Annotated in this window: 52 protein-coding genes and 3 tRNA genes; 24 read left to right on the forward strand and 31 right to left on the reverse strand. The window is 68.1% G+C overall.

What is annotated here, in order from left to right; all coding sequences use genetic code 11:
- On the forward strand, positions 1-1,830 hold a 1,830-nt coding region (gene dnaA / locus ACYQ5L_RS00005), incomplete at its 5' end, for a chromosomal replication initiator protein DnaA (RefSeq protein WP_459954770.1).
- A 919-nt stretch (positions 1,831-2,749) separates the two neighbouring features.
- Here the strand turns inward: dnaA and ACYQ5L_RS00010 are convergent.
- The 12 genes from ACYQ5L_RS00010 to ACYQ5L_RS00065 all read right to left on the reverse strand — a co-directional run bounded on the left by ACYQ5L_RS00010 (position 2,750) and on the right by ACYQ5L_RS00065 (position 10,884).
- Positions 2,750-3,136, reverse strand: a complete 387-nt coding sequence (locus ACYQ5L_RS00010; protein WP_459954771.1) for a hypothetical protein — start codon at positions 3,134-3,136, stop codon at positions 2,750-2,752.
- Positions 3,133-3,867, reverse strand: a complete 735-nt coding sequence (locus ACYQ5L_RS00015; RefSeq protein WP_459954772.1) for a hypothetical protein — start codon at positions 3,865-3,867, stop codon at positions 3,133-3,135. Before ACYQ5L_RS00015 ends, ACYQ5L_RS00010 begins: the two co-directional genes overlap by 4 nt.
- A gap of 13 nt (positions 3,868-3,880) precedes the next feature.
- Positions 3,881-4,738, reverse strand: a complete 858-nt coding sequence (locus ACYQ5L_RS00020; protein ID WP_459954773.1) for a phage major capsid protein — start codon at positions 4,736-4,738, stop codon at positions 3,881-3,883.
- 106 nt (positions 4,739-4,844) lie between these two features.
- Complete coding sequence (locus tag ACYQ5L_RS00025; protein WP_459954774.1) at positions 4,845-5,000, reverse strand: hypothetical protein; 156 nt, start codon at positions 4,998-5,000, stop codon at positions 4,845-4,847.
- A complete protein-coding gene (locus tag ACYQ5L_RS00030; RefSeq protein ID WP_459954775.1) occupies positions 4,997-5,488 on the reverse strand; it encodes a hypothetical protein in 492 nt (163 codons plus the stop codon). The genes ACYQ5L_RS00025 and ACYQ5L_RS00030 overlap by 4 nt, the downstream gene beginning before the upstream one ends.
- Entirely contained in the window at positions 5,485-6,765 is a 1,281-nt protein-coding gene (locus ACYQ5L_RS00035) for a phage portal protein (protein ID WP_459963277.1), read from the reverse strand. Before ACYQ5L_RS00035 ends, ACYQ5L_RS00030 begins: the two co-directional genes overlap by 4 nt.
- 29 nt (positions 6,766-6,794) lie before the next feature.
- On the reverse strand, positions 6,795-8,057 hold the full coding sequence (locus ACYQ5L_RS00040; protein ID WP_459954776.1) for a terminase large subunit domain-containing protein: 1,263 nt from the start codon (positions 8,055-8,057) through the stop codon (positions 6,795-6,797).
- 301 nt (positions 8,058-8,358) lie between these two features.
- Positions 8,359-8,745: an HNH endonuclease gene (locus ACYQ5L_RS00045; protein ID WP_459954777.1), complete on the reverse strand. Its 387-nt coding sequence runs from the start codon at positions 8,743-8,745 to the stop codon at positions 8,359-8,361.
- 2 nt (positions 8,746-8,747) lie between these two features.
- Entirely contained in the window at positions 8,748-8,894 is a 147-nt protein-coding gene (locus ACYQ5L_RS00050) for a hypothetical protein (RefSeq protein ID WP_459954778.1), read from the reverse strand.
- Positions 8,891-9,052: a hypothetical protein gene (locus ACYQ5L_RS00055; RefSeq protein WP_459954779.1), complete on the reverse strand. Its 162-nt coding sequence runs from the start codon at positions 9,050-9,052 to the stop codon at positions 8,891-8,893. The genes ACYQ5L_RS00050 and ACYQ5L_RS00055 overlap by 4 nt, the downstream gene beginning before the upstream one ends.
- Before the next feature lie 132 nt (positions 9,053-9,184).
- Complete coding sequence (locus ACYQ5L_RS00060; RefSeq protein WP_459954780.1) at positions 9,185-10,588, reverse strand: hypothetical protein; 1,404 nt, start codon at positions 10,586-10,588, stop codon at positions 9,185-9,187.
- 77 nt (positions 10,589-10,665) lie between these two features.
- Entirely contained in the window at positions 10,666-10,884 is a 219-nt protein-coding gene (locus tag ACYQ5L_RS00065) for a hypothetical protein (RefSeq protein WP_459954781.1), read from the reverse strand.
- 84 nt (positions 10,885-10,968) lie between these two features.
- On the opposite strand from ACYQ5L_RS00065, the gene ACYQ5L_RS00070 reads away from it, so the two are divergent.
- The 14 genes from ACYQ5L_RS00070 to ACYQ5L_RS00135 all read left to right on the forward strand — a co-directional run bounded on the left by ACYQ5L_RS00070 (position 10,969) and on the right by ACYQ5L_RS00135 (position 26,570).
- On the forward strand, positions 10,969-11,559 hold the full coding sequence (locus ACYQ5L_RS00070; protein ID WP_459954782.1) for a hypothetical protein: 591 nt from the start codon (positions 10,969-10,971) through the stop codon (positions 11,557-11,559).
- Positions 11,560-11,583: 24 nt separating this feature from the next.
- On the forward strand, positions 11,584-12,936 hold the full coding sequence (locus ACYQ5L_RS00075; protein WP_459954783.1) for a hypothetical protein: 1,353 nt from the start codon (positions 11,584-11,586) through the stop codon (positions 12,934-12,936).
- A 309-nt stretch (positions 12,937-13,245) separates the two neighbouring features.
- On the forward strand, positions 13,246-14,415 hold the full coding sequence (gene dnaN / locus ACYQ5L_RS00080) for a DNA polymerase III subunit beta (protein ID WP_459954784.1): 1,170 nt from the start codon (positions 13,246-13,248) through the stop codon (positions 14,413-14,415).
- A 99-nt stretch (positions 14,416-14,514) separates the two neighbouring features.
- Positions 14,515-15,687 (forward strand): DNA replication/repair protein RecF, encoded by a 1,173-nt coding sequence (recF, locus tag ACYQ5L_RS00085; protein WP_459954785.1) that lies wholly within the window; start codon positions 14,515-14,517, stop codon positions 15,685-15,687.
- A 110-nt stretch (positions 15,688-15,797) separates the two neighbouring features.
- Positions 15,798-16,373, forward strand: a complete 576-nt coding sequence (locus tag ACYQ5L_RS00090; RefSeq protein WP_459954786.1) for a DUF721 family protein — start codon at positions 15,798-15,800, stop codon at positions 16,371-16,373.
- A gap of 526 nt (positions 16,374-16,899) precedes the next feature.
- Positions 16,900-18,930 carry a DNA topoisomerase (ATP-hydrolyzing) subunit B gene (gene gyrB / locus ACYQ5L_RS00095; protein ID WP_459963278.1) on the forward strand — a complete coding sequence of 677 codons (2,031 nt, stop codon included), beginning with the start codon at positions 16,900-16,902 and terminating at the stop codon, positions 18,928-18,930.
- A gap of 81 nt (positions 18,931-19,011) precedes the next feature.
- Positions 19,012-21,525, forward strand: a complete 2,514-nt coding sequence (gyrA, locus tag ACYQ5L_RS00100) for a DNA gyrase subunit A (protein ID WP_459954787.1) — start codon at positions 19,012-19,014, stop codon at positions 21,523-21,525.
- Between the two features lie 44 nt (positions 21,526-21,569).
- On the forward strand, positions 21,570-22,553 hold the full coding sequence (locus tag ACYQ5L_RS00105; protein ID WP_379193856.1) for a DUF3566 domain-containing protein: 984 nt from the start codon (positions 21,570-21,572) through the stop codon (positions 22,551-22,553).
- Between the two features lie 202 nt (positions 22,554-22,755).
- A tRNA-Ile gene (locus ACYQ5L_RS00110) sits at positions 22,756-22,829 on the forward strand.
- A gap of 29 nt (positions 22,830-22,858) precedes the next feature.
- Positions 22,859-22,966: a DLW-39 family protein gene (locus tag ACYQ5L_RS00115; RefSeq protein WP_218020906.1), complete on the forward strand. Its 108-nt coding sequence runs from the start codon at positions 22,859-22,861 to the stop codon at positions 22,964-22,966.
- A 28-nt stretch (positions 22,967-22,994) separates the two neighbouring features.
- A tRNA-Ala gene (locus tag ACYQ5L_RS00120) sits at positions 22,995-23,067 on the forward strand.
- Between the two features lie 116 nt (positions 23,068-23,183).
- Positions 23,184-24,209, forward strand: coding sequence for an adenylate/guanylate cyclase domain-containing protein (locus tag ACYQ5L_RS00125; RefSeq protein WP_459954788.1), 1,026 nt, complete (start codon positions 23,184-23,186; stop codon positions 24,207-24,209).
- Positions 24,210-24,708: 499 nt separating this feature from the next.
- The gene (locus ACYQ5L_RS00130) at positions 24,709-25,725 is read left to right on the forward strand and encodes an ATP-binding cassette domain-containing protein (protein ID WP_459954789.1); all 1,017 of its coding nucleotides are present in this window, start codon (positions 24,709-24,711) and stop codon (positions 25,723-25,725) included.
- Entirely contained in the window at positions 25,722-26,570 is an 849-nt protein-coding gene (locus tag ACYQ5L_RS00135; RefSeq protein WP_459954790.1) for an ABC transporter permease, read from the forward strand. Before ACYQ5L_RS00130 ends, ACYQ5L_RS00135 begins: the two co-directional genes overlap by 4 nt.
- Here ACYQ5L_RS00135 and ACYQ5L_RS00140 read toward each other — a convergent pair.
- The 3 genes from ACYQ5L_RS00140 to ACYQ5L_RS00150 form a co-directional block, all read right to left on the reverse strand.
- Positions 26,556-26,738: a hypothetical protein gene (locus ACYQ5L_RS00140; RefSeq protein ID WP_379193860.1), complete on the reverse strand. Its 183-nt coding sequence runs from the start codon at positions 26,736-26,738 to the stop codon at positions 26,556-26,558. The genes ACYQ5L_RS00135 and ACYQ5L_RS00140 overlap by 15 nt on opposite strands.
- A gap of 339 nt (positions 26,739-27,077) precedes the next feature.
- Entirely contained in the window at positions 27,078-28,916 is a 1,839-nt protein-coding gene (glmS, locus tag ACYQ5L_RS00145; protein WP_459954791.1) for a glutamine--fructose-6-phosphate transaminase (isomerizing), read from the reverse strand.
- 18 nt (positions 28,917-28,934) lie between these two features.
- Positions 28,935-29,204 carry a hypothetical protein gene (locus ACYQ5L_RS00150; RefSeq protein ID WP_459954792.1) on the reverse strand — a complete coding sequence of 90 codons (270 nt, stop codon included), beginning with the start codon at positions 29,202-29,204 and terminating at the stop codon, positions 28,935-28,937.
- 228 nt (positions 29,205-29,432) lie between these two features.
- Between ACYQ5L_RS00150 and ACYQ5L_RS00155 the strand changes: the two genes are divergently transcribed.
- Both ACYQ5L_RS00155 and ACYQ5L_RS00160 read left to right on the forward strand, forming a co-directional pair.
- On the forward strand, positions 29,433-29,960 hold the full coding sequence (locus ACYQ5L_RS00155) for a peptidylprolyl isomerase (protein ID WP_459954793.1): 528 nt from the start codon (positions 29,433-29,435) through the stop codon (positions 29,958-29,960).
- Positions 29,961-29,988: 28 nt separating this feature from the next.
- A complete protein-coding gene (locus ACYQ5L_RS00160; protein WP_459954794.1) occupies positions 29,989-30,861 on the forward strand; it encodes a rhomboid family intramembrane serine protease in 873 nt (290 codons plus the stop codon).
- Here ACYQ5L_RS00160 and ACYQ5L_RS00165 read toward each other — a convergent pair whose 3' ends face one another.
- Complete coding sequence (locus ACYQ5L_RS00165; RefSeq protein WP_459954795.1) at positions 30,862-31,305, reverse strand: PH domain-containing protein; 444 nt, start codon at positions 31,303-31,305, stop codon at positions 30,862-30,864. It abuts the gene before it with no gap.
- A gap of 73 nt (positions 31,306-31,378) precedes the next feature.
- A complete protein-coding gene (gene crgA / locus ACYQ5L_RS00170; RefSeq protein ID WP_379193865.1) occupies positions 31,379-31,642 on the reverse strand; it encodes a cell division protein CrgA in 264 nt (87 codons plus the stop codon).
- Positions 31,643-31,769: 127 nt separating this feature from the next.
- Between crgA and ACYQ5L_RS00175 the strand changes: the two genes are divergently transcribed.
- From ACYQ5L_RS00175 to ACYQ5L_RS00185, 3 genes are read left to right on the forward strand one after another with little or no spacing between them, the layout of a single operon-like run.
- Positions 31,770-32,408, forward strand: coding sequence for an aminodeoxychorismate/anthranilate synthase component II (locus tag ACYQ5L_RS00175; RefSeq protein WP_459954796.1), 639 nt, complete (start codon positions 31,770-31,772; stop codon positions 32,406-32,408).
- Positions 32,405-33,103, forward strand: a complete 699-nt coding sequence (locus ACYQ5L_RS00180; RefSeq protein ID WP_459954797.1) for a RibD family protein — start codon at positions 32,405-32,407, stop codon at positions 33,101-33,103. Before ACYQ5L_RS00175 ends, ACYQ5L_RS00180 begins: the two co-directional genes overlap by 4 nt.
- Complete coding sequence (locus ACYQ5L_RS00185) at positions 33,090-33,554, forward strand: dCMP deaminase (protein ID WP_459954798.1); 465 nt, start codon at positions 33,090-33,092, stop codon at positions 33,552-33,554. Before ACYQ5L_RS00180 ends, ACYQ5L_RS00185 begins: the two co-directional genes overlap by 14 nt.
- Positions 33,555-33,622: 68 nt before the next feature.
- On the opposite strand, the gene pknB is transcribed toward ACYQ5L_RS00185, so the two are convergent.
- The 7 genes from pknB to ACYQ5L_RS00220 form a co-directional block, all read right to left on the reverse strand.
- Positions 33,623-35,530, reverse strand: a complete 1,908-nt coding sequence (pknB, locus tag ACYQ5L_RS00190) for a Stk1 family PASTA domain-containing Ser/Thr kinase (protein WP_459954799.1) — start codon at positions 35,528-35,530, stop codon at positions 33,623-33,625.
- Positions 35,527-37,101: a serine/threonine-protein kinase gene (locus tag ACYQ5L_RS00195; RefSeq protein ID WP_459954800.1), complete on the reverse strand. Its 1,575-nt coding sequence runs from the start codon at positions 37,099-37,101 to the stop codon at positions 35,527-35,529. The genes pknB and ACYQ5L_RS00195 overlap by 4 nt, the downstream gene beginning before the upstream one ends.
- Positions 37,102-37,135: 34 nt before the next feature.
- On the reverse strand, positions 37,136-38,611 hold the full coding sequence (locus ACYQ5L_RS00200) for a peptidoglycan D,D-transpeptidase FtsI family protein (RefSeq protein ID WP_459954801.1): 1,476 nt from the start codon (positions 38,609-38,611) through the stop codon (positions 37,136-37,138).
- Positions 38,608-40,083 (reverse strand): FtsW/RodA/SpoVE family cell cycle protein, encoded by a 1,476-nt coding sequence (locus ACYQ5L_RS00205; protein ID WP_459954802.1) that lies wholly within the window; start codon positions 40,081-40,083, stop codon positions 38,608-38,610. The genes ACYQ5L_RS00200 and ACYQ5L_RS00205 overlap by 4 nt, the downstream gene beginning before the upstream one ends.
- Entirely contained in the window at positions 40,083-41,591 is a 1,509-nt protein-coding gene (locus ACYQ5L_RS00210) for a PP2C family protein-serine/threonine phosphatase (RefSeq protein ID WP_459954803.1), read from the reverse strand. The genes ACYQ5L_RS00205 and ACYQ5L_RS00210 overlap by 1 nt, the downstream gene beginning before the upstream one ends.
- Positions 41,588-42,055 carry an FHA domain-containing protein FhaB/FipA gene (locus ACYQ5L_RS00215; protein WP_379193875.1) on the reverse strand — a complete coding sequence of 156 codons (468 nt, stop codon included), beginning with the start codon at positions 42,053-42,055 and terminating at the stop codon, positions 41,588-41,590. The genes ACYQ5L_RS00210 and ACYQ5L_RS00215 overlap by 4 nt, the downstream gene beginning before the upstream one ends.
- A gap of 196 nt (positions 42,056-42,251) precedes the next feature.
- On the reverse strand, positions 42,252-43,643 hold the full coding sequence (locus ACYQ5L_RS00220; RefSeq protein WP_459954804.1) for a DUF3662 and FHA domain-containing protein: 1,392 nt from the start codon (positions 43,641-43,643) through the stop codon (positions 42,252-42,254).
- A gap of 299 nt (positions 43,644-43,942) precedes the next feature.
- Between ACYQ5L_RS00220 and ACYQ5L_RS00225 the strand changes: the two genes are divergently transcribed.
- Together ACYQ5L_RS00225 and ACYQ5L_RS00230 are read left to right on the forward strand one after the other, a co-directional pair.
- Positions 43,943-44,025 (forward strand) — tRNA-Leu (locus ACYQ5L_RS00225).
- 113 nt (positions 44,026-44,138) lie between these two features.
- On the forward strand, positions 44,139-45,515 hold the full coding sequence (locus tag ACYQ5L_RS00230; RefSeq protein ID WP_459963279.1) for a hypothetical protein: 1,377 nt from the start codon (positions 44,139-44,141) through the stop codon (positions 45,513-45,515).
- 597 nt (positions 45,516-46,112) lie between these two features.
- On the opposite strand, the gene ACYQ5L_RS00235 is transcribed toward ACYQ5L_RS00230, so the two are convergent.
- Positions 46,113-47,168 carry a stage II sporulation protein M gene (locus ACYQ5L_RS00235; RefSeq protein ID WP_459954805.1) on the reverse strand — a complete coding sequence of 352 codons (1,056 nt, stop codon included), beginning with the start codon at positions 47,166-47,168 and terminating at the stop codon, positions 46,113-46,115.
- A gap of 58 nt (positions 47,169-47,226) precedes the next feature.
- Between ACYQ5L_RS00235 and ACYQ5L_RS00240 the strand changes: the two genes are divergently transcribed.
- Positions 47,227-48,006, forward strand: coding sequence for an RDD family protein (locus tag ACYQ5L_RS00240; protein ID WP_459954806.1), 780 nt, complete (start codon positions 47,227-47,229; stop codon positions 48,004-48,006).
- Between the two features lie 72 nt (positions 48,007-48,078).
- Here the strand turns inward: ACYQ5L_RS00240 and ACYQ5L_RS00245 are convergent, their stop codons facing one another.
- The 5 genes from ACYQ5L_RS00245 to ACYQ5L_RS00265 all read right to left on the reverse strand — a co-directional run bounded on the left by ACYQ5L_RS00245 (position 48,079) and on the right by ACYQ5L_RS00265 (position 53,058).
- Positions 48,079-49,374: a DUF58 domain-containing protein gene (locus tag ACYQ5L_RS00245; protein WP_459954807.1), complete on the reverse strand. Its 1,296-nt coding sequence runs from the start codon at positions 49,372-49,374 to the stop codon at positions 48,079-48,081.
- A 2-nt stretch (positions 49,375-49,376) separates the two neighbouring features.
- On the reverse strand, positions 49,377-50,393 hold the full coding sequence (locus tag ACYQ5L_RS00250) for an AAA family ATPase (protein WP_459954808.1): 1,017 nt from the start codon (positions 50,391-50,393) through the stop codon (positions 49,377-49,379).
- Positions 50,390-51,463 carry a DUF4129 domain-containing protein gene (locus ACYQ5L_RS00255; RefSeq protein WP_459954809.1) on the reverse strand — a complete coding sequence of 358 codons (1,074 nt, stop codon included), beginning with the start codon at positions 51,461-51,463 and terminating at the stop codon, positions 50,390-50,392. The genes ACYQ5L_RS00250 and ACYQ5L_RS00255 overlap by 4 nt, the downstream gene beginning before the upstream one ends.
- On the reverse strand, positions 51,460-52,323 hold the full coding sequence (locus ACYQ5L_RS00260; protein ID WP_459954810.1) for a hypothetical protein: 864 nt from the start codon (positions 52,321-52,323) through the stop codon (positions 51,460-51,462). The genes ACYQ5L_RS00255 and ACYQ5L_RS00260 overlap by 4 nt, the downstream gene beginning before the upstream one ends.
- Before the next feature lie 168 nt (positions 52,324-52,491).
- Positions 52,492-53,058, reverse strand: a complete 567-nt coding sequence (locus tag ACYQ5L_RS00265; RefSeq protein ID WP_459954811.1) for a TetR/AcrR family transcriptional regulator — start codon at positions 53,056-53,058, stop codon at positions 52,492-52,494.
- Between the two features lie 75 nt (positions 53,059-53,133).
- Between ACYQ5L_RS00265 and ACYQ5L_RS00270 the strand changes: the two genes are divergently transcribed.
- Positions 53,134-54,690, forward strand: a complete 1,557-nt coding sequence (locus tag ACYQ5L_RS00270; RefSeq protein ID WP_459954812.1) for an MFS transporter — start codon at positions 53,134-53,136, stop codon at positions 54,688-54,690.
- Positions 54,691-54,758: 68 nt separating this feature from the next.
- On the opposite strand, the gene ACYQ5L_RS00275 is transcribed toward ACYQ5L_RS00270, so the two are convergent.
- Positions 54,759-56,711, reverse strand: coding sequence for a DUF4407 domain-containing protein (locus ACYQ5L_RS00275; protein WP_459954813.1), 1,953 nt, complete (start codon positions 56,709-56,711; stop codon positions 54,759-54,761).
- Positions 56,712-57,002 lie beyond the last annotated feature (291 nt).

A 57,002-nucleotide genomic window follows, 5' to 3' on the forward strand; every position in this document is an offset into this window, starting at 1 on the left:
GTGGACGACGAGCAGAACGTGTTGACCAGCGTATGGCCCGAGGTGGTGGCCGAACTCGCCGGCGGTTCCGCCGACGGTGAGATCCAGCCGGTCAGCAAGGCACACATGGCCTGGCTGCGGATGATCGAGCCGATCACCCTCGCCCAGGGATTCGCCCTGCTCTCGGTGTCCGGGACGATGGCCCAGGGCGTGGTCGAACGCGATCTGCGCGAACCCATCCTGCGCGCGCTGACCCGCCGCGGATTGCAGGTGGAGGGGCTGGGCGTGCGGATCTCGGCCCAGCAGAACACGCCCGCCGACCGGGCCCCCAAGCCGCGGCACGCCCGCATGACCTCGCGGCCGGAGCGCCCGCGCGAGCCCGAGCCGGGTCCGGTGGGCTATCCGCCGGCAGCCGCGCCGCCGCCCGCGCCGGAACGCCAGCTGCCGCACTACCAGGCCCCGCCGGAGTACCGGCAGCCGCGCTATCTGCCTCCACAGGAGTACCCGGGGGAGTATCCGGACCAGGATGGTTATCCCCCTGTGGAATTCGGGCAGCCGCCGATGGCCGAAGAGTTGCCGGCGCCCGCGCCCGAGCCGCAGATAGCGCCCCGGCGCCGCGAGGAACGCCGCGCCGCGCCCCGGTCGCCCGGGCAGGAATCGCTGTTCTCCCCGGAGCCCGAGGACGAGCCCGCGCCCATGCCGGCCGCGCGCCGCCCGGTGGACGAGGACCATCACGACGACGAGCCGGTGGTCAATGTCCGCAATACCTGGCCGACCTACTTCAACAAGTCGCCCGAGCGGGAGACCGCACCGGCGTCGGGCACCAACAGCCTGAACGCGAAGTACACCTTCGAGACCTTCGTCATCGGCGCCTCCAATCGGTTCGCGCACGCCGCGGCGGTGGCCATCGCGGAGGCGCCCGCACGCGCCTACAACCCGCTGTTCGTCTGGGGCGCTTCGGGTTTGGGCAAGACGCATCTGCTGCACGCGGCCGGGCACTACGCCCAGCGGCTGTTCCCGGGCATGCGGGTGAAGTACGTCTCCACCGAGGAGTTCACCAACGACTTCATCAACTCGCTGCGCGACGACCGCAAGGTGGCGTTCAAGCGCCGCTACCGGGAGACCGACATCCTGCTGGTGGACGACATCCAGTTCATCGAGGGCAAGGAAGGCATCCAGGAGGAGTTCTTCCACACCTTCAATACGCTGCACAACGCCAATAAGCAGATCGTCGTCTCCTCCGACCGGCCGCCCAAGCAGCTGGCCACCCTGGAGGAGCGGCTGCGCACCCGCTTCGAATGGGGCCTCATCACCGATGTGCAGCCGCCGGAGCTGGAGACCCGCATCGCCATCCTGCGCAAGAAGGCGCGCATGGACCGCCTGGACGTGCCGCACGATGTGCTGGAACTCATCGCCAGCCGGGTGGAGCGCAATATCCGCGAACTCGAGGGCGCGCTCATCCGCGTGACGGCGTTCGCCTCGCTCAACGGGCAGCCGCTGGATCTGTCGCTGGCCGAGGTGGTGCTGCGCGATCTCATGCCCGATACCGCGACGCTGGAGATCACGGCGGCCACGATCATGGCCGTGACCGCGGAGTACTTCAACACCACCCTGGAAGAGCTGACCGGGCCGGGCAAGGCGCGGCCGCTGGCGCAGGCCCGGCAGATCGCCATGTACCTGTGCCGTGAACTCACCGACCTATCACTACCCAAGATCGGTCAGGCCTTCGGCCGCGACCACACGACGGTCATGTACGCCGAGAAGAAGGTGCGCAAGGAGATGACCGAGCGGCGCCGGGTGTACGACCAGGTTCAAGAACTCACAGCCAGGATCAAGCAACGCTCCCGCTGATCCACAGCTAACAGACCCCCACGTCGCTTGACGTGGGGGTCTTCTGTTTTCGGGGTTGTGGATTCCTCGAGGAGTCCTCGAGGAAAGCCTGGGGATTCCTCGAGGAATCCCACTGTTGTCCACCGGTTTGCTCCCAGGGGTCTACTCACAGTGGTGCACAGGGGTTGATGCACAGTTCCCACAGGAGGATTCATCCTCGAGGGCTGACCTGCGCGAAGTCCGGTTCATCCCTGTGGATTCCTCGAGGAGTCCTTGTTCAGTCCTCGAGGAATCCTCGAGTTGTCCCCGGTTTCGCTCAGATGTGGGCAGAACCGCAGGAAATCGGGGAGCAACTCGAGGATGGCTCGAGGATGACTGTGCAGAACGCCGTCCGCTCCACAGCCATCCGACGTTCATCCTCGAGACACTCTCGAGACATCCCCACGCCGCCACACCCTCCGACCAGGGGGAACGGGCGGAGTCCACAGAACTAACAGGCCCTACTACTACTTCAGTTCTTCTTCTAGAAAAGGTTCTTCTAAAACAGGGTGTGTGGAAACTCGGGTTGGGAGAGCAACGGTTCGCTCGCAACCCCTCCCCACCCGAACGGAAGCAAGGAGCAGCGGTGGAATCGAAGGTGACAACTGGTCTCGTAAGGTCCGGGTAACTCATCGGGTATGACCAGCTGTGATCGGGGTCTCAATGCAGAGGCCCCGGTCATTGGCCGGTTTTCCGGCGTGACCTGCCAGGATGCCACTCGGCACCCTTCCAAAACTCCTTCGCTGAGTTTCGCTCATTTGTGCGGTTTTTGCCCTCAATGTGGTCAGTAAACCGGTCAGTAAAACCAGAGGCCCCGACCCCCTTCCACGGGGCCGGGGCTCTGTTCGTTCGGGTGGGCCGCCACCGGGTGTCCAAGTTCAGCCGTACCCGCCCCGAAGCTCTAGACGGCGCGCCGCAGGTTGATCAATGCGCCCGGTTTCCAACCGCCCGGACCGGCGGCCACCTCCGGCGGACCGACACACCAGTACTTCACCACCGGGTCCTTGTCGCCGAGCGGCCCGCCGGGGACCTTCGGCAACCAGATCGCGGTGAAGTCGTTGTTGTTCGCACCCACCCATTCGAAGTTCTCCAGGAACGCGGGCGGCACGTACAGCTCCAGGTCGATCACGGTCTCGGCGAACGAGGACGCGGCGGCCTTGCTGGCATCCGGAGCGGCCCACCCGATCACGGGTCGGATGTCGTCGGTGTGGTCACGCTTCTGGATCACCCGCACCTTGTACGGCGTCGGGTAGGCCATGCGGATGCCGGTCGGGAATCGAATGCTCATCCGATCGCCCGCTTCCGATACCGGTTCAACACGAAGATCTCCGCCAACTCCCAGCCTCGAAAACCGTTGACGCGGCCGGTGAACGGCCCCATCTGCTGGTACTGCTCGAGCTGGCTGGGGTTGGAAGCGAACCGCGCCGAGGCGGTGGTGATGACGGCGGCGAGTTCCTCGTTCGGGTACCCGATCGGGTTGAACCCGTTGCCGCGCACATACGCCCGCACCATCGGCGTGATCACGTCGAGGGCCTGCTGTGCGAGCCGGTGAATCGGGTACGCCTCCGGATCGGCCTTGGTGTGCTCCTCATCGAGCCACAGCGGCCACCCGAGCAGCGCCGCCACCTTCTGCGCTTCCTCGGTGAACGTCGGGACCTCCGGATCGGGGTCCGGATCGGGGCCGGGTTCGTCCGGGCACTCGTCCTTGACCTCGTAGTTCACCTGCTCGAGCAGCCCCCCGCAGATGCGATCCTGCGATTCGAGGTCCTGAGACGGCCACGAATCCAGCTGCTGGAACGTGATCCGCTTCTTGTAGTCCTCGGGGTGCAACTGGGCTTCGAGCTTCGTCAAGCCCTTGGCGGTGATGACGACGAGTCCCTTTGCGGTGCGCGTGTTCCCGTCGTCGTCGGTGTAGGTGTAGGACTCCCGCAGCGCGTACCAGCGACGGAATGTCGTCATGCTGGGCAGGGAGCCGTCCCAGAACTCGGGGGTGCCCTTCTTCTTGCTGGCGCATCCCATCGCTGACCGCCCCCTACTTCGCTGCGGCCTTGGTCGTACCCTTCAGCACCACCACGGCCTCCGGGTGCAGCAGACCGAGGTCATAGCGGGTGACGACACGGATGCCGGTCATGTCGAACTCGGCCCACCGCTCGGGCAGGACGGTGACGGCCGGGGCGATGTCGCGGGCGATGGCGACCATGTTCATGTCCACCAAAGCTGCTGTGCCGGTGAGCAACTTGTTCGTGACGGTGACCGGGATGCCGAACAGGCGGTAGGTGGCGTCCTTGGTGATGTCGGACTCGAGCAGGTAGCGGCCTTCCTTGTCCTTCAGCTTGCGGATCGCGATGAAGTCCTGACCGGACACGAACCAGCGGTTCGGCTTCACTTCCTTGCCTTGAGCCATGGCGATCGCGTCGAGCAGGCTATCGGCGTCGGTGACGTCGAGCTTGCCCTGCTGCACGTCGGGCTGGTTCAGGATGCCGGTGATCGTGTTGTCGGTGCCGTCGCCCTGCAACAGCGCCGAGTCCAGCGCCGAGGAAACATCAGTCACCAGGCGAGTCTTCAGGGTGGCGTCCAGGCCGATAACCGACTGTCGCACAACCTCATTGGTGAACTTGGTGATGATCTTCAGCGACTTGCGATCCGACGGCATCAGCTTGATCTCGTCGAAATCGATGTCATCGGTCTTGATTTCCTGACCCTCGCCGGTGAACTGGACCAGAGCGTGGGTGGCGACCCGCGGAATGCGCAGCGGCGCAGCGGTATCGAAGATGCGCGGCCCGGAAGACAGGACCACGGAGGCAGCCTCGAGGGGCTGGACGAGCAGCTGGGCGACCTGTTCCGGGATGAGGGACTTCGCGGTGGTCGTGTTGGTTACGGCGTCAGCCATTGAAAACTCCTAGGGGAGAAGTGAATTGGATTCACTCCTCGCCGCCAGGACGAGAGAGCCTCGAAGGGGCGACCGCCGGGGCCGCCCCTTACCAGCTACTTTACCGCTAGCGCTCGTGCATCATGCGTTCCAGTTCGGTGGACGACCACCGTTCTTCGCCGCCGATGAGGCGGGGCACCAGTTCGGTTTCGGTGAGCTTGAACGCCGCATCGAGGCCGTAGTGGTCGATCGCCTCTTGGCTGGTCAGCCACAGTTCGCTCATCGCACCGACTCCCGCAGCAGGGCCGCCAGATCGACCGGAGACGGCGCGGAAGGCTTGGCCCCCTGCCCGATATCCCCGACGGCCCGCCGGGACGCCAGGTGCGGTTTTCGGGCCACCAGATCATCGATGGCCGCGGTGAGCGCCTCGGCGTCGTCCAGGTGATCTTCCGAGTACGGCAGGTCGGTGGGGTCGGCGAGGCGGCCGGTAGCCCGGACCAACTCGGTGTGCAGCCGCTCGGCGTAGGCGTCGGTCTTCTGCGCGCGCTGGCGGTAGCGGGCGTTCTCGTCGCGCAGCTTCGCCACCACCGACCGCGGGAAGCTGTCCGGCTCAGAACCTTCACCGTGAAGGTCTTCCTGGTCAGGCTGCGATTCCTCGGACTGCAACAGGTTCACGTCCGCTTTTTCTGCGGAACTGGTGTCCTCCACGTCACCTTCGGCGCCAGGAGTGACGGGGATCTCGCCGGCCGGATCGGTACGGTGTTCGGTCACGCAGCATCTCCAATCTGGTTGGTGTCGGCGACGATCGCCGCGGCGCGCATGTCGAGGATTTCGGCATCGGTGTACCCGAGCCGGGACAGGGCGGTTTCCCGCGGCAAAAGCCCAGCCGCGTACAGCTTCACGATCGCGTCGGCTTCCTGGGAGACCGAACGGGTGGACGGGTCGGCCCACTTCACGCGCGGGTTCACCCGGTCCGGGTCGGTCTGGTCACGGACCGCGACCATGAGGCGGGCGACGTCTTCCCACGCCTGCCCGAACATGCCTTGCTTGTTCTCCGCCCGCGCCGTCAGGCTGGCCTCACTCGCCCGCAAAGCGTCAGCGCTGGTGGGGTTCTCGGAGAAGATGCCGAGGTAATGCGGCGGCAGGGTCGAGATCGCGGTGATGTGGCCGAGTAGCAGCCGCGCGGCACCCTCGTAGCCGTCCAGGGTCGCGCCCGACAGCTGCCCGAACTTGCTGTTCTCGTTCTCCGAGATCATCATCCGGTCGTTCTCACCGATCGGGGACACCTCGTTACCCTCGGCGTCCTCGGTCAACTCGATGCCGGTGGCGTAACGCCGCGGGCGGCCGTTGAACTCGGAGGTCGTCAGCATGTCCACCCCCACCTTGTTCAGGGCGTCCACCAGGCAGGCCAGATCATCGATCTCGGACAGCCCGTAGGTGGTGACCGGGTTCGAATTCGGCGGGTTGTCGCCGAAGTTCAGCAACGCGTCACCGTTGATGAACGGCACCACCGGCACCCGGCCCAGCGGGTTCGGGATACGGGCGATCACGTCGTACCCGACCGTGGTAGCACCGGTCTGGTTGGCCCGCAGGCGCACGATCTCATCAGGCTTGTACAGAAACGCCTCGGTGGTGGTGTTCGTCTGCCAGCGCTTGACCCCCGCGAACACCTGCCGGGAACCCGGATCGGTGAGAACCGCGACCTGAGTAGCCGACTCGGGGGAGGCGACCGGACGCCCGTAGCGGTCGGCCCACACGATCACGTGGCTGTTGCCCAGCCGCAACGCCTCCCGATGCACCACACCGGAGGTCTGATCCAGGTTGTTGCGTAGCCAGTCGTCCCAGATGTCCACGTTCTCGAAACCGGTCACCCGCAGGCGCTCGGCCAGCGAGTTCACGGCCAGGCGGGGGATGTTGACCGCGTACCGGCCGAACCGATTCCCCAGCGCCACCTTCGCCTCCGGGGAGAGGAACGCCAACGGCTGTTCCCCACGGTAGTAGCGATCCAGCGCCGCATACCGGGCCACCGGGGCCTCGAGACGCTGCATCAGCTCAGTGATCAGATCCTGTTCGTCGCTCACTTGAAACTCCTTGTCTTCTTACCCTTTCCGCCGTGCCAGGCGGCACGGTCGAACGCCACAATCGACGCCACCGCGGCGTCGATCTTGCGCGGCGAATTCTTCTTATCCTTGTGCACCAGATCCCCCAGCGGCGTCTTCTTGGCGACGCAGTGGGCGACGTGCGCGGCCAGACGCCAATCCCCGTCGTGGGTAACGGCTTCGGTCACGACCGCCTGATACAGACGGTCGGTCGCCGGGGCCATCCGCGCTGTATGGGCTGTATTCCATTCCAGCACTTTCCGTTCCCCGTGGCGCTTCGCCCACGCTTCGATCTCGCTGCGCCACCCCCACGGGTCGCACGCCAGCTCGAGCACCTTGTACTTGGCGAACGCCATATCGACCGCGGCGTCTACCTCGGCCCGCGGCACCCGCCAATCCGGGTCATCCCCGGGGCTCTCCCACAGCCCGAGCACGAACAGGTGGCCGTCCAGGGTGCAGCCGACCAGCGCCGTCGAGTCGCCCGACGCGGACCCGTCGAACGCGAGCACAACCCGTTCCCGTTGCGTCACTTGACGATTCGAGTTGCTGCACGCCGCCCACGCACCCCACGGCAGCCACGAATCGATACCCGTCACCCACTGCCCGAGGCGCAGCTGACGAAACACCGGTTCACGGATCGTCTTCCGCACCGCCTCGATACCGTCCTCGGCGAGGAACGGGCGCTCATCGGCCAGGGCCGGGTTAGCGATCTTCCACGCCGCCCGGTCCGCGGTGTCGCACCCCTCCGGGGCCGCCCACTCCCGGAAGTAGAACGCCGGATCGGTGGCAGCGCGGCCATGCTCCACCAGCCGCCACATGATGCTGTCCGGGCTCGAAGCCGGGGTGGAAATCGCCAGAGTGAGGGACTGGGGCCGCTTACCGCCCACCGACGTCACCGCCTCCCACACCTGCTCGGTCACCACGTGCAGCTCGTCCACGATCAGCAGCGTCGGGTCATGACCATGCAGGGCGGACGGCTCCGCGGGCAGCGGTAACAGGGTGGCGTCGTTCTCCGGGACGTACAGGTGATCGCGGTACACCTGCACCCGCTCCGCCAGCTCCGGAGACAGCTCCACCATGCGCCGGGCCAGCTTCATCACAATGCCCGCCTGACGCAGATCCGACGCCACCACCAGCACCTCGGCCGACGGCGGGCCGGTGAACAGCTCCGCCAGCGCCAACGCCGCAGCCAGCGCCGATTTACCGTTCGCGCGCGGAATCGACACCAGCGCCGTGCGCACCTTCGGAGCGAACGCACCCCGGATGATCTCCCGCTGGAACTCGCGCAGCGTGAACCGCTCACCCGCACCGTGACCGCGGGGAATCGTCAGAAACTCCTCGATGAACCGGGCACGCCGATGAGCACGAGCCTTCGGATAACCCTTGAACGACAAGGGTTTTGCGTCGATATTGCCCTTCGCACCAGCTTTGATGGTGAATCACCTCCCAAAATAGTTGTTGGACAAGCAATTACAGCAATTACAGCGATCTGTAACTCGTTCTAGGGCTGGTCATACACCGCGTTTTTAGGCCGGTGGGGGATCACCTCCCCTGGGGCGGGAGTCGTTGGATGCCAAGGGGTTTCGAGTCGCCCCGAGCGGTGGGGCTAATGTACTGGGGGACGGCTTCGCCAATCCCCTTGGCGCTGTTGCATTTACGGCACAGCACTTGCAGGTTGCCGAGGTCGAACGCGAGATCTGGCCGCAGGTTGAGCGGTTGGATGTGGTCTACGGTCAGGTTGGTGGTTGCTCCGCATGCGGTGCACCACGGTTGGAGCTTGCGGAGCTTGGCTGATAGTCGCTCCCACCGTCTGCGGTCGGGTCCGCGATGGTTGGTGCCGCTGTCGGTGTGGTGCACCACGGGCTTGTGCTGCTCGCACCACCTCGAGGCGGAGGGTTCTCCGCATTCGAGGCAGCACGTCAGCGTCATGGTTAGCGCAGGGTCCGGTTCATGCGGCGCAGTTCCTCGCGGATCTCGAGCAGCACGGCGACGAGGGTCTCGTGGTGGCCGTAGCTCTGCACGGTGTCGGCGGCGTGGTCGAGGGCCTCGGGCTCGATGGGGCGGTGGCTGGCGGTCATGCTGCGGCTCCGTTCTGGGGGGTGGGCATGATGAGGTAGTTCTTGGTCATGGACCCGTCGTCGTGGTGCTCGGTGATGACGGCGGTCTGCTCGTCGATGTCTTCCCAGTCGGCCCCGTGCGCGTCGGCGATGGCTCGGAAGATGGCGCGCTGATCCATGGTTAGGGTGTCCTTTCTTTTGGGCGTTTTCCCGTGGTGGTGAATGGTCCAGCTGGCCCTGGTCCAGGTGGAGAAAATAGCCCTCTGACCTGGTGATTGTTCGGACTGTACCTAGGGCCAGCTGGACCCTGCCTAATCACCGATCCAGAGGTAGTAGGTCGCGGTCTGGTGGTTGCCTCCGATCTCCTCGCGGATCTTGATCAGGCCCTCATCGGACAGCTCGACGGCGGCCGGTCCGATGCTCTTGCGGATGTCGGCCTTGGCGGCCTCCACCATCGCGGTATGCCGCTGCTCGCCCTGTCCGCGTAGGCGACGCTCGAGGTGTGCTCGGGCTCGGGCGTGACGGCGGTCGGCGATGATCTGCTCGGCCTCGTCGGTGGCGATGGCGCGGGCGGCGGCGCGCTTGCGGGCGGCCTCGTCGGTGGCGGCAACTACCCCGGCGCGGACACGATCACTGTGGTTCTGGACGCGGCGGGCGAGTTTCCAATCGTCGTCGGTGATCTTCTGCCGGGATTCCAGGATGGCCAGGGCGGCGGCGATCTTCAGCCGCAGCAGCAACCGGTGTCCGTCGAGCGGATCGATGCCGGCGTCTTCGCGGAGCACGCCGAGGCGGTGTGCGTCGACTTCGGCGCGGGCAGCCGAGGGCACCTCGAGGTGTCCGGGCTCCCAGTCGGGGATGGCCACGGACATCGGTTCCGGTTGGTCAGGGGCGATGTCGGGTGCCCAGGGGTCGGTGACCGAGGCCCACCAGAACCGTTGCGGCGTACCACCATCCGCGCCGTCGAGCAGTACCGCGGCCCGCAGGGGTTGAACTCCGACTATCAGGCCCATGCGGTAGGTGTGGGCGGGCACGTTGGTAGTGGTCGCCTTCTGCGCGTTGGTGAATCCGAGCTGTTCGCCCATGAACCCTGAGCGCACGACTCCGCCGAGGGTCGCGCCTTGTCGACCGAGAAGTGCTGCGAGGGTGTCGACTTCGGGGGCGATGAAGATGGCCGTTTCCTTGACGGTCGGGTCTTCGTCTTCCTCGGGGGTGAAGGCGCGGGCGATGCCTTCGCCGGTGCCGATGGGCAGGGTGCGCACCTGGTGAGGGGCCGACATGTTGTCGTCGATGAGGATGCCGTGGAACGTGATGGCTTCGGCGGCAACACCTTCGGCTCCGCCTTTCCCTGCGCCGGGCGGTCCGACGAGCGCGGCGAACAGGTTCAGCGATGCTTCGCTGCCGACGAGCGCGGGCAGCTTCACGCACGGCGGCACGGTGGCGAGGGCGCGCACGCAGGCGGCGGCGAGGACGGCGGCGGGCGCGACGCGGCGGGCGCGGGCGTAGTCGCGCAGGTGGCGCAGGGTGGGGCGGGCGTCGAACAGGTCATCTTCGGGCGGCGGCGCGGCGGGGGTGCGGGCGGCGTGGGCGAGGATTTCGGCGATGGTCAGCCCGGCCGGGATCTCGGGGCCTTCCCGGCGCGGTGCCTGCTCGAAGTCGCCAGGGCCTTCGGGCGTCGTGTCGGGCTCGAGATCGTCAGCGTCGGCCGGTAGGCTCACTGCTACTCCTTTCTGTGTTTTGGGCACTAGTTCGGTTGCGGCCCCGGGTTTCGTCGGCCCGGGGCCGTTTCATGTCTTCAGGCGGCGGTGTCGGGGCCAATGAGGCTGCTCTCTTCCCACTTGGCGACGTCGGACCAGCGGTAGCGAATGGTGCGCCCGTACCGGATGAACGGCACCCCGGTTTTCTTGTGCCGGTCTTGCGCTAGCCGGTTCTTGGTGACGCCGAGGTACTCGGCAAGTTCGGTGTCCTTGGCGAGGCCGGTCCGCTCTGCGGCGGGTAGCCATGTCGACGCCATACGTTGTGCCTCCCGTTCCCTTGTTTGCCCTGGTTGCTCCGGGGTTGCTTGCAATAGTGCAGAGCAAAGTGCATAGTTACAACTATGCAGACAGGTACGGATCGGGAAGACGACGAAACGGGCTATTCCGAGTGCGCCGTCCCCGACGCGGGGCTCATCATGCGGAGGTCGAACACCTACACCCGGGCCGCTGAAAGGTTGCTGCCGGACTGGTTCGAGATCGAGAAAGCTGGCTACGACGGCCCGGATACGTTCGCGCGGATCGAGATTCGCGACGGCGCGCCGCAGCTGACGGACCTCCGCCTGAGATCAGGTCGCCGACAGCGGGACGTGAAGCCAAAGGACCTTCGAGCCATCGATATCCAGTACTTCTACGACGTGTACGCGGCGCTCGTGATCCGCGCCGATCTCCAGGTGGAGGGCGACCCGGTGGCCGAACATCGGGGAGCGGTGAAGGTTGTCGAGCGTCAGCGCCGCGCGCCGGGGCATCGGGAGATCACGCCGGAAGTGCTCGCGCAGGTCGCCCAGATCTACCGCGACAACATCGAGCGAGCCCCGACAGCCGCAGTCGGCAGAGCGTTCGGCCTGAAACCTCGAATGGCCTCCACCTACGTACAAAAGGCCCGCGAGCACGGATACCTACCACCCACCAAGCAGGGCAAGAAACAAGCCTGAGACCGCAAGGAAGCAACGACAGAGATGGCGAAAGAGGCTCTACCACAAGGGCATTGGGGGAAGATCACCTATACGGTGCTGGCGACCGACGCCAAGGGCAAGGCAATCAAGGTCGAGTCGCGCGGCAACTACGGCGACGTGGACGGCCAGACCCGGCGACTCGGCGCGTACGGGTCGAGCCCGACCGCAGCCGACAAAGCCCGCCAAGCCAAAGCCAAGGACCCGCGTCGGCGCGCGAAAGTGCTGGGCCGCAACCCGATCAGCGGATGGTCACGTGACATGACGGTCGGCGAGGTGCTCACCACCAAGTGGCTACCGCACCACGCGCGCACCCCGCACGACCGCACCAATCGACCACCGACATTGCAGACCATGCGCCAATACCGCACGGCCGTACAGGGTTCCGACAACCCGGGCAAGAACACCGTGTTCCTGCTGCGGACCCGGTTGGCGCGGCGCAAGATCGGCGACCCGATCGACCCGGTACGCCCGAGCGAGATCGACGACGCGCTAGCCGAGTTCACCTCGGCGACCATGCGCCGGTACGCGAAGACGGCGTTAGATGGTGCGTTCGCGCTGGCGGTGAAAAACGATGCGGCCGACTACAACCCGGTGCGCGATGCTGCCCGGATCGAACGGGCCGGGGACGCGGGCGACGACGGCCCCCGCGTGCTCGAAGATGACGAGTTCACTACCTATCTGCGGCTCGAGGCCGAGTACTTCGAGGCTCATCCTCGGGCGGACCGCGACAACGTGTACCGGGATGCGGTGCTGCTGCACTACAACCTTGCGACCCGGATCGGGCAGACCCTCGGCGTCCGCATCGAAGATCTCGCGTTCGACGAGGACGGCGTGGTGATCACGGTCGCGGGGACTCTGGTCGACGGCCCGATAGTCGACGGCGGCCCGGATGTGCTGCATTGGCAGGCGCATGAGGACGGGTCGACGAAGGACGGCCGTAAGTCGGTGCGCATCACCGATCGCGGCGTGGTGGCGATGTTGAAGCGCCGGAAGATGGCGGCGGCACCCGGTCAGGTGTTGCTGTTCGTCGGGTCGGGTCGGCGCGAAGGTAAACCGGTCGACCCGGAGTCGCTGCGGATCACGCTGCGCGCCATCGTGGCCGGGTCCGAGATTTCGTGGGTGGCGGGTGAGTTCCACGCGTTCCGCAAGGCGGCGGCGAACCGGGTCTATGACGCCCTGATCGGGCAGGGCTGTAGCGATCTCGAGGCCCTGGACGCGGTTCAGCATCTGCTCGGGCATGTGGAGGGCTCGAAGGTGACCAGGGCTCACTACCTGCGCAAGCGGGTTCGCGGGGTGGCCGATTACGGGGCGCTGCTGACCGCTGCGCCGGTGAAACGGTCAGTAAGTGGTCAGTAGCCCGACCAGGGTTTTTACCGCCTCCGGTAAAAAGCCCGGTCAGGCTACGGATCGGGTTCGACCTTCGGGCATACTCACCGGGTACGTCCAAGATCGGGTTGGCTCCCAACCGGCGCCACGGGTGCTCGACTCGGACGGCTCTCAGCCGTCCGCTGAGTACGCGGAGAGGCGGTACAGCGGGTCGGCGTAGGCAAGAGCGGGGTGCGCGGGTACGGTTTGGTGTCGGTCGCCTGTGCCAGACTGCGCAGGGGTGGCTGATTCCACAGCTTTCCGACATGAGCCGACGCGTAGGAGAGGACAGACCGGGCGATGGAGCTTGCAAGCATGAAGTTTCGGGTCGCCCGCGAGGACTTCGCCGAATCCGTAGCCTGGGTGGCCCGCAGCCTGCCGTCGCGGCCTCCGGTGCCCGTGCTCGGCGGTGTGCTCCTCGTGGCCGACGAGGATGGCCTCACGGTCTCCGGCTTCGACTACGAGGTCTCCGCGCAGATGCGCGTGGCCGCCGAGGTCGCCGGGCCGGGCCAGGTGCTGGTGTCGGGCCGCCTGCTGGCCGACATCACCAAGGCGCTGTCCAATAAGCCGGTGGACGTGTCGGTGGACGGCACCCGGGTGCTGATCGCCTGCGGCAGTGCGAAGTTCTCGCTGCCCACCATGCCCGTCGAGGACTATCCCCAGCTTCCCGAACTTCCTCCCCAGACCGGTGAACTCGGCGTGGACGTCTTCGCCGAGGCCGTCGGCCAGGTGGCCGTGGCCGCCGGGCGCGATGACACGCTGCCCATGCTCACCGGCATCCGGGTGGAGATCGAGGGCCCCAAGGTCGTGCTCGCGGCCACCGACCGCTTCCGCCTCGCCGTGCGCGAGCTGGAATGGCAGCCGGGGCGCGCCGATGTGGAGACCGCGGTCCTGGTCCCGGCCCGCACCCTGTCCGAGGCCGCGAAAACCCTCGGCGCCTCCGATCAGCCGGTGCAGCTGGCCTTCGGCACCGGCACCGACGGCCTGCTCGGCATCGTGAACGGCGGCCGCCGCACCACCACCCGCCTGCTCGACGCCGAATTCCCCAAGTTCCGCCAGTTGCTCCCCAAGGAGCACACCTCCATCGCCACACTGTCGGTGAGCTCGCTGACCGAGGCCATCAAGCGTGTGGCCCTGGTGGCCGAGCGCGGCGCCCAGGTGCGGCTGGAATTCTCCGATGAGGGCCTGCTGCTCTCGGCCGGCGGCGACGATGCGGGCCGCGCCGAGGAATGGCTGACCGCCGATTTCCGCGGTGAGCCGCTGACCATCGCCTTCAACCCGGGCTACCTGGTGGACGGCCTGTCCGCGCTGCGCACCGATCGGGTCACCTTCGGCTTCACCACCCCCAGCCGTCCGGCGGTGCTGCTGCCGGCGCCGGAGGAGGATCCGGAGCCGCTGGATTCGGGCGCCTTCGCGGCCCTGGCCAGCCCGTACATCTACCTGCTCATGCCTGTGCGGTTGCCCGGCTGATCGGCCGGACAGCTGTGCACAGTGTTGACAAACCTGTGAAAAACTCGGTGTGGGTAGGGGTTTCGCGGTACCCGGAATCCGGCGTGGTGAACTAGCCGGATGTACGTGCGGACGCTGTCACTGCGCGATTTCCGGTCCTGGGAAGCCGCCGAGCTGGAATTGCCGCCCGGCCGCACCGTTTTCCTGGGCTCCAACGGCAATGGCAAGACCAACCTGATCGAGGCCGTCGGCTACTTGTCCACACTCGGTTCACACCGGGTGGCAGCCGACGCCCCGCTCATCCGCATCGGCGCTCCGCGCGCCCGCATCGGCGCCACCGTGGTCAATGCCGGGCGGGAGCTGCGGGTGGATATGGAGCTCAATCAGGGCACCGCCAACAAGGCGCAGATCAACCGCTCGCCGGTACGGCGGCCCCGGGAAATCCTGGGGATTCTGCAGACCGTGCTGTTCGCGCCCGAGGATCTGTCGCTGGTGCGCGGTGATCCGTCCGAGCGCCGCCGCTTCCTGGACGAGCTGGCGACGGCCCGATTGCCGCGGCTGGCCGGGGTGCGGGCGGACTACGACAAGGTGCTGCGGCAGCGCTCGGCCCTGTTGAAAACCGCTGGGCGCAATGCCCGTTCGGGCAATCGCGGCGCGGAGCTGAGCACTCTCGACGTGTGGGACGGCCATCTCGCCGCACACGGATCCGTGCTGCTGGCGCAGCGGCTGCGGCTGGTGCACGAACTTTATCCACATCTTGCACAGGCTTATTCAGGTATCGCTCCCGAATCCCGGCCCGCCGCAATCGGTTACCGCAGTTCGAGCCTGCCGCCGGAGTTCCTGGACCCGGCCCGGCCGCCACGTGACGACGATGCGGAGGTGCTGGAGGCAATCCTGTTGCGCGAGTTGTCCACAGCCCGTCCCAAGGAACTCGAACGCGGGGTCTGCCTGGTCGGCCCGCACCGCGACGATCTGGAGCTCATGCTGGGCAGCGCGCCCGCCAAGGGTTTCGCCAGCCACGGCGAATCCTGGTCCTTCGCACTGGCTTTGCGGCTCGGCGCGTTCGAACTGCTGCGCACGGCCGGCACCGATCCGGTGCTCATCCTCGACGATGTGTTCGCCGAACTGGATCGCCGCCGCCGCACCGCCCTGGCCGCCGTGGCCGCCACCGCCGAACAGGTGCTCATCACCGCCGCCGTGCCCGAGGACGTCCCCGAAGAACTCGAGGCCAACCCGCTGCGGGTGGAGACCACGGGCGAAGCCGACCGCCGCATCTCGCGAATCGCCGCATGACACGCGGTGCGCATGGCGTGACTGCGACAACCCCGCATGGGCCCGGCGAGCCTGTCGGCCCGATGCGGCAGAATCTCCCAGACTGACTGGCACGGACGAAAGGGAAGTGAGTGGCCGAACAGCCGGGATTTCACGAACCCGCGCCCGGCGCCACCGGCCCGGAGGGCGAACTCCGCGGCGTGGATCTGGCTCGCCGGGCACTCGAGGAAGCGCGTGCCGCCGCCCGCGCCGCCGGTAAATCGGTCGGCCAGGGCCGCGCCTCACCCCGCAAGGGCGGTGTCCGCGCGCTGCGCCGCCGTCGCACCGGCTGGTCCGGAGCCCATCCCGACGATCGCGATCCGCAGACCCTGTCATCGTTGGCCATGCAATTGGCGAAGGGCCGCGGCTGGTCCGGCAAGGTCGCCGAGGGCACGGTCTTCGGCCGCTGGTCCAGCGTGGTGGGGGAGGACATCGCCGCGCACGCCCAGCCGGTCTCCCTGGAGAACGGCGTGCTGAGCATTCAGGCCGAGTCCACGGCCTGGGCCACCCAGCTGCGCATGTTCCAATCCCAGATCCTGGCCAAGATCGCGGCCGCGGTCGGGAACGGCGTCGTCACCTCGGTGCGCATCAACGGCCCGACCGCTCCCAGCTGGCGCCACGGCGAACGGCACATCAAGGGCCGCGGCCCTCGCGATACCTACGGATAGCCCGCGTCGTACGGCCCGGCGGTTTCCCGGAAAGGGGTTCGGGGGCGAAGCCCCCGAGAGCCTCCTGAGAGTTGGGGCGTTTCACGTGGAACGAGGCTGTTTTTGTCGGTGCCGCCGACTAGGGTGGGAAGTGATCGGTCGCTTTCTCTCGCCGCGTCTACCGCGCCGCGCGACCTAGATCGCGGTGGAAACCTGTCGCAAACTTTCCGGCCCGGTTTCCGCCACGCCATGCCCGCCCGCGCGATCGCCCGCTGAGGCTCTCGGAACCCCCGCCGCCCATGACCGGACATATTGTTGGTCGATTTCACGCGCGCACGGCCCACTCAGGGGTGTCATAGGTGCATTCTGTGTCGGGTGTACCAGTAGGATGGGGGAGTAACTAGCGGCGATACCTCCCGGCGCGTTCGGCGACACTTCGCGCGTGAACCCGTAACTCTCGAGCAGACAGGCTTCGGGCCCCACGTGTGCACGCTCGCCAGTGCCCGGAGGATCAGCAAGTAAGGAGAGCTACCGACCAGTGGCTGCCATGGACTCCAACGCATCCGGCTCGACCTCGGGCAAGCAGAACTACGGTGCCGACTCCATCACCGTCCTCGAAGGCCTCGAAGCGGTTCGCAAACGCCCCGGTATGTACATCGGTTCCACCGGTGAGCGCGGCCTGCACCACCTGATCTGGGAAGTCGTCGACAACTCCGTCGACGAGGCGATGGCCGGATACGCCACGCGCGTCGATGTGAAACTGCTGGCCGACGGCGGTGTCGAGGTCATCGACGACGGCCGCGGCATCCCCACCGGCATGCACGCGCAGGGTGTGCCCACCATCGAGGTGGTCATGACCCAGCTGCACGCCGGCGGCAAGTTCGACGGCGAATCCTATGCGGTGTCGGGCGGTCTGCACGGCGTCGGCATCTCGGTGGTGAACGCGCTGTCCACCCGGCTCGAGGCCGAGGTGGACCACGACGGTTACCACTGGACCCAGGAGTACAAGGATTCCAAGCCGGGCAAGCTGTTCCAGGGACAGCCGACCAAGCGCACCGGTACCACCATCCGGTTCTGGCCGGATCCGGAGATCTTCGAGACCACCACCTTCAGCTTCGAGACGGTGGCGCGGCGCCTGCAGGAGATGGCCTTCCTGAACAAGGGACTCACCATCACCCTGACCGATGAGCGGGTGGCGGAGAACGACATCACCGACGAGGTGGTCAGCGATACCGCCGAGGCGCCCAAGCACGCCGAGGAGGGCGCCGAGGCCGCCGCGCCGAAGGTGAAGACCCGCACCTACCACTACCCGGGCGGGCTCGAGGACTTCGTCAAGCACATCAACCGCACCAAGACGCCGATCCACAACTCGATCGTGTCGTTCAACGGCAAGGGCACCGGGCACGAGCTCGAGGTGGCCATGCAGTGGAACTCGGGCTACTCCGAATCCGTGCACACCTTCGCCAACACCATCAACACCCACGAGGGCGGCACGCACGAGGAAGGCTTCCGCGCGGCGCTCACCACGGTGGTGAACAAGTACGCCAAGGACAAGAAGCTCCTCAAGGAGAAGGACGGCAACCTCACCGGCGATGACATCCGCGAGGGCCTCGCCGCCATCGTGAGCGTCAAGATCGCCGATCCGCAGTTCGAGGGCCAGACCAAGACCAAGCTCGGCAATACCGATGTGAAGGGTTTCGTGCAGCGCACCTGCAACGAGCACCTGACGCACTGGTTCGAGGCCAATCCGGCCGATGCGAAGACCATTGTGACCAAGGCGGTTTCCTCCGCCCAGGCGCGCGTGGCCGCGCGCAAGGCGCGCGAGCTGGTGCGCCGCAAGTCCGCCACCGATCTGGGCGGTCTGCCCGGCAAGCTGGCCGACTGCCGGTCCAAGGATCCGAGCAAGTCCGAGATCTACATCGTGGAGGGTGACTCCGCCGGCGGCTCGGCCAAGTCCGGTCGCGACTCGATGTACCAGGCGATCCTGCCGCTGCGCGGCAAGATCATCAACGTCGAGAAGGCGCGCATCGACAAGGTGCTCAAGAACAACGAGGTCCAGGCCATCATCACGGCCTTCGGCACCGGCATCCACGACGAGTTCGATATCGCCAAGCTGCGCTATCACAAGATCGTGCTGATGGCCGACGCCGACGTGGACGGCCAGCACATCTCGACGCTGCTGCTCACCCTGCTGTTCCGGTTCATGCGCCCGCTGGTCGAGCACGGGCACGTGTACCTGGCCATGCCGCCGCTGTACAAGCTCAAGTGGCAGCGCAGCGAGCCGGAGTTCGCCTACTCCGACCGCGAGCGCGACGGCCTGCTGGAGCGCGGCCTGGCGGCGGGCAAGAAGATCAACAAGGACGACGGCATCCAGCGCTACAAGGGTCTGGGCGAGATGAACCCGAAGGAGCTGTGGGAGACCACCATGGATCCGAGTGTTCGCGTGCTGCGCCTGGTGACCCTCGACGACGCGGCCGCCGCCGACGAGCTGTTCTCCATCCTCATGGGTGAGGACGTGGAGGCGCGGCGCAGCTTCATCACCCGCAATGCCAAGGACGTGCGGTTCCTCGACGTCTAGTCCGCGCGAGCGGGGGCCGCTGATCCCCCCGCCTGCGCGCCGCGAGGAATCCCCGAACCCCCTTCTTACGGAGACCAATTCATGACTGAGACCTCTCTGCCGCCGTCGGGTGGCGACCGCATCGAACCGGTCGACATTCAGCAGGAGATGCAGAACTCCTACATCGACTACGCCATGAGCGTGATCGTGGGCCGCGCGCTGCCCGAGGTGCGCGACGGCCTCAAGCCGGTGCACCGGCGCATCCTGTACGCGATGTACGACAACGGGTACCGGCCCGACCGCAGCTACGTGAAGTCGGCCCGCCCGGTCGCCGACACCATGGGCAACTATCACCCGCACGGTGACACGGCCATCTACGACACCCTGGTGCGCATGTCGCAGTGGTGGTCGCTGCGCTACCCGCTGGTGGACGGTCAGGGCAACTTCGGTTCCCGCGGCAACGACGGCGCGGCCGCCATGCGTTACACCGAGTGCCGCCTGACGCCGCTGGCCATGGAGATGCTGCGCGAAATCGACCACGAGACGGTCGATTTCGTCCCGAACTACGACGGCAAGACGCAGGAACCGGTCGTGCTGCCGTCCCGCGTCCCGGCGCTGCTGATGAACGGCTCCAATGGCATTGCCGTCGGTATGGCCACGAATATCCCGCCGCACAATCTGACCGAGCTGGCCGAGGCCATCTACTGGGCGCTGGACAATCACGAGGCGGACGAGGAGTCCACCCTCGCGGCCTGCATGGAACGCGTGAAGGGCCCGGACTTCCCGACCTCGGGCCTGATCGTGGGCACCCAGGGCATCCACGACGCCTACACCACCGGCCGCGGTTCCATCCGCATGCGCGGTGTGGTGGAGATCGAGGAGGACACCCGCGGCCGCACCACCATCGTCATCACCGAGCTGCCGTTCCAGGTCAATACCGACAACTTCATCAATGCCATTGCCGAGCAGGTGAAGGACGGCAAGATCGCGGGCGTCTCCGACATCCACGACGAGTCTTCCGACCGCGTCGGCATGCGCATCGTGATCACGGTCAAGCGTGACGCGGTGGCCAAGGTGGTGCTGAACAACCTCTACAAGCACACCCAGCTGCAGACCTCCTTCGGCGCCAATATGCTCTCGATCGTCGACGGGGTGCCGCGCACGCTGCGTCTGGATCAGATGATCCGGCTGTACGTGACGCACCAGTTGGAAGTGATCGTCCGGCGCACCAAGTACCTGCTGCGCAAGGCCGAGGAACGCGCCCACATCCTGCGCGGCCTGGTGAAGGCGCTCGATCAGCTGGACGCGGTGATCGCCCTGATCCGCCGCTCGGCCGATACCGAGACCGCCCGCACCGGCCTCATGCAGCTGCTGGAGATCGACGAGGTCCAGGCGACCGCCATCCTCGATATGCAGCTGCGCCGCCTGTCCGCCCTGGAACGCCAGAAGATCCTGGACGAATTGGCCAAGATCGAGCTGGAGATCGCGGACCTGCTCGACATTCTCGCCAAGCCGGAGCGGCAGCGCGCCATCGTGCGCGACGAGCTGCAGGAGATCGTCGACAAGCACGGCGACGACCGCCGGACGAAGATCATCTCCGCCGACGGCGACGTGGCCGACGAGGATCTCATCGCCGTCGAGGACGTGGTCGTCACCATCACCGAGACCGGTTACGCCAAGCGCACCAAGACCGATCTGTACCGCTCGCAGAAGCGCGGCGGCAAGGGCGTGCAGGGCGCGGGGCTGAAGCAGGACGATATCGTCCGGCACTTCTTCATCAGCTCCACCCACGATTGGCTGCTGTTCTTCACCAATAAGGGCCGGGTGTACCGCGCCAAGGCTTACGAGCTGCCCGAGGCCAACCGCACCGCGCGCGGTCAGCACGTGGCGAACCTGCTGGCCTTCCAGCCGGACGAGAAGATCGCCCAGGTCATTCAGCTCAAGACCTATGAGGATCAGCCCTACCTGGTGCTCGCGACCCGCAATGGTCTGGTCAAGAAGTCCCGTCTGACCGATTTCGACTCGAATCGTTCCGGCGGCATTGTCGCGGTCAATCTTCGCGATGGGGACGAATTGGTCGGTGCGGCACTGTGTTCGGCCGAGGACGACCTGCTGCTGGTGTCGGCGCACGGTCAGTCCATCCGCTTCTCCGCCAATGACGAGGTGCTGCGCCCGATGGGCCGCGCCACCTCCGGCGTGCAGGGCATGCGGTTCAACGCCAGCGATGAACTGTTGTCGCTCAACGTCGTTCGCGAAGGCGATCAGACCTATCTGCTTGTCGCGACCGCCGGCGGGTACTCCAAGCGCACGGCGATCGACGAGTACACCGCACAGGGCCGCGGCGGAAAGGGCGTATTGACCATTCAATACGACGAGAAACGTGGCAGTCTGGTCGGTGCGCTCATCGTCAACGACGACGACGAGCTCTATGCCATCACTTCGGGCGGCGGCGTAATCCGCACCGCGGCGAATCAAGTTCGCAAAGCAGGACGTCAAACCAAGGGCGTGCGATTGATGAACTTGGGCGAGGGCGATACGTTGCTTGCGATCGCGCGTAACGCGGATGAGCCCGACCAGGTTGCCGAAGATGACACCAGCGGTTCGGCGAAGCAGTAGTTTCTCCACAGCAGCGGCGGCACCAAGAATCGAAGGATTCACCATTGACCACGAATCAGCCGAATGACCAGCGCGGTCACGCCAACGGTGTGACCGAGAGAATCGCCCCCTCTCCGATTCCGCCGCGGCCCATTCCGCGCCCGGGTGCGAGCGAGGGCGGTGCGCCGCAAGCGCAGTCTCAATCGCACGAAATGCCGGACAACTCCGGTGATTTCGCGCCGGAGGTCACGGGGAGAATGAGTGATCCGACCGAGGTGACCGCACCCGAGTCGGTGGACGAACCGCAGCAGCAGCCGGCCGGTTCCCCGTATCAGGACGGCGGCTGGTCGCAGCTGCCGCAGCGGGAGCCGCAGTCCAACCTGTACCGGCCCGGCCAGGCGCCGGTACAGGGGCGGCCCAGCGGCGGACTGTCGGGCGGTCTCAATGCCGGCGTCTCCAATGCCCGCACCACCGCCGATCTGGCGGCCAAGGCGGCGCGCAAGGAGGCCGCCATGGTGAAGTCCGTCGGCATCGACGGGCCCACCCGCAGCATCGCCCGGCCGGAGCTGGTGAAGGATCTGCCGGATCTGTCGGAAATGCGGCACCCGCTCCCGCCGCCGGAGCCCATTGCCCCGGCCGGTCCGGTCTCGCCGTCCGCCCCCGCGGCGGTGGCGCAGGCCGCGGCCACCGGGGAGCCGCTGCGCGCGACCGTGCAGCTGCGCCATATCGACCCGTGGTCCACGCTCAAGGTCTCGCTGGTCATCAGCGTCGCCATGTTCTTCGTGTGGATGCTCGCGGTCGGCCTGCTCTACCTGGTGCTCGAGGGCATGGGCGTGTGGGAGCGCCTGAATTCCACGTTCACGGACATGGTTTCGGACAGCTCCTCCACCGCGCTCATCGACGCGGGCACCGTCTTCGGCTACGCCGGCGTTATCGGCCTGATCAATGTGGTGCTGCTGACCGCGCTGTCCACGGTCGGCGTCTTCGTCTACAACCAGTGCACCGATCTGGTGGGCGGCATTCAGGTGACGCTCGCGGACCCCGACTGACGCGCCTTCGGGGCGAAGGACAGAGAGGGGTTCGGGGGCTTCCCCCGAACCCCCCTTTCATGTTGGGGGTTCGGGGGCGAAGTCCCCGAGAGTTCGAGAGTTGCAGCTGCCTTGCAGGGCTGTGACCGGCCGTTTTGGTTATCTACAGCCGATCCGGTAACCTTTTGCCTCGGCTCGGGTAACACACCCGGAGCCGAAACTAGGGCCTATAGCTCAGGCGGTTAGAGCGCTTCGCTGATAACGAAGAGGTCGGAGGTTCAAGTCCTCCTAGGCCCACTCCCGAGAATCACAGTAGGGTGGGATTCATGAAATTTCTCCTCACGATCGGTATTGTCGCCGCGGTGATCTTCGGAATCAGCAAACTGCGTCAGCGCAATGACGCGGACCTCTGGCACGAGGTAACCACCCGCTGATCGAAACTTCGGGGTTCCCACCCCGTCCGGGGCCTTAGCTCAATTGGCAGAGCACTGCCTTTGCAAGGCAGGGGTTAGGGGTTCGATTCCCCTAGGCTCCACACTCACGAAAGCCGTAGGCCTCGCGCCTGCGGCTTTTTCACGTATTCGGCCCGGTTGCCCTGTGACACGGGACATCACGCGCTTTTCCGGCCTGATCCGGACGTAAGGTGGCGAGATGGCGTCCACTGAGATCTCCAAGCTCGTCCAGTCTGTGGTGGACCCGTATCTGCTGAACGGGACCCGCAAGTACAACCGGCGCGAGGTGGCCCGCAAGACCAAGGTGCCGACCTCGCTGACGCGACGGCTGTGGGTGTCGCTGGGATTCCCGGCCGATCCCGACGACAATGCGCTCGAGTACAGCGACGCCGATATCGAGGCGGCCAAGACCTTCGGGCGGCTGAATGTGCTGGCGTCGGCCGATATTCACCGCCAGACCACCGCGGCGCGGACGCTGGGCCGGTCCATGGCGCGACTGGCGGAGTGGCAGGTGGATCTGGTCACCGAGGAGATCCTGGAGCGGATCGCCAAGCGCACCGCCGAGGATCCGCAGGCCGATCCGGAGGCGGTGGCGCTGGTCGCCACCCAGGAGGTGATCGCCGACTTCGAGTCGCTCATGTCCTATGCCTGGCGCCGGCATCTGGACGCGGCGCTGGCGCGGTCGCTGGACGAGGGCGCGGTCGCCGGCGACACCATGCGGGTGCTGGCGGTGGGATTCGCCGATATGGTCGGCTACACCCGCCTGACCCGGCATCTGGAGCCGGACGAGCTGTCGGCGCTGCTGGAGGCGTTCGAGACGGCCACCAGCAATGCGATCATCGCCAATGGCGGCTGGGTCATCAAGAACGTGGGCGATGAAGTCATGTTCGCCGCCAACAGCGCCAAGGACGGCGCGCGCATCGCGCTCGCCATTCAGGAGGCGGCCACGGCCTCGCACGGCGTCACCCAGGAATTGCGGGTCGGGCTCGCGTACGGCGATGTGCTGCAACGGTTCGGCGATCTGTACGGCTCGGTGGTGAATGTGGCGGCGCGGCTCACCGGTGTGGCGCGGCCGGGCACCGTGCTGATCGACGAGGGCGCGGCCAAAGCGGTCACCGGGGATCCGCAGTTCGAATTGCGTAATCTGCGTACCGTGCGGGTGAAGGGCATCAACCGGTTGCACGGATATGTGCTGCGCCGGAACGAGATTCGCCCGCTGGTCTGAGATCGCCGGGAAATTGGTCCGGGAATAGGGGCGGGCCTCGGCGAAGGGGGGGAGTTAGCCGAGGCCCGCGTAAGGTCGGCCCGGGGGGGAGGGGCCGACGGAAACGATCCTACGCGACACCGGGCGATTGTGTGGCCATCGGGGCATCGCGTTCAAAGATTTTTTCGCGGAAAAGATGTCGTACCCCGGTGCGAGGATGGCGTCGTGACCGCGAGACCGGTTCCGAGCCTGCCGAATCGAGTAGTGCGCTACTCGCGTTTCCGCCCGCCGACCGGGCGGATCATCGAATCGGCCGCATCCCGTCCCGGCACCCCCGAGCACCGCCGGACCCCCACGGGATGCGGCCACTGCTGTATTACGGCTTTTTCACATCCGGTAATTCGGATGACTTCCCACTTGGCCAAGAGTGATACTTGCTCGGAATGTCCGGTCTTGTTCGGCAGCATCGATGCAGCTCAGGGCACCTGCCACGACGAAATCACGAGACATCAGGAGAATCATGCCCGACGCCATAGTCGCCGAGGGTCTGGTCAAGAGATACGGCAAGGTAGCCGCTCTCGACGGACTCGACCTATCGGTACCCGAAGGAACCGTCACCGCCCTGCTGGGCCCGAACGGCGCAGGTAAGACGACCGCGGTCCGGGTGCTCACGACCCTGTTGATCCCGGATGCCGGGCGCGCCACCGTCGCCAATGTCGATGTGCTGAAGGATCCGCAGCTGCTGCGTTCGCGGATCGGCACCTCCGGCCAGTACGCGGCCGTCGACGAATACCTCACCGGCTTCGAGAATCTGGAAATGGTCGGCCGGCTTTATCACATGGGCGTGCAGCGCAGTAAGGAGCGCGCTCGCGAACTCCTGGAACGCTTCCGGCTCAGCGATGCCGGCGACCGGCCCGTGAAGGGCTACTCCGGCGGTATGCGCCGCCGCCTCGACCTGGCCGGCGCCCTGGTCGCGAATCCGCCGGTGCTGTTCCTCGACGAACCCACCACGGGCCTGGATCCCCGTGCGCGCCTGGATCTCTGGGATGTCATCGAGGAATTGGTGGCGGGCGGCACCACGCTGCTGCTGACCACCCAGTACCTGGAGGAGGCCGACCGGCTGGCCGATTCCATCGCGGTCATCGACCACGGTCACGTCATCGCCGAGGGCACCTCCGACGAATTGAAGGCCATGGTCGGCGGCGACCGCATCGAGCTGATCGTCGACCATGTGGACAATCTGGCCGTCGCGCAGCGCGCGCTACAGGGCCTGGCGGGCGGCGAGATCCGGCTCGAGCCCGGCTTGCGCCGGATTATCGTGCCGGTGAACGACGGGTCGCAGGCGCTGGTGGACGCCATCGGCCAGCTCACCAAACACGAAGTGGCGATTCATGATGTCGGCCTGCGCCGGCCCTCGCTCGACGATGTGTTCCTGACCCTCACCGGGCACGAGGCCGAGGAACTGGTCAATGGCGGCAATGGCGGCAAGGGCGCCAAGGGCGCGGAGGATCTGGCCACGAACGGAGGAGCCCGATGAGCGTCACCCTGATCACCGCGGAGAAGCCCGCACTGGTCCAGCGGGCCGCCATGCTGGTCAGCGACAGCCTGACCATTACCAAGCGCAATGTCATCAAGATCAAGCGCGTGCCCGACGTCCTGATCTTCACGACGCTGTCGCCGATCATGTTCGTGCTGCTGTTCGCGTACGTGTTCGGCACCGCCATCAAGGTGCCCGGCCTGGAGGGCGGCTACCGAGAATTCCTCATTGCCGGCATCTTCGCCCAGACCGTGGTCTTCGGCGGCACCTTCACCGGCCTGAGTTTGGCCGAGGATATGCAGAAGGGCATTATCGACCGATTCCGGTCGCTGCCCATGGAACCGGCGGCCGTGCTCATCGGGCGCACCGGCGCCGATGTCGTCATCAATGTGGTGAGCCTGGTGGTGATGTCACTGGCCGGCCTGGTGGTCGGCTGGCGCATCCGCGGGTCGTTCCTGGATGCCGTGCTCGCTTATGTGCTGCTCTTGCTGTTCGCGTACGCGGTCTCGTGGATCATGGCCGTCATCGGCCTGATAGTGCGCGCGCCCGAAGTGTTCAACAACGCGGTGTTCATGGTGATCTTCCCGCTCACCTTCCTGGCCAACACCTTCGTGCCGCTGAACGATCTGCCCGGACCGCTGAAGGTGTTCGCGGAATGGAATCCGGTGTCGGCGTTGACCGAAGCGACCCGCGTGCTGTTCGGCAACACCAGTTCCGCCTTCCCGCCGCCGGACACCTGGTCCATGCGGCATCCGGTGGCGACGACCCTGCTCTGGGTCGTGGTGATCCTGGTGATCTTCGTGCCGCTGGCGGTGCGCCAGTACAAGCGGTCAGTGAGCCGCTGAGTAATCCGGGGACGGAGCGGAGCCGTTGCGCGAATAACCCAGGCGCGGCGGTTCCGCGGCGGGCGCCGGAGGCTGCGGGCGGCGGCTCACGAAGAACGCCACGACCCCGCCGGTGACGGCGAGCAGCGCGGCCAGAATCAATCGAGTGCGAGAACTACCCAGGCCCATGCGACCACTGTGACACAGCAAGGGAATTCGCGCACCAACGGGTGCGCGACCTCGACGGGTCGATGGAGGTCTTGGGGGCAAGCCCCCAAACCCCCAAAGAAGGAAGGGGGCGGGGGCTAAGCCCCCGAACCCCCTTAGGGCTGCGCCCCCTGAACCCCCTTAGGGCTGCGCCCCCTGAATCGTTAGGGCTGCGCCCCCTGAACCCCGTTAGGGCTGCGCCCCCTGAACCCCGGTTAGGGCTGCGCCCCCTGAACCCCGTTAGGGCTGCGCCCCCCGAGCCCCGTTAGGGCTGCGCCACTGAGGCTCGGGGGTGTGGGGGCGTAGCCCCCGCCCTCTTTCCTATTCGACAGTCACGCTCTTGGCGAGATTGCGGGGCTTGTCCACGTCGCGGCCCAGGGCGAGGGCGGTGTGGTAGGCCAGTAGCTGTAGGGGGATGGTGAGGATGATGGGGTCGAGTTCCGGGCAGACCGCGGGGACGCGGATGATGTCGTCGGCCACGCCGTCCGGGAGGGGGGCGTTGGTGACGGCGATGACCGGGCCGCCGCGGGCCTTGATCTGTTCGATGGTGGTGAGGTTCTTGGCGAGCAGTTCGTCGTCGGGGACCAGGACGATGCTGGGCATGTCCGGGTCGATGAGGGCCAAGGGGCCGTGTTTGAGTTCGGAGCCCTGGTAGGCCTCGGCGTGAATGTAGGAGATCTCCTTGAGTTTCTGGGCGCCCTCGCGCGCCACCGGCCAGGCGCGCACGCGGCCGACGAAGAACATGCTGCGGGCCTTGGCGTAGCGGGCGGCGACCTCGGCGATGGCGGCATCGCCGGCCAGCACCGCGTCGATGGCGTCGGGCAGGGCGCGCAGACCGGTGACGACGCGCTCGCCGGCCGCCGCGGACAGGTCGCGGACGCGGCCGAGCAGCAGGGCGAGCATGGCGAAGGAGACGGTCATATTGGTCAGCGCCTTGGTGGAGGCCACCGAGACCTCGGGACCGGCGTGCAGGAAGACGCCGGCGCCGCACTCCCGGGCGATGGCGCTGCCCACCACGTTCACCGCGCCGATGACGCGGCCGCCCTTGCGCTGCAATTCCTGAACGGCGGCAAGGGTATCCAGGGTCTCCCCGGACTGGCTGATGGCGATGTAGAGGGCATCCGGGTCGACCACCGGATTGCGGTAGCGGAATTCGGAGGCGGGCTCGGCCACCGCGGGAATGCGGGCCAGCTCCTCCACCAGCTGTGCGCCCAATTGGCCCGCGTAATAGGCGGATCCGCAGCCCAGGAAGACGACCTTGCGGATACCGCGCAGCTCCCGCGCGTCCATATTGAGCCCGCCCAGGACCGCGGTGGCGAAGCGCTCGTCGAGCCGGCCGCGCAGGGCGCGGCGCACGGCGTCGGGCTGCTCGGCCATCTCCTTGCGCATGAAGTCCGGGTAGCCGCCCAGCGCGTAGTCCTCGGCCGCCATATCGATGGTGGTCGGCGTCTTGTCGGTGCGCCGGGCCTCGAGTCCCAGTGTGCTGGTGCGGAATTCGCCCGCCCGCACGGTGGCCAGCTCGCCGTCGTCCAGGAACACCACCCGCTGGGTGTGGTGCACCAGCGCGGCCACATCGGAGGCCACGAACATCTCGCCGTCGCCCACGCCGAGCACGATGGGGCTGCCATTGCGGGCCACCACCAGTTCGTCGGCGCGGCGCGGGTCCAGTACGAGCAGGCCGTAGGTGCCCTCCACCCGGCGCAGCGCCGTGCGGACCGCGTCCTCCAGGGAGTCCGCCTCGTCGAGCGCGGCCGCGATGAGGTGCGCGATGGCCTCGGTATCGGTGTCGGAGACGAATTCCACGCCGGCGGCGGTCAATTCGGCCCGCAGCTCCTCGGCGTTCTCCACGATCCCGTTGTGCACCACGGCGATCCGGCCCGCGCCGTCGGTGTGCGGATGCGCGTTGGCGTCACTGGGCTCGCCGTGGGTGGCCCAGCGGGTGTGCGCGATGCCGGTATTGCCGCGCAGCCGCGCACCCTCGGCGTCCACCCGGTCGCGCAGATCCTGCACCCGGCCCTGGGTTTTGGTGATCCGCAGCCGGCCGCGGTGCGGCACCGCCAGGCCGGCGGAGTCGTAGCCGCGGTATTCGAGCCGGTGCAGGCCCTCCAGCAGGACCGGTACCGCATCCCGATGGCCGATGTATCCGACGATTCCACACATTGCGCGTTGGTCTCCTAGTTACCCGTAGACGAGGCGTCGCAGCTGTCGTTCGGTGAATGCGGGGGCGGCGACGCGGCGCTGCGCCAGCTCGGCCGCGATGCGCTGCCAGATCTCGGCATTGCGCACCTGCCGGCGCTGGAGTTCGGCATGCCGGCGGCGCACGAACTGTTCCGCGGTCTCGTCGAAATACCCGACCACATCGGCCACAACCCGGGCGGCCACCGCAGCCGGCAGGCCGGTGGAGGCCGCCACATGGCGGACCAGATCCTCGGGAACCCCGTCAGTCACCCGGACGAGCCTGCCTCATGATCGCCATTTCGCCAACATCCCTGCCCGAATTCGGGCAGAGAACACAGTCGATCGTTGGGGAGGTGACAACTGATTTCGTGCCGCCAGGGGTACCTCGTCGGGTACGCCCAAAATCGGGTTGGCACCTGACCGCACCACGCGTGCGTGACCGACCACGGCACCCAGGGGTGCGCTGAAGTTGCGGGGAGGCGGAATAAGCTGGGCGGCGTGACCTCACCGAATCAGACCGCCGTGGCGACAATCCACACCAATCACGGCGATATCAAGATCTCGCTCTTCGGTAACCACGCTCCCCGCACGGTGGCGAACTTCCTCGGCCTGGCCGACGGTTCCGCCCCGTACACCACCAAGAACGCCTCCGGCACCGACTCCGGCCCGTTCTACGACGGCGCCATCTTCCACCGGGTCATGGACGGTTTCATGATCCAGGGCGGCGATCCCACCGGCACCGGCCGCGGCGGCCCGGGCTACGAGTTCAAGGACGAGTTCCATCCGGAACTGCGATTCGATCGCGCCTACCTGCTGGCCATGGCGAATGCCGGCCCGGCCACCAATGGCTCCCAGTTCTTCATCACGCTGGGCCCGCAGCCGCATCTGAACCGCAAGCACACCATCTTCGGCGAGGTCCTGGACCCGGATTCGCGCAAGGTGGTCGACACGATCGGGGCGGTGGCGACCGACCGCAACGATCGGCCCAAGGACGAGGTCGTGATCTCCGGAATCACCATCTCCTGAATCCGGCCGAACCCGAAGAGAAGTCGATATGAATCCGTATCAGCCCGCACCGACCTGCTTCCGCCATCCCGACCGCACCACCGGGCTGGGCTGCACCCGGTGCGGGCGTCCGGCCTGCCCGGAATGCCTCACCCCGGCCGCGGTCGGCCAGCACTGTGTGGAATGCGTGCGCCAGGGCCGCCAGGAGGTGCGGCCGGTGCGCAATCAGGCCGGGGCGGCGGTGTCGCGCTTCTCGCAGCCGTTCGTCACCTGGGCGCTGATCGCGATCAATGTCCTCGTCTTCGGTATCACCGCGGTCCAGGCGCGCAGCGTCATGGAGAACCGCTACTCCGACCTGTTCATGGACTGGGTGCTGGCGCCCGCGCTGATCGGTGACGGTCAGTGGTGGCGGGTGGTCGGGTCCGGATTCCTGCACTACGGGCTGATCCACCTGCTGGTGAACATGCTCGCGCTGTACATGCTCGGCCCCTACTGCGAGGCGGCGCTGGGCCGGACGCGGTATCTCGCGGTGTACCTGGTGTCGCTGCTGGGCGGTTCGGCGGCGGTGACCGTGCTGTCCGATCCGCTGACCGCCTCCGCGGGCGCGTCGGGAGCCATCTTCGGCCTGTTCGGCGCGGTCGCGATCATCATGCTGCGGACCAGGCAGAATCTCACCCAGATCCTGGTGCTGCTGGTGATCAACCTGGTCATCACGTTCTCGGTGCCGGGCATCTCGATCTGGGCGCATCTGGGCGGACTGCTGGCCGGCACGATCGCCACCGCCGGAATCCTGTATCTGCCGCGCTGGCTGCGGGCCCGCACCCAGGGCGCGGCCTCGGCCATCGGCTGGGCGGTGCTGGCGACGGTCGCGGTGGCCGCGGTCGTGATCACCGTACTCGGCGCGCCGACGCTGGTCTTCTAGTTATTTGGCGGTGAGATACGCGCGCAGCGTGTCGAGGACTTCCTCGGGCCGCGTGCCCAGATCCCAGCGGCCGAAGATGAGCAGTTTCTCCGCGCCGTCGTGGTCCACATCCATTTCCAGCATGGGCAGGCGGCGGCCGAGCCGCCGGTAGTGCACCACGCGGGCGCGCATGACCTGATCCGCGGTGTAGCGCTGCGGGCCGGTCAGGCCGCGCACCACCAGATGGGCCGGTTCACCCGGCTCGATGGCCAGGCGCGGGCGCTGCCGCCAGCCCATGAAGGCCAGGAACAGCACGCCCGCCGCGGCGAGCCCGATGAGCAGTTTGGCCGGGGGGTCGTTCGAGACGACGGCGGCCACCGTGAGCGCGAGGCCGCCGATACCGCAGGCGACGATCGCCGCGGTGGGGGTGGACCAGGAGAGCCGGGAGCCGGTCGGCGTGGTCACTGTCCGCACTCCATCCTCGAGTTGTCCACAAGGTCATCCACAGGTGTGTATGAATAACAATGATGTAAGGCACTCATCGCCAGCGCATGGTCATGATCAGACCCACGACCATGAGGCCGAAGCCGACCAGGAAGTTCCACGCGCCCAGATCGTTCATCCAGCTGATCTGCTCGGCCGCCAGGTAGTAGACGAGCAGCCACACCAGGCCCGCGAGCATGAAGCCCAGCATGATGGTGACGTACCAGACCGGTGACGGGCCGGCCTTCACCTTGACCGGAGTCCGGCTGGCCGGGTTGATCGTGTAATCGGTCTTCTTCCGGACCTTCGACTTGGGCATGACGTCCTCTTTTTTGGCGTGCGGTCTGGTTACAGGTTATCCCGGACACCCTGGGGAAAGGCGACTTGGGGAGCCGTTCGGCGGTATTGCGTGCGACGTTCGCGGCCGCGACAACTACTCTCGACATATGCGTGTTCTGGTCGTCGACAACTACGACAGCTTCGTCTTCAACTTGGTCCAGTATCTCGGACAGCTGGGTGTGGACGCGGTGGTCTGGCGCAATGACGACCCGCAGCTCGCGGATCTGGACGCCGTGGTGCAGCAGTTCGACGGGGTGCTGATCAGTCCCGGACCGGGCACTCCCGAGCGCGCCGGGGTGAGCATGGATCTGGTGCATGCCTGCGCACGGCACGAAACGCCGCTGCTGGGCGTGTGTCTCGGGCATCAGGCCATCGGCGCGGCGTTCGGGGCGACGGTGACCCGCGCACCCGAACTGCTGCACGGCAAGACCAGCGATGTTTTCCACATCGGGGCGGGCGTGTTGGCCGGTCTGCCCGATCCCTTCACCGCCACCCGCTACCACTCGCTGACCGTGCTGGAAGAGACCATGCCGCCCGAACTGGAAGTGCTGGGCCGCACCGAATCCGGCATCGTCATGGCCATGCGGCATCGCACGCTGCCCATTCACGGCGTGCAGTTCCATCCCGAATCGGTGCTCACCCAGGGCGGGCACCGCATGCTGGCCAACTGGCTCGGCGTGTGCGGCGAGCGGCCCGCCGAGGGTCTGGTGCAGACCCTGGAGGCGGAGGTCGCGGCACTGGTGTGAACGGCCTGACGAGACCGCATGTGCTGCTGTCGGTGGCGGTGAGCATCGACGGCTGTATCGACGATGCGGGACCGGACCGGCTGCTGCTGTCTAATGCCGCCGATTTCGACCGCGTCGACGAACTGCGGGCCGGGTCCGACGCCATTCTCATCGGCGCGGAGACCCTGCGCCGGGACAATCCCCGGCTGCTGGTCAATGACGAGGAACGCCGCCTGCGGCGGATCGCCGCCGGCAAGCCGGAGTATCCGCTGCGCGTGATCGTCACCGCGCGCGGTGATCTCGATCCGGAGCTGCGTTTCTGGGGCGCGGGCGGTGAGCGCCTGGTCTACACGACCGATTCCGGCGCGGCCCGCCTCGACGAATCGATCTTCGGCGCGAGCGATGTCGTATCCCTGGGCGAGACCATCGATTTCGCGGCCCTGCTGGACGATCTCGGCGCCCGCAAGATCTCCCGCCTCATGGTCGAGGGCGGCGGTTCCATCCACACCGCCTTCCTGTCCGCCGGCCTCGCCGACGAAATCCGCATGGCCGTCGCCCCGATCGCGGTCGGCGATCCGGCCGCCCCGCGCTTTCTCGGCCCGGGCGCGTTTCCGGGCGGCGCGCAGCATCGCATGCGGCTGGCCGATGTCGGCCGGGTCGGCGATATGGCGCTGCTGACCTACCTGCCGAAGGAGGAGTCGAATGTCGTCGGATGAGACCCGGCTGGATCGCGGCTGGATGCGGCACGCCATCGGCCTGGCGCGCCTGTGCCCGCGCAGCGAGACCGCCTTCTCGGTGGGCGCGGTCATCGTCGGCGCGGACGGCGTCGAGATCACCCACGGCTGGTCCCGGGAGACGGACGACAAGGTGCACGCCGAGGAATCGGCCCTGAACAAACTGGAACCCGATGATCCGCGCCTCCCGCACGCGACCATCTACAGCACCTTGGAGCCGTGTTCCCTGCGCGCCAGCAAAGACCGCACACCGTGCACGGATCGCATTCTGGCGGCCGGTATCCGGCGCGTGGTTATCGCCTGGCGCGAGCCCGGCACATTCGTGGACAACTGCATCGGCGTCGAGCGGCTGCGCGAGCACGGGGTGGAAGTCGTCGAATTGCCCGATCTGGCCGATGAAGCCATGTCGATGAACCGCCACCTGCGTCTGTGAAGGTTTCACGTAAAACAAAGTGCCCCCTGGTGATCACCAGGGGGCACTGTCGTTTCGGTTGTTCCGGCTCACGGCGGGCCGAGGGACAGCACGCCGGTCGTGATGGTCACCGTCTGGGTCTTGCCCAGTGAGGAGCCCGCGCTGGGCTGCTGGGCGATGATGCGGCCGACCTCGCCGGTGTTCAGCGTGCTCTGGGTGGTCTGGGTGATCTGGCCGGCCCAGCCGCGCTGGCGGAGCAGGTCGGCGGCCTGGGCCGGGGTGAGGCCGCGCAGGTCCGGCATGGAGATCTGGTCGCCGGTGGAGACCTGCACGGTGACGGTGGAGCCCTTGTCGGCCATGGTGCCCGCGGCCGGGTCGGTGCCGATCACCGTGCCCTTGGGCTGCGAGTTCGGCACTTCCTCGATGACGACCTTGAAGCCCGCGCTGTCGGCGAGATTGGGTTTGGCCACATCGATGGATTGGCCCACCACGTCCGGGACGCGCACCTTCTCCGGGCCGGAGCCGAGGGTGATGGTGACCTGGCCGCCGGCGTCGATCTTCTGGGCCTCGCCGGGCACCTGGCTGGTGACCTTGTCCTTCTCCTCGGCGCTGGAGGGTTCCCGCTTGATGTCCGGATTGAGTTGCAGCCCTTGGGCCTTGAGCTGCTGCTCGGCCTGCTGCTGGGTCAGGCCGGCCAGGCGCGGGACCGAGACCTGGGCGGGGCCGGTGGAGACCTGCAGGGTGATGGTGGAGCCCTTGTCGACGCGGGAGCCGCCCAGCGGCTGGGTCGCGATGACATTGCCCTGCGCGATCTTGGAGTCGGCCTTGTCCTGCACGGCCACGCTGAAGCCGAGCCGTTCCAGATCCCGTTGCGCCAGTTGCGCGTTCTTGTTGGCCAGATCCGGCACCGCCACCTGATCGGGGCGCGCGCCCGGGCCGACCAGCATCCACAGCAGGGCGCCGATCAGGATCACCGCGACCGCGCCGAGCCCGGCGACCAGCATGGTGCGGCGCGGCGGCGAACCGGGTTCGACGATCTCCTGTTCGGTGGTGTCGTCGCGGCGTTCCACCGTGCGGTAGGTGCGCGGCGGCGGCAGCTCGTCGTCGAGGAAGCCTGCGCTCTCCTCCTCGGTCATGACCATGGGGGCGGTGGGCTTCTGCCCGCCCAGCACCCGGATCAGGTCGGCGCGCATCTCGGCGGCCGTCTGGTACCGGTTGGCCGGGTTCTTGCTCATGGCCTTGAGAATCACCGAGTCCAGCTCGCGCGGGACGCCCGGATGCACGTGCGAGGGCAGCCGCGGATTCTCCCGCACATGCTGATAGGCCACCGCGACCGGCGAATCACCGGTGAAAGGCGGTTCGCCGGTGAGGATCTCGTAGAGCACGCAGCCCACCGAGTACACGTCCGAGCGCGCGTCCACCTGCTCGCCGCGGGCCTGCTCGGGCGAGAGGTACTGGGCGGTGCCGATGACGGCCGCGGTCTGGGTCATGGGATTGGAGCTGTCGGCGATGGCGCGCGCGATGCCGAAGTCCATCACCTTCACCGCGCCCGCGCGGTTGATCATGATGTTGGCGGGCTTCATATCGCGGTGCACGATGCCGTTGCGATGCGAGAAGTCCAGCGCCGCACACACATCGGCGATGATCTCCATGGCGCGCCGGGGCGGCAGCGGGCCCTTGCCGCGCACGATGTCGCGCAGCGTGTCGCCGTCGACGTACTCCATCACGATGTAGGGCAGCGGCCCGCCGTCGATCTCGGCCTCGCCGGTGTCGTAGACCGCCACGATGGCCGGATGGTTCAGCGCGGCCGCGTTCTGGGCTTCCCGCTTGAAGCGCAGATAGAACGTGGGGTCACGGGCGAGATCCGCGCGCAGCACCTTGATCGCCACATCGCGGCCGAGCCGCAGATCGCGGGCCTTGTGCACTTCGGACATGCCGCCGAACCCGATGATCTCGCCCAGCTCGTAGCGAGACGAGAGGTTCTTCGGGGTCGTCATGGCAGTCCTCGAGGGCTGGAGGGAGCGATGTTGTCCGGCGATGAAGCGGGTTCACGGCCACCGTTTCCGATGCCCCCCGGAAATGTTAGTGAGGGGAAGCTCGGCAGCGGGAAGCGATCGGTGGTCGTCTTCTGCGGCGCGGTGGTCTTGTCGGCCGTCGTCGTCGGCGGGGCGGTCGTGGTCTTCTGCGGCGTGGTCGTCGGCGGCGTGGTGGTGACCGGCGGCGGCGTGGTGGTGACCGGCGGTTCCTCGGTCGTCGGCGGCGGCTCGTAGGTGGGCTGCACCGGCTGCGGCCGGGTGGTCGGCGGCGCCGTGGTGGTGGTGCTCGGCGGCACCTGCGGCGGCGCCACCACGACACTGGTCTTGGTGGTCGGCGTCGACTCCGGCGGATTGCCGCTGAGCAGCACGAAAGCCGCCGCGGCGCCGAGGATCAGCGCGCCCACGCCGAGACCGGCGAGGGCCTTCTGGCTATTGGTGAAGCGTCCGCCGGACTCGCCCGCGCCGCCGAACTTGGCCGGCGGGGGCGGCCCGGCGGGCGTGTTGGGGCCCGACATCATGACGGTCGCGCCGGTGGGCGGCGCGGGCTGCGGCTGCCGCATGGGCTGCGGCGGCGTCGGATAGCGCGTGGTGGCCTGGTCGGCATTATTGGCGCCGGGAATCACCATGGTCGGCCCGGGCGGCAGGATGCGGGTGGCACCGGTGGCAGTGCCGGTCGGGATGCCGCCGGTGGCGGGCGGGCGGCGGCCGGAGCGCACGGCCGCCACCGCGTCGGCGAATTCGCCGCCGCTGGTGTACCGCAGCTGCGGATCCTTGGCCATGGTGATCTCGATGAGCTCGCGCACGTTCGGCGGCAGATCCGCCGGCAGCGGCGGCGGCGCGTCGCGCACATGCTTCATGGCGACGGTGAGGGCGCCGTCACCGGTGAACGGCCGCGTCCCGGCCAGCGCCTCGTACCCGACCACGCCGAGGGAGTACACATCGGAGGCGGAGGTGGCCTCCTCGCCGGTGGCCTGTTCCGGCGCGATGTACTGGGCGGTGCCCATGACCATGCCGGTCTTGGTGACCGGGGAGGCGTCCACGGCCTTGGCGATGCCGAAGTCGGTGATCTTCACCAGGCCGGTCGGGGTGACGAGGATATTGCCCGGCTTCACATCCCGGTGCACCACGCCCGCCGCGTGCGCGACCTGCAGTGCCCGGCCGGTCTGCTCCAGCATGTCCAGGCCCTGGGCGACCGAGAGCCGCCCCATCCGGTTGAGCACCGCATTGAGCGGTTCGCCCTGCACGAGTTCCATGACCAGGTAGGCGGTTTCGCCGCCGGAGGGGTCCATGGTCTCGCCGTAGTCGTAGATGCCGGCGATGCCGGGGTGGTTCAGCTGCGCGGTGGTCCGCGCCTCGGTGCGGAAGCGGTGCCGGAAGGTGGGGTCGGCGGAGAATTCCGCCTTGAGCACCTTCACCGCGACCCGGCGATCCAGCCGGGTGTCGAGCGCTTCCCAGACCTGGCCCATTCCACCGGTGGCGATCAAGCGTTGCAGCCGGTACCGGTCCGCGATCATCGCACCGTTGTTCAGCATTCGAGACCCTGTCTACCTTGCATGTTCATATCGTTCAGCCCCCCTGCAGTCCGGCGTCGAGCACCGCGCGCGCAATGGGCGCGGCGACCGATCCGCCGGTGGCGGCCAAGGCCCGGTCGCCACCGTTCTCGACGATCACCGCAATGGCGATCTTCGGGTTCTGCGCCGGCGCGAAGGCGATGTACCAGGCGTGCGGCGGGGTGTTGCGGGGATCGCTGCCGTGCTCGGCGGTGCCGGTCTTGGAGGCGATCTGGTAGCCGCGCTGCTGGTTGCCGCCCTGGGTGTTCTTCTCCGATTCGATCATCAGGGTGGTCAGCTGGGAGGCCACCGGCTGGCTGATGGCCTGGCCGACCGACATGGGTTTGACGGTCTCCAGGGTGGACAGGTCGGGGCCCTGCAGCTGGTCCACCAGATGCGGCTGCATCCGGACTCCGCCATTGGCGACGGTGGCCGCGATGACCGCATTGTCCAGCGGGGTGAGCGCCACATCGCGCTGCCCGATGCTGCTCTGGCCGAGCGCCGCGTTGTCGGGAATGGTCCCGACCGTGCTGTCCGCCCAGGGAATCGGAATATTCGGATGCGTGCCGATGCCGAAGGCGGCTGCCTCGTCCTTGAGCTTCGCGGCCCCCACCTTGATACCGAGCTCCACGAAAGCCGTGTTACACGAGTACTTGAAGGCCTCGGTGAGCGACGCGGTCGCCGAATCGCCGGGACCGCAGTGGCTGCCGTTGTAATTCTCCAGCGTGGTCGTGGTGTCCGGCAACGTGATCCGCGGCGCCGCGGTGAACTGGTCGTCGGGCTTGGCGATACCGCTGGACAGCGCCGCCGCGGTGGTGATCACCTTGAAGGTGGAACCCGGCGGATAGGTCTGCGACACCGCGCGATTCAGCATGGGCTGGCGCGGATCGGTCTGCAGCGTCTTCCACGCCTCGCCCGCGGCCGCGCCGTCATGGGTGGACAGCAGGTTCGGATCGTAGGACGGCGTGGACACCATGGTCAGGATGCGGCCGGTGCTCGGCTCGATGGCCACCACCGAACCGGTGTAGCCCTTGGCCGAGAGCTGCTCGTAGGCCACCTTCTGCATGACCGGGTTGAGCGTGGTGATCACATTGCCGCCGCGCGGATCCCGGCCGGAGACCATATCGATGAGCCGCCGCCCGAACAGCTGGTTGTCCGAACCGTTGAGCACCGAATCCTCGGCGTGCTCGAGACCGGTGCTGCCGTACTGCATGGAGTAGAAACCGGTCGCCGGCGCATAGGCCAGCGGATCGGTCGGGTAGGTGCGCAGATACTTGTAGCGGTCGTCGGTGGCGACCGAGCTGGCCAGCACGGTGCCCTCGGCGGAGATCTGGCCGCGCTGGCGGGCGTACTCGTCGAGCAACACGCGCACATTGCGGGGATCGCTGCGCAGGCTGTCGGCCTTGATGACCTGGACGTAGGTGGCGTTGGCGAGCAGCGCGACGATCATGACCATGACGGCCATGGCCACCCGGCGCAGGGGTGTGTTCACGCGGCGCCCCCCTTCGGCGGCCGCTTCACCAGTTCGGTGGGCGCGTCCGCGATCGGCTGGTCCGGCAGCCGCTTGCGCGCCGGGGCGGGCGCGCGGGCGGCGTCGGACACCTTGATCAACAGAGCCAGCAGGGCGTAGTTGGCCAGCAGCGAGGAACCGCCGTAGGAGACGAACGGCGTGGTGAGACCGGTCAGCGGAATCAGTTTGGTGACACCGCCGACCACCACGAACAACTGGATGGCGATGGTGAACGCCAGCCCCGCGGCGAGCAGCTTGCCGAAGCTGTCGCGGACCGCCAGCGCGGTGCGCAGGCCGCGGATCACGAAGACGCAGAACAGCATCAGGATGGCGGCCAAGCCGATCAGGCCCAGCTCCTCGCCGATGGTGGTGATGATGAAGTCGGTCTTGGCGAAGGGCACCTGCGAGGGCCGGCCGCTGCCGAGCCCGGTGCCGGCCAGGCCGCCGGTGGCGAGCCCGAACAGCGACTGCGAGATCTGGTAGCCGGTGTTGTTGTAGTCGTCGAAGGGGTGCAGCCAGGTTTCGACGCGCACCTGCACGTGCCCGAAGGCGTTGTAGGCGAAGACGAATCCGAGGGCCAGCAGCCCGAGGCCGATGATGACCCAGCCCACCCGCTCGGTGGCGATGTAGAGCATCACCAGCACGGTGCAGAAGATGAGCAGCGAGGTGCCCAGGTCCTTCTCCAGTACCAGCACGCCGAGGCAGACCACCCAGACCACCAGGATCGGGCCCAGGTCGCGGGCGCGCGGCAGCTCCATGCCGAATACGTGCTTGCCCGCCGCGGTGAACAGATCGCGCTTGGCGACCAGTACGCCCGCGAAGAAGATGATCAGCAGGATCTTGGCGAACTCACCGGGCTGCATGCTGAAGCCGGGCAGGCGAATCCAGATCTTGGCGCCGTTCACCTCGGAGAACCGGCTCGGCAGCAGCGCCGGGATGGCCAGTGCGATGAGGCCGATCAGGCCGAGGGTGTAGGCGTAGCGGGCCAGCGTGCGGTAGTCGCGCAGCACGATCAGCAGTCCCATGAAGACCACCATCCCCAGCCCCGTCCACAGCACCTGCTGATTGGCGTCGGGGGAGGGGATGGGCTGGGAAGTGAAAGCGGCGTCCTGTTTCTCGGCTAGGTCGAGCCGGTGGATCAGGACCAGCCCGAGCCCGTTGAGCAGCGCCACGATCGGTAGCAGCAGCGGGTCCGCGAAGGCCGCGAAGCGCCGCACCGCCAGATGCGCCACTCCGAACAGGGCCAGATAGGACGCGCCCAGTTTGGCGATGTCCCAGGTGATGGACTGTTCCTGACTGGCCTCCACCAGCACCAGCGACACCGTCACGATCACCGCCGCGAGCCCGAGCAGCAACAGCTCGGCATTGCGCCGGGTGGACGGCGGCGGCGCGGGTGCGAATCCGCCCGGCGGACTGGGAAAGGCCCCAGCGGACGGTGGTGCCGGTGCGGACATCAGTCCGTCACCCTGCAGTTCTGACCCGGCGTCTGCGGCACGGTCGTGGTGGTGGTGACCGGCGGCGTCGGCTGCTCGCTGACGCCCGGGGAACGCGGTTCCAGCGGACGGCCCTCACCGGTCTGCTCACCGGCGCCCGGCTGCGGCGCGCCCGGCGTGGTGGTGGTCGGCGCGGCGGGTGTGGTGGCGGTGGTGGTCTGGCCCGGATCGGTGGCCGGGGTGGTCGGCTGCCCCTGGGCGGCCTTCTCGCACGGCGGCAGCAGTTCGCTCTGCGCCAGCGCCTGCATCTGCTTGACGGCATCGTCGCGGGAGCCGGGCGGCAGGCCCTTGTCGACCGAATCGCGGCCGGTGGGCTTGAGGTCGGTGAGCTTCAGTTCCCGGCAGCCGGCCGGGAAACCGGCGCCGGGGGCGGTCAGCTGGAGTTCCCCGGTGCGGGTGACGCAGCCGACCTGATCGACATCGCGAATGGAGTAGCCGAGCACCGAACCGGGTAGCCCGCGCAGCACCACGACCCGGCCGTCGTCCGCGCCCACGTAGTAGTTGCCGCGAATCATGTTGTAGCCCACGGTGAGTCCCGCGCCCACGGCCACCAGCAGCGCCAGCGACAGGGCCAGCCAGCGCAGTTTGTGGCTCTTTTTCGGCGGTTCCGGCTCCGGCGCGGAGACCGCGCGGCGCGGGACCGCGCGCGGCGGTCTCATGGCGGCGGCGCGCCCGGCGGCGGTATTCGGCGGGGGCGTGTCCTCGTCCTCACCGGAGGCCGCGCCCGCCACGATCGGATGGGACTGGCCGTAATCCAGATCGATGACATCGGCGACCACGACGGTCACATTGTCGGGACCGCCACTGCGCAAAGCCAATTCGATGAGCCGGTCGGCGGCCTCGTCGGTGCTGCCCTCGCGCAGGGTGTTGGCGATGGTCTCATCGCTCACCACATCGGACAGGCCGTCCGAGCACAGCAGGTACCGGTCCCCGGCGCGCGCCTCGCGCACCACCAGGGTGGGCTCGATCTCGTTGCCGGTGAGCGCCCGCATGATCAGCGAGCGCTGCGGATGGGTGTGCGCCTGTTCGGGGGTGATGCGGCCCTCGTCGACCAGCGACTGCACGAAGGTGTCGTCGCGGGTGATCTGGGCGAGCTCACCGCCGCGCAGCATGTAGGCGCGGGAGTCGCCGATATGGGCGAGGCCGAGTTTGGAGCCGGCGAACAGGATGGCGGTGAGCGTGGTGCCCATACCGTCGAGCTCGGGCTCCTCCTCGACCTGATCGGCGATGGAGGCATTGCCCTCGCGCACCGCGCGATCCAGTTTGCCCAGCAGATCCGGGCCGGGCTCGTCGTCGTCGAGATGGGCCAGCGCCGCGATCATCAGCTGGGAGGCGACTTCACCGGCGGCGTGACCGCCCATGCCGTCCGCGAGCGCGAGCAGCCGCGCTCCCGCATAGACGGAGTCCTCGTTATTGGCTCGGACGAGACCGCGGTCGCTGCGCGCTGCGTAGCGGAGAACAAGTGTCACGATCGCAGCTCGATCACTGTCTTACCGACACGGACGGGGGTGCCGAGCGGAACTCGCACCGGGGTGGTGACCTTCGACCGGTCGAGGTAGGTCCCGTTGGTGGAACCGAGATCCTCGACGTACCAGTCCTCCCCGCGCGGCGACAGGCGCGCATGCCGGGTGGAGGCGTAGTCGTCGGTGAGGACCAGCGTGGAGTCGTCCGCGCGCCCGATCAGCACCGGCTGTGTGCCGAGTGAGATGCGGGTGCCGGCGAGTGAACCCTGAGTCACCACGAGATATTTGGCGCCCTTCTGGCCCCGGCGCAAGGACGGGAGCACCGCGGAACCGCCTGCGGCGCGCGGTGCGACCCGGATACCGGAGGCCGCGTAGATATCGCTGCGTAGGGTCCGCAGCACCGCCCAGACGAACAGCCAGAGCAACAGCAGGAACCCCGCACGGGTCAGTTGCAGGATCAATCCCTGCACGGTGCTCCACCTCCTGTTCGACCGTGTCGTAGGTACGGGCAGTCAGTACGGAAAAAAGCTCCGTGACCCCCAACCGGTGCGCTTCGGCATGCCGCCGCGAGTGTTGGCAGCATCATAGGGCCGACGACCGGTTGCGATCACGATACGACCGAGGAATCTCGAGCCATATCGTGACCTGCACCGCGAGCTTACGGGATCAGACGATCCGGATCAGGATCTCGGAATGCCCGGCGCGGATGACATCCCCGTCGGCGAGCTGCCAGTCCTGCACCGGCGAGCCGTTGACCAGCGTTCCATTGGTCGAACCGAGGTCGGAGAGCATGGCCGTCTGGCCGTCCCAGCGCACCTCGATATGCCGTCGCGAGACCCCGGTGTCGGGCAACCGGAAATGGGCGTCCTGGCCGCGGCCGATGATGTTGCTGCCCTCGCGCAACTGGTAGGTGCGGCCGGAGCCGTCGTCCAGTTGCAGCGTGGCCGAGTAGCCGGAGCCGCCGGCCGGGGCCGCGTACCCGCCCTGCTGGCCGTAGCCGCCCTGCTGCTGACCGTAGGCCTGATCGTCGGCGTAGCCGCCCTGATCGGGGTACTGGTCGTAGCCCTGCTGGCCGTAACCCTGCTGCCCGTAGCCGCCCTGGTCGTATCCGGGCTGCTGCGCGTAGCCCTGCTGCTGACCGTAACCCTGGTCGGCGTACCCGCCCTGCTGGCCGTAACCCTGGTCGGCATAGCCCTGCTGGCCGTAGCCCGGATCGGCGTAGCCCTGGTCGTAGCCGCCCTGCTGGCCGTAGCCCTGGTCGGCATAGCCCTGCTGGCCGTACGCCTGGTCGCCGTACCCGCCCTGCTGGCCGTACGCCTGATCGCCGTAACCACCCTGCTGGCCGCCGCCGTAGCCGCCCTGCTGCTGGTAGTCGTAGCCGTTCTGGTACTCGCCGTAGCCCTGCTGATCGGGCGCGTAGCCGCCCTGATCGGGGTACTGCTGACCGCCTTGGGGCGGATAGTCGCCGTAGCCCTGCGGGCCGGGCCGGCCCGCAGGCGGGGGCGCGTACCCGCGGTTACGTGGATCGGACTCCGCGGGCTCACGGCTGGGGTCGTAGCCTGAGTTCTGCGTCATGGGGCCAGCTCCTGGTTGCGGGTTGGGTCGTGGTCTGCGTTCAGGGTTCCGCGCCGGGCCCGCCCGGCGGTCGGCGGCTGGTGTGCCGCCGACGGCGTCCGGGTCCACCCGGCCGCGTGTCCTGAACTGTCCGGTGTGCAGCGTAGGGGATGCCTCGAACTCCACGTGCACTTCGCCGTACGTCTGCCATCCTTGCTCGCGGATGTAGTCCTGCAGGTGCTTGGCGAATGCTCGCACGGTGAGGTCGTGGTCGGCCTGTCCCTCGCCCTGGACGAGCTGCCCCAGGTCCGACTCGTTGATGGTGATGACATAGCTGTTGGGTGCCAGCAGGTGGCCACCGCCGACGTCCTGGACGTGGTCGGCGGCCTCGCGCTGCAGCGCCGCCTCGACTTCCTGCGGGACGACGCTACCGCCGAACACCCGGGCGAACACATCACCGACAGCCCCTTGGAGGCGCCGTTCGAATCGCGAAACGATCCCCATCGCCCCTCCTCTCGGGTCAGGACGCTCCCTCGAGTGAAGCGTGCTTCGTGTCGTGCGTGTGCGACGCCGTGGCCCTGCCCATCAGGCAAGGTGAACGCGGTGCATCCCCGATACAGCGACACGCGAACATGGCGTGTCGCCGCAGGGACACGGTGATTGCATGATATCCACGATCGTCCACACCTGTAACTCTTGGAAACGGCCCAAGGTTCCCTAGGTGGGAGTAACCATGCCCACCGGCGATAACCAGGCGATTTCGTTTTGGCGCATACCCCGTGATACGTTTCTTCCCGTCGCTCGGGCGAGTGGCGGAATGGCAGACGCGCTGGCTTCAGGTGCCAGTGTCCGTAAGGACGTGGGGGTTCAAGTCCCCCCTCGCCCACTTGAATAGGCATTAGGCCCGATCTGGAATCCGGATCGGGCCTAATGTCTTTTTCCGTGATCTCTGTGCGTGCGAAACGGTCGGCATCCTTCCTGGCGGCGGCGCTGGCGGTAATGGGCTGGGCGGCAATGGGTTCCGCCGGTGCGGCGTGGGGCCCGCTGGCCGAGCCGAATCCGTATCTGGGGCCGGTGGGCACCTCGACCATGCACGGTGACGCCGGATCCTCCGATGCCGTGCCGTATCCCGGACCGGGCGCCGATGCGCAGATGAAGTCGGCGTATCCGCTGGCCTCGGCCTGCCCGACGCTCCTGCGGGGTTCCGACGGCCTGGTGGTGGCGCTGTGCACGGCCATCGTGAATCGCGCGCCAGTGGTGCATCTCATAGATCCGGGCGCCGCGGGACCCGTGGCGGGATCGCTCGCTTCGCTGGAACTTTCGCGCGGCGGACTGCTCGGCGGCGTGTATGCCTACCTGGACAACGGCGATCGTCTGGTGGTGGTCGACGGGGAGCGGCGACTGCTGCGGATCGGGCACGCGCGGAGCGGCGGCGGCTGGAAGCTCTCGATCGAGGAATCGGTGGATCTGTCGGCCGCCATTCCGGACGGCGACAGCGTGACGGGCCTGGTCCCGGATTGGTCCGGCGCCGTCTGGTTCGCCACGGCGAAAGGGATCGTCGGCACGGTGGGTGCGGGCGGCGCGGTCGCGACCCTCGCGTTGCCGGCGGGGGAGCAGGTGGCCAACAGCATCTCCGCCGCGCCCAGCGGGCGGGTGACCGTCGCGACGACGCACGCGCTCTACGAATTCACCGCGGATGCCGCGGGCCGCCCGCACCAGCTGTGGCGCGCGGTCTACGACCGGGGTTCGGCGCGCAAGCCCGGGCAGCTGTCCTGGGGCACCGGATCCACGCCCACCTATTTCGGTCCGCGCACCGGCGCGGACTACCTGACCATCGTGGACAACGCCGACGGGCAGGTGCACGTGCTCGTATACCGGTCCGGCAGCGGTGAACTCGTGTGCGAGCAGCCGGTGCTGACGCGCGGCGGGGCGGGCAGTGAGAATTCGCCGATCGGGGTGGGCCGCTCGGTCTTCGTGGCCTCCACCTACGGCTATCCGTATCCGGCGGTGCCGGAGGGTGCGGGCCCGGCGGTGCCGGCTTCGGCGCCGTTCACCGGCGGGATGACCCGGGTGGACATCGACGACGCGGGCGGCTGCCGGACGGTCTGGGAGAACACGGTGCGCAGTGCGGCGGTGCCGCATCTCTCGGCCGGTGACGGGCTGCTGTACACGGTGACGCGGGTGGGCCTGCCGGTCACCACCCCGGCGGACGGTTACGCGTTCACGGTGCTGGATCCGGAGACCGGGTCGGTGCTGTCGGATCGGGCGTTGCCGGGCACGGTCGTCTCCGATCCATTGCAGACCTCGCCGCTGCTCATGCCGAGCCAGGGCGTACTGCAGGGGACGACCACCGGGATCGTGCGTGTGGACCGCTGAGTGGGAGGGGAAATTCCCAGGTCGCGCGCGGTGTGACGAAGATCGCAGCGCCGTGTGGGAACCCCCCGGCCGGGGCGTTGCCGGAGGGCTTTTCCGGGGTCGCGCGCGGGTGAAAAACGATTGCCGGAAGGTATCGGCTCGGGTATGCGCCCGATTTTCTCCGCCCATTGCCTGACGCTGGTTTAGTCAAAACTCGCTTAAACAAACTTCTAGTTTGTTTCAGTTTGGGCGACTGCTCCGCAAAGCGCCTGAGCTGGGGCGAAACGCCAGCTTAACGCGGGTTGAACCGCGAGCGACCGGCAAAAGCGCGAGTTTTCCGCAAACCGTGCGAAGGGTGTCGCGCCGGTTCGTGCGCAAGAGGTCGAAACGGGCGCGCGAACGGTACCGCACGGAAGGATTCGGAGGTGTCCGCAGACCGCCCGCAAAGCGGAAGCTGGAAATTTGCGATCTTGTCGGGTTGTCTTCCGCCAACGGGTGTTTCGCCTGGTCACTTATACGCTCGCCGCGCAAGTTGGAGGTTGCGTAGCCATAACGATTGTGTAGAGTCATCGGCAACGCTGGCCGCAGCTGAGCCGGACTCGCTGCGGCCAGTGGAAATCAATTTCCGGTACGAACGAGCGAGGGTGAACCCGCCCCTCCCGCAACCGGTTCCACGCCTCTCATCGTCGAGTAGCTCGACAGGTGCTCTTCGGCGGCCGCCGCGTCCTGATCGAGCGCCACCCGCCGGCCCAGCCCGAAGACGTAGCACAGGAAGCCCAGTTCGGCCAGCGCCCCGATGCCGATCCGCAGTGCGGCGGGCAGTCCGCTCGGTGTCACGAAACCCTCGAGCAGACCCGAGATGAACAGCACCACCACCAGACCGAGCGCGATCGTGGCCGTCTGCCGGCCCTGCCGCGCCAGCGCCGCCGCCCGGCTGGACCGGCCCGGGTCGATGAGCGTCCAGCCGAGCTGCAGCCCGGCCCCACCCGCCACGAAAATGGCCGTCAGCTCCAGCATTCCGTGCGGCAGGATGTAGCCGAACAGCGCGTCCAGCCGCCCGGCGTCGGCCATCAGCCCGGCGCTCACGCCCAGATTGAGCGCGTTCATGGCCAGCACATACACCGCCGGCAGGATGAGCACCCCGGTGAAGAGCGCGACCGCGGCCACCGAGGCATTGTTGGTCCACACCTTGGCCGCGAACGCGTCATTGGGATGTTCGAAGTAGTAGGTCTCGAAGGCCCCGCCCGGCTTGGTCAGGAGATCGGTGTCGGTGTCCAGCCCCAAATGCCGCCGCGCCGATTCGGATTCGGCCACCCAGGCGCCCAGCGCCGTCGAGCCGGCCAGGAACAGCGCCGCCACGGTCACCCACCACGGCCACGCCCGGTACACCGCGGCCGGGAAGCGGTGCGAGAAGAACAGGCCGATCTCGCGCAGGGTATCGGTCTGCGCGCCCAGCACCCGCCCGCGCGCCCGGGTCAGCACCGCGGAGAGACCGGCGATCATTTCCGGATCGGCCGAGCGCGCCTGCAGGCGCGCCAGCTGCTGCGAGGCCAGCCGGTACAGCCGCACCAATTCGTCGGCCTCCGCAACGCTGAGCCGCTTCCCGCGGGTGGCCAGGTGATCGAGGCGGTCCCAGGACGGCTTGTGCACGAAGGTGTAAACGTCGAGATCCATGGTTGCCTCCCCGTGCCGTCGCTCGGAAGAATGCTAGTCGCCCCCCAGTAGGAGTGACATGGCACTTTTCACCACCGGCGAGGCCGTCGCCGTCGAGCTGCCGATCGCGCGCATCGCCACCCGCGCCGCGGCCTTCCTGCTCGACCTGACCCTGCAGGTGGCCCTCGGGCTCGTGCTGGTCTTCGGGGTCGAGGCGATCCTGGTGGCCTGGCACGCGGATTCGGCGTGGCGCGATGCCGCCGCGGTCATCGCCATCGCGTCGATCCTGGTCGGATATCCGGCGACCGTCGAAACCCTCACCCGGGGACGGTCGGTCGGCAAGATCGCCCTGGGGCTGCGGGTGGTGCGCGCCGACGGCGGGCCGATCGACTTCCGGCACGCGATCACCCGGGCGCTCTCGGGATTGGTGGACTTCTGGATTCTGGGCACGGGGCTGGTCGCGGTGGTGACCTCGCTGTGCTCGCCGCAGGGCCGCCGGATCGGGGATGCGCTGGCGGGCACGGTGGTGGTGCACGATCGCAGCCGGTTGCCGTGGGCGCCGCTGGCGGTGTCGCCGCCGTGGCTGGCGGGCTGGGCGCGGCAGCTGGATCTGTCCGGGCTGCCGGAGGAGCTGGCGCTGGCCGCCCGCAACTATCTGATGCGCTCGCGCACGCTCACGCCGGCGATCCTGGATCAGCTGGGCCGCCGGCTGGTCATCGAGGTGTGCACCGCGGTGCGGACGCCGCCGCCGAATGGCTATCCGCCCGTGCACATTCTGGGCGCGGTGCTCGCCGAGCGGCAGCGCCGGGCCTTGCAGCGGTCGCCGCGACAGGCGCCCATGCGCCCGGTCGCCGCCTAATGGGCGCTGTCGGCGTAGCCGTCGTCAGCCGCGCATGGCCGGAGCGAAGGCGGAGGTTCCGCCTAGACCGGACTACAGCGCGCCGGTCTGCTTGAGTTCCAGGTACTCGTCCGCGAGGGCCTCGGGCAGCCGGTCGGGCGTGGCGGCGATGACGCGAACCCCGGCGCGGCGCAAGGTTTCCCGGGCGATCGAGTATTCGGCGACGACATTCTCGGCGGCGGCCGCGGTGTAGAGGTCGCCGAGGCCGGAGCGCCGGGTGGTGGCGGCCGCGACCTGCGGATCGGTGACCGAGACGATGAGCACGCGATGACGCCGGGTGAGGGTGGGCAGGACCGGCAGAATGCCCTCCTGCACGGTGGCGGCGTCGAGATGGGTGAACCAGACGACCAGGCTGCGGCGGCGGGCGCGGCGCAGGGTGGTGCGCAGCAGGCCCTGATAGTCGGTGTCGACGAGCTGCGGGCCGACTCCGGCGAGCGCGTGCATGAGCTTGAGCTGCAGGCGTTTTCCGCCGATCCCGCTCACCTCGGCGCGCAGTTCGCGGTCGTAGGCCAGCAGGTCCACCGAATCGCCGCCGGCGGCGGCCAGCCCGCCCAGCAGCAGGGCGGCCTCGATGGTGGCGTCCAGGCGGGTGCCGTCGCCGACGCGGCCCGCGCTGACCCGGCCGGTGTCGAGCAGCATGACCACGTGCCGATTGCGCTCCGGCCGCCAGGTGCGGACCAGGACGTCCTGGGCGCGGGCGGTGGCGCGCCAGTCGATGGTGCGCACATCGTCGCCGGCCACATATTCGCGGAAGGAGTCGAATTCGGTGCCCTGACCGCGAATCGGCGAGGTGTTGCGACCCTCGAGCTGCTGCAGCTGCCGGACCTTGGCGGCCAGCAGGCGTTCGCTGCGGAACGGCGGCAGTGCGCGCACCCGGGCCGGAATCCGGTGCCGCACCTGCCGTCCGGCAAGGCCGAGCGGTCCGAGCAGCCGCACCGTGACCGGTCCGGCCGCGCGGTCGCCGCGGTATTCGGGGGTGAGCTCGGTGTGCAGCCGGACCCTGGTGTTGGGCGGCAGTTCCAGGGTGTGGCCGCGGTTCTCGGGATGGGTGCTGGCGGGCCAGTCGTCCCACAGGATGCCGCGCAGGGTGCGGGCGCCGGTATTGAGCGCGACCACCTCGACCTCGACGGTGCGGCCGGTGCGCACGGTGGTGAGCGGCTCCCGGGAGATCTCCAGGGCGCCGGTGGATCCCAGCAGCGCCAGATCGGCGCCGATGAGCGCCGCCAGGACCGCGGTGGCCAGCGCCACGCCGAGCCAGGACGGCATGACCAGGGTGACGAACAGGGCCGCGAGCGCCGCCGCGACGGCCGCGCGGCCGGTGACGACCACGACTAGACCGGGACGGGTACGGACATGAGCAGCGAGTTCATCACGCCCTCGGCGGTGACGCCCTCCACCTCGTGTTCGGGTCGCAGCTGCAACCGGTGCCGGAGCACCGCCACCGCAACGGCTTTCACGTCGTCGGGGGTGGTGTAGCCGCGGCCGTGCAGCCAGGCGAAGGCGCGCGAGGCCGCCATGAGCGCGGTGGCGCCGCGGGTGGAGGCGCCGTGCGCGACGGCGGGGGAGGTGCGGGTGGCCCGGCACAGGTCGACGGTGTACGCGAGCACCTCCGGGCTGACGGCCACCTTGGCCACCGCCTGGCGGGCGGCCGCCAGATGCGCGGGCCCGGCCACCGGTCGCAGCCCGGCCGCGACCAGATCACGCGGATCGAATCCGGCGGCATGCCGTTGCAGAATGCGGAATTCGTCGTCACGCCCGGGGAATTGCACGTCGACCTTGAACAGGAACCGGTCCAGCTGCGCCTCCGGCAGCGGATAGGTGCCCTCCTGCTCGATGGGGTTCTGGGTGGCGATCACCACGAAGGGATCGGGCAGCGGCTGCGGTACGCCGTCCACCGAAACCTGCCGCTCCTCCATGGATTCCAGCAGCGCGGACTGCGTTTTCGGTGGGGTGCGGTTGATTTCGTCGGCGAGCAGCAGATTGGTGAACACCGGTCCGCGCCGGAAGGTGAACTCCGCCGAATGCGGGTCGTAGATCTGCGATCCGGTGACATCGCCGGGCATCAGGTCGGGGGTGAACTGAATGCGCGCGTGCTCCAGATCCAGCGCGGTGGCCAGCGCCCGCACCAGCAGCGTCTTGGCCACGCCCGGAACGCCTTCCAGCAGGACGTGGCCGCGGCACAGCAGGGCCAGCACCAGATACATGACCGCATGGTCGTTGCCGACCACCGCCTTGCCGATCTCGGTGCGCAGCGCGAGCAGCGCCTGCTGGGCCTGTTCGGCGGTGGGGGCGTGATCGGTGTCCACGAGTGCCTTGTCCACGAGTTCCTTTGCGTCAGATCGGGTCACAGGACCTCCGCTTCGATCCATTCGAGTTGTGCGGCCACGAGTTCCAGGGTCGCCCGGTCCGGGACGGGGTCGTACAGGGCGGCGCGGACCGTGGCCGGGTCGGCGCCGGTGCGCACCGCGAGGGCGGTGACCACCACCTCGGGGGCGGTGTCGGCGGTGAGGTCGAGGGCGGGCCGCAGCCGGCGCAGCGCCGCCGCACGCAGTTTGGCCGCCACATGATCGTGGTCGCGGGATTTCCGGTACAGCCCGGCCTGTCCGGTGAGCAGTTCGGTGGCGGGCGCCTCCACGGGCCGGGCCTCGCCCACGACCGCGCCGCGGCGGCGGCCGCGCCAGGCGATGACCACGGCCCAGGCGATGAGGAACTGGACGCCGCCGAAGGCGGCCCAGGCGGGCATGCGCTCGAAGATCGAGTCCCGGCCCTCGCCGAAGTCCGGCGCGTCGACATCGGGCCGCCGCGGCGGTTCGTCCGGGAGATCGATCGGCGGCGGGCTGTCCGGCAGATCCGGCTTATTCGGCGGCGACGGGGGCGGGCCGATATGGGTCAGCAGATAGACGAGGGCGATGCCGAGGATCGCGCCGCCCAGCGCCGCCCAGAATCGCCAATCGCGCAGTAGCGCGGGCAGTTCCAGCGGTTCGCGATCACGCTTCGCTTTCGTCTTCTTGGCGCTCTTCTTGCGACGGCGTTCGCCGATCTCGGCCGGTTCGGCCTTGGGCGGCGGTGCGACGGAGAACAGGTCGGCCTGTTCCAGCAGCCGGTACTCTGCCTCCTGCGCGGGCCGCCCGCCGTAGACAATCTCGTCGAAACTGTGTGCCGCCGCGGGTAATCCGGCCGAGTCGGCGGGCAGGGCGGTGGCGGCGGCGTGCGCGGTCTCGCGGGCGGTGCGGGCGCGCCGCACCTCGAGGATGCCGCGCTGTTCCAGGCCGCGGGTGACGGCGCGATAGCGTTCGCGCACGGCGGTGCCGAAATCCGCACGCAGGGCGGCCTCTTCGGCGGCGGCGCGGTGCAGGGCGGCCGGGCCGAGGGCGGGTTCCGGTGGCGCGGCCGGCGGGGACCGATGCGGTTCGGTCATCGGCGTGCCTGTTCGGACCAGCGGATATCCCAGGCTTCGCGGCGGCAGCGGCGGTCCACATAGGACACCACCTGCGCCGCGGACTCCACCATTTCGGCGAAGGCCACCAGGAACAGCCCGAGGACGATGAGCATGACGGTCACCGTCCAGCGCTTGGTGCCGGCGATATCGGAGAACAGCCCGGGCACCACCAGGAACGGCACCAGCAGCACCAGCACCAGGCCGCGCAGATACATCAGCACCCCGACCAGCCGCCATTCCGCGCCGGACACCAGTAGTTTCGAGCGGGCCGCCGCGATCCGGTAGGTGGCGGACTCGTCGAAAATGGCGGGCACCGTGGCGAATTGCCGCGCCCGCAGCCAGAGCAGCCACAGCAGGGCCAGTGGCGCGGTGATGAGCAGCGGTGCGCCGAGCGCCAGCACGCCGACGCCGATCAGGGTGTACATCACCTGATACCCCAGCAGCGGACCGGCTTCCGAGGCCAGCTGCTGCACGGCCCACCGCCAGGTGATGGGCTGGTCGTGCACCGCGGCCAGGCCGACCGGGACGGTGATGCCGCGCACGAACATGCGCAGCGCCCAGGCGCAGACCAGGGTGGTGAGCAGCGCGGCCCAGAAGACCCCGGCATCGGAATCGCCGGTGGCCAGCGAGACCAGCACGGTCGAGATGACCGCCAGCGCGGACGCGACCGCGATGCCGCTTCCGAAGAGCGCCGCCAGCATGGTGATCCGGGTCTGGATGAGCGCGAACGGGAGATCGATCAGCTCCCGGAACTGGAGGGGGCGGACAGGCACCGGCTCGGTGGCCGGTTCCCCCACCGAGCCGGCCGGACCGAACGAATCGGCAGCGGCAGGCAACACGAGCCCGAGTCTATAGTGACCAGCCTCCCCCGCCTCCCCGAATATTCAGCGCCCGGCTGAGAGCCGTGAACCGGCAGGCACGCGTGCCGCCGGTCGGGAGCCAACCCGATTTTGGGCGTACCCGGTGAGTTACCCGGACCTCACGAAATCAGCCGTCGCCTTATCGAATCACCGGTCGGTGCCGAGCAACCTGGCAACGACCTTGCGGTAGAGCTCCGGTTCGACGGGTGGCATGCCGAGCAGGGCGCGCAGGTAGACGCCGTCGCCGACCAGTTGCACGATCTCGGCCCGGACCGGGTCCTCGATCTCCTTGTCGAGTCCGGCCTTCCAGGTGGCCATCACTTCGGTGAGGGCGCGGTCGACCTCGTCCTCGTCGGTGTCGTGCGGCCCGTCGACGGTGCGCATGGCGGCCAGCATGGAGCGGTAGAGCGCGATCTCGAGGGCATCGGTCTCATTGTCGGGATGCGGCGCCTGCAGGTACCACTCGGTCACCGATTTGCCTTGGTCGACGGCGCTTTTCAGCTGCTGGTCGGCGCGTTCGCCGAGGCGGCGCACCAGCCCGGCGAGCAGTGCGTCCTTGGATTTGAAGTGGTAGAGCAGCCCGCCCTTGGACACCCCGGCGGCCTTGGCGACGCTCTCCAGCGTCACCTGGGACATGCCCTTGTCGAGCAGCAGGGTTTCCAGGGCGTCGAGGATCCGGTCGCGGGTGCCGGACGCATCGCGGGTGTTGGTCACGGAATCACTGTACCGTCCGGACGGTTGAATCTGTTACTGTACCGTCTGGACGGTTCAACTCCGAAAGAGAAGGCAATGACCACCCACACCACACCTCCCGGTCCGGCCGCCACCGCGGCGACCGGTGCGAGCACCGGCACAGCGACGGCCCGCACCTGGGCCGGCCTCGGTGTGCTCGCCCTCGCGCTCCTGCTCATCTCGGTCGACGCCACCGTGCTCGACCTCGCGATCCCGGCCATTACCGGCGATCTCGCACCCACCACGCCGCAGCTGCTGTGGATCATCGACGTCTATTCGTTCGTGCTGGCCGGCCTGCTGATCACCATGGGCACCCTCGGCGACCGCATCGGCCGCCGCCGGCTGCTGCTGATCGGCGCGGCGGGCTTCGGCGTCGCCTCGGCCCTGGCCGCCTGGGCGGTGAGCCCGGAAATGCTGATCGCCGCGCGCGTGCTCCAGGGCGTCGCCGGCGCCACCCTGATGCCCGCCACCCTGGGCCTGATCCGCGCCATGTTCACCGATGCCCGCCAACGCACCCTGGCCATCTCGGTCTGGGGCGCCATGGCGAGCAGCGGCGCGGCCTTCGGCCCGCTGCTGGGCGGCTGGCTGCTCGAGCACTACTGGTGGGGTTCGGTCTTCCTGATCAACCTGCCGGTCATGGCGGTGCTCATTGTCGTGGCCCCGTTCCTGGTGCCGGAGTCGCGCGACCCGAATCCGGGCCGCTTCGACCTGGTGAGCGCCGGGCTGTCGATGCTGGCGCTGATCCCGGTCGTGTACGCGGTCAAGGAATTCGCCGCGCACGGCCCGAGCGTGCAGCTGCTGGTGCCGGCCCTGATCGGCGCGGCCGCGGGCGTGTTGTTCGTGCGCAGGCAGCGGGCCCTGGCCAACCCCTTGATCGACCTGGACCTGTTCCGCCTGCCGCCGTTCCGCTCGGCCGTGTTCGCGAACCTGCTGGCGGTGTTCGCGCTGGCCGGCGTGCTGTTCTTCGGTTCGCAGTATCTGCAGCTGGTGCTCGGCAAGTCGCCGCTGCAGGCGGGTCTGCTGTTGATTCCGGGCACCATCGGCAGCATGGCGGGCGCGCTGGCCGCCGCGTACGCGGTGCGCCTGTGGCGGCCGGTGACGGTGCTGGCCGGTTCGCTGGTGACGGCCGCCGCGGGTGCGGTGCTGTTCTGGCTGCTGGTGGCCGACCCGGCGGGCTCGGTGCTGCCGTTCATCGGCGGCTTCCTGCTGATCGGCGTCGGTGTCGGTGTGGCCCTGACGGTTTCGTCGGACATGATCGTGAGCACCGCCCCCGCCGAGCGCGCGGGCAATGCCGCCGCCATCTCCGAGACCGCCATGGAGGCCGGTATCGCCCTGGGCGTCGCCGTGCTCGGCAGCGTGGTCATGGCGGCCTTCCGCCACGGCCTGGACCTGTCCACGGTCCCGGCCGCGCACGCGGGCGCCGCCCGCGAATCCCTGGGCGGCGCCATCGAAACCGCCCGCGCCCTGCCGCAGCCCGCGGCCACCACGCTGATGGAGTCGGCGCAGTCCGCCTTCGTCTCCGGCGTCCATCTGGCCGCCACGGCCACCACGGCGATCCTGCTGGTGACCGCCCTGGTCGCCTACCGCGCCGCGACTCCGCGCCGCCGGCGATGAAAACGACTGTGGCCCGGAATGTTTCACGTTGAACACGGAAACATCCGGGCCACAGCCCTTTTCGGATATTACTCGTCGCCGTTGCCCGGGGGCAGCTCGCGCGGGCCGCGGTGCTCGAGCTCCGGGTTGTGCCGGGCGTCGAGCGAGGTCTGCCGCGGGGCGGCGGGCAGCGGTCGGCCGGGTTCGACGACCTGACCGGCGGGCAGGGCGCCGTAGTTCGGGTACTGGTGGTAGGGCTGATCCACCACGGCGGCCATGCGCTGGGCGTAGGCCTGCTGCGGGGAGCCGGGCGGAAGCTGGTAGCCGTACTGCTGCGGCGGCGCGAACTGCTGGTGCGGCTGAGCGGAATCCGCGGAGTCGACGGTGACCTTGCGGGTGCGCTTGAGGGTGAAGGTGATCTCCTCGGCCTCCTCGAAGGCCTGGCGCACGGTGCGCAGCGGGTGGGTGGCGGTATCGATGGCATTGGCCACGAACGACGGCACCAGGGGCCGGATCCAGCGAGCCGCGGTGTCGGTGAACGGCACCGTGCCGATGATCGGGAGCTCCAGCCCGCCACCCCTATTGGCCGCCGCGGGCTGTTGCCCCGGGCCGGCCGGTGCGAGCGCGCCGCCCGGCTGCACCGGCGCCACCGTGCCCGGCATGAGCTGTGCGGGCAGATTCGACGGTGCCACGATCCCCTCCTGAGACACGGGACTGTCCTTTCCCTCTCCGGCCGCAGTCCCGGCCGGGAGTTCATGCTGTGCGGCGCGGTCGAATTCGTCGATGGCGCGCTGCTGTGGTTCGGTGATGCCGATCTGGAAGTTCCCGATGGCGGCGATGATGCGCGTGCGCTGCCGCTCCCGGTCGATGGCGGTATCGGCGTGCGCGGCCAATCTGGCCGCGGTGAGCTGTTGTTCGGCGCGCAGGCTCTCGGTCTCGACCCGCACCTCGGCCTGTTTGACGGCAATGGCGGCGGCTGCGGCCTGATCGACGCGACCGGTCGCGGTGCGCAGCGCGACCTCCCGATCGAAGGAGGTCTCACCGCGCCACCGGCGCAGCAGCAGCGGCAGCAGGGCCAGCACGATGAGCAGTGCCCAGGTGGCCAGGCGCAGGGCGAGTGCGCCGAAATGATCGGTGGTGTAGTCGTTCATGGCCACCCAGCGCGCCCCGAGCCCGCGATCACCGGCGGTATAAGCGGTATCCCGCGCGGCGGCGAGGGCGGCGTCCTTCTCGGTGATCCGGGCGTCGAAACCCTCGATCTTGGCGCGGGCGGTGTTCAGCTGGGTCCGCGCGTCCTCGAGCATCTGATTGGCGGTGCGTTCCTCGGGCCCGCGGCCCGGCACGCCGGTGATCCGGGTCTGCGGGCATTCCGGGGTCGGATTGAATTCACAGCGCGCCGTCACCAGCGCGGTGTCGATATCGCTCTGCGCCTTGGCGATCTGCTGGTCGAGGCCGGTCCGGTCGGCGCGCGCGGCGTCCAGTTCCGCCCGCGCGGTGACCACGGCCGGCGCGGATTCCACATTCCGGGTGGCGGTTTCGTCGAGCAGCCGGTTCACGGTGCCGCCGAACAGGACGGTGCACGCCAATTCGGCGATCAGCACGCCCGCGACCACGGCGACGCCGATCCGTCCCGCGAATTCGGCTCGGGCGCGGCGGTTTTCTTTTCTATCGGGCACAGCATCCCGCGCCGGGGTCGCGCCGGTGGCCAATGCCCGGGACACGGCTCCCACCAGCAGCGTCGCGATCAAGGCCACCACGATGACGGCGAGCACCGGCCACCCCGCGGCCCCCGTCGCGACCGCGGTCACCACTCCGGCCGTGACCGCGAACGCGGCCACAATGGCTCCGGTCACCGCATAACCGCCGCGTTCGTGCCCATCGGTCAGCCGGGCGTGCGCGCCGCCGAGCCAGGTGAGCAATCCGGCAGCGCCCGCGGCAGCCGCGGTCGTGGCCTTCGCCGATGCGGCTGCGGCCTTGGTCGATGTGGATGCGCCCCCCGGAGCAGCGGATTCGTCCGGTTCAGGGACGTGGTGAACGGTCATGGGAGCTCACATCCTCTAAGTCCCAGGCTGATTCGGCCTTGCGAAACCGTCGCTGATTCGTTGTCTCAGCGTCACATGCCCACGCGGATTCCATCGAGCCTGGCGGCTGGGATGTGGCCAGGCTCACAATGGCGTGTTTCGAGCGTGTGACGTGGTGTTGCTCACGTCCCGAACTGCCGGTATATCGAGAGAAATGGTGACCCGGCGCACAGTCGGCGTTAGCCAGTGGTGTGCTGAACTCCACACCCGCGAAAGATTCCGTACGGTCGGCAGGTTGCCGGAGCACGTCGC

The sequence above is a fragment of the Nocardia sp. IFM 10818 genome (genome assembly GCF_054655275.1).

Excerpts from the sequence above, each read along its gene's own strand:
- ACYQ5L_RS00010 (WP_459954771.1), bottom strand. The coding sequence starts at position 3,136 with ATGAGCATTCGATTCCCGACCGGCATCCGCATGGCCTACCCGACGCCG.
- ACYQ5L_RS00015 (WP_459954772.1), bottom strand. The coding sequence starts at position 3,867 with ATGGGATGCGCCAGCAAGAAGAAGGGCACCCCCGAGTTCTGGGACGGC.
- ACYQ5L_RS00020 (WP_459954773.1), bottom strand. The coding sequence starts at position 4,738 with ATGGCTGACGCCGTAACCAACACGACCACCGCGAAGTCCCTCATCCCG.
- ACYQ5L_RS00025 (WP_459954774.1), bottom strand. The coding sequence starts at position 5,000 with ATGAGCGAACTGTGGCTGACCAGCCAAGAGGCGATCGACCACTACGGC.
- ACYQ5L_RS00035 (WP_459963277.1), bottom strand. The coding sequence starts at position 6,765 with ATGCAGCGTCTCGAGGCCCCGGTGGCCCGGTATGCGGCGCTGGATCGC.
- ACYQ5L_RS00045 (WP_459954777.1), bottom strand. The coding sequence starts at position 8,745 with ATGACGCTGACGTGCTGCCTCGAATGCGGAGAACCCTCCGCCTCGAGG.
- ACYQ5L_RS00050 (WP_459954778.1), bottom strand. The coding sequence starts at position 8,894 with ATGACCGCCAGCCACCGCCCCATCGAGCCCGAGGCCCTCGACCACGCC.
- ACYQ5L_RS00055 (WP_459954779.1), bottom strand. The coding sequence starts at position 9,052 with ATGGATCAGCGCGCCATCTTCCGAGCCATCGCCGACGCGCACGGGGCC.
- ACYQ5L_RS00065 (WP_459954781.1), bottom strand. The coding sequence starts at position 10,884 with ATGGCGTCGACATGGCTACCCGCCGCAGAGCGGACCGGCCTCGCCAAG.
- ACYQ5L_RS00070 (WP_459954782.1), top strand. The coding sequence starts at position 10,969 with ATGCAGACAGGTACGGATCGGGAAGACGACGAAACGGGCTATTCCGAG.
- ACYQ5L_RS00075 (WP_459954783.1), top strand. The coding sequence starts at position 11,584 with ATGGCGAAAGAGGCTCTACCACAAGGGCATTGGGGGAAGATCACCTAT.
- dnaN (WP_459954784.1), top strand. The coding sequence starts at position 13,246 with ATGGAGCTTGCAAGCATGAAGTTTCGGGTCGCCCGCGAGGACTTCGCC.
- recF (WP_459954785.1), top strand. The coding sequence starts at position 14,515 with ATGTACGTGCGGACGCTGTCACTGCGCGATTTCCGGTCCTGGGAAGCC.
- gyrB (WP_459963278.1), top strand. The coding sequence starts at position 16,900 with ATGGACTCCAACGCATCCGGCTCGACCTCGGGCAAGCAGAACTACGGT.
- gyrA (WP_459954787.1), top strand. The coding sequence starts at position 19,012 with ATGACTGAGACCTCTCTGCCGCCGTCGGGTGGCGACCGCATCGAACCG.
- ACYQ5L_RS00115 (WP_218020906.1), top strand. The coding sequence starts at position 22,859 with ATGAAATTTCTCCTCACGATCGGTATTGTCGCCGCGGTGATCTTCGGA.
- ACYQ5L_RS00125 (WP_459954788.1), top strand. The coding sequence starts at position 23,184 with ATGGCGTCCACTGAGATCTCCAAGCTCGTCCAGTCTGTGGTGGACCCG.
- ACYQ5L_RS00130 (WP_459954789.1), top strand. The coding sequence starts at position 24,709 with ATGCCCGACGCCATAGTCGCCGAGGGTCTGGTCAAGAGATACGGCAAG.
- ACYQ5L_RS00135 (WP_459954790.1), top strand. The coding sequence starts at position 25,722 with ATGAGCGTCACCCTGATCACCGCGGAGAAGCCCGCACTGGTCCAGCGG.
- ACYQ5L_RS00140 (WP_379193860.1), bottom strand. The coding sequence starts at position 26,738 with ATGGGCCTGGGTAGTTCTCGCACTCGATTGATTCTGGCCGCGCTGCTC.
- glmS (WP_459954791.1), bottom strand. The coding sequence starts at position 28,916 with ATGTGTGGAATCGTCGGATACATCGGCCATCGGGATGCGGTACCGGTC.
- ACYQ5L_RS00160 (WP_459954794.1), top strand. The coding sequence starts at position 29,989 with ATGAATCCGTATCAGCCCGCACCGACCTGCTTCCGCCATCCCGACCGC.
- crgA (WP_379193865.1), bottom strand. The coding sequence starts at position 31,642 with ATGCCCAAGTCGAAGGTCCGGAAGAAGACCGATTACACGATCAACCCG.
- ACYQ5L_RS00175 (WP_459954796.1), top strand. The coding sequence starts at position 31,770 with ATGCGTGTTCTGGTCGTCGACAACTACGACAGCTTCGTCTTCAACTTG.
- ACYQ5L_RS00185 (WP_459954798.1), top strand. The coding sequence starts at position 33,090 with ATGTCGTCGGATGAGACCCGGCTGGATCGCGGCTGGATGCGGCACGCC.
- pknB (WP_459954799.1), bottom strand. The coding sequence starts at position 35,530 with ATGACGACCCCGAAGAACCTCTCGTCTCGCTACGAGCTGGGCGAGATC.
- ACYQ5L_RS00195 (WP_459954800.1), bottom strand. The coding sequence starts at position 37,101 with ATGCTGAACAACGGTGCGATGATCGCGGACCGGTACCGGCTGCAACGC.
- ACYQ5L_RS00205 (WP_459954802.1), bottom strand. The coding sequence starts at position 40,083 with ATGTCCGCACCGGCACCACCGTCCGCTGGGGCCTTTCCCAGTCCGCCG.
- ACYQ5L_RS00220 (WP_459954804.1), bottom strand. The coding sequence starts at position 43,643 with ATGGGGATCGTTTCGCGATTCGAACGGCGCCTCCAAGGGGCTGTCGGT.
- ACYQ5L_RS00230 (WP_459963279.1), top strand. The coding sequence starts at position 44,139 with ATGGGCTGGGCGGCAATGGGTTCCGCCGGTGCGGCGTGGGGCCCGCTG.
- ACYQ5L_RS00235 (WP_459954805.1), bottom strand. The coding sequence starts at position 47,168 with ATGGATCTCGACGTTTACACCTTCGTGCACAAGCCGTCCTGGGACCGC.
- ACYQ5L_RS00240 (WP_459954806.1), top strand. The coding sequence starts at position 47,227 with ATGGCACTTTTCACCACCGGCGAGGCCGTCGCCGTCGAGCTGCCGATC.
- ACYQ5L_RS00255 (WP_459954809.1), bottom strand. The coding sequence starts at position 51,463 with ATGACCGAACCGCATCGGTCCCCGCCGGCCGCGCCACCGGAACCCGCC.
- ACYQ5L_RS00270 (WP_459954812.1), top strand. The coding sequence starts at position 53,134 with ATGACCACCCACACCACACCTCCCGGTCCGGCCGCCACCGCGGCGACC.
- ACYQ5L_RS00275 (WP_459954813.1), bottom strand. The coding sequence starts at position 56,711 with ATGACCGTTCACCACGTCCCTGAACCGGACGAATCCGCTGCTCCGGGG.